Raw genomic sequence first — 57,671 nt, forward strand, 5'->3', positions numbered from 1 at the left:
TTCGTGTGTTTTTTGAGCTTAACCTAAAAATTGCCTTTTTTTTGATTTTTGATTCAGATTCCAATAACTTTTGTAGCGAGGCGAGCCTCGCGTCCCTCTTCCAAAACTGTCCGAAGTATTGTAAGGAAGGAGGACATTATAAATTACTTTGTTCACCTAAAGCAGAAGAACAGGTGGATTTTGATAATCGTCTCTCACAACTAATTAATAAAGCTACATCTCATGGGCAGAAAGCTAAAGGAGAACTACTTTAATTAGAGAATCTGAATAACTTCTAGGCTCGAACAGAAGAACGATTTAAGCCATTGTTAACTTGTCCAACCTGTTATAAGAAAAGCGATCGCTTTGAGCCTCTAGATAGCCAGTGCTTCCGTTGTGATTGTAAGAGTGGCAATGATGATTGCGGAACCGAGTGGGGAATGCGAATTTGTGGCAAGTGTAGCGAGCGTTACCCATACATCAAACTCTCTGATTCAGGTATTCTTAACTCATGGTACGATCGACAAGTAGGATCTGTCGATCGCATTTTCGGTAGAAACGTATTAGCAATCCCTTGTCGGAGTGATAAAGATACTAGAAGCTTTATCTGTCCTGCCTGTGGGGCTTGTAGTTGAAACCCACCTTCGGCACCCGCGAGCGTGTCACACCACGAATTTTGGGATGAGTGAGTATTTTTGACTGGCGATCGCCACAATGATTTCCTTGTACGTTGTCTAAAAAGTAACTTGATTTGTTCTCAAAATTCCGAAAAAACCGTGACAGTAGAGGATACCGAAGCTGGGTTACATCTGCGTTTATCTGCGGTTTCAAACCTCTTGTTTTTCTCAAAGTTCGGTGTGATGCTTTGCCCTTTGTTGGGATTTTTCCTGAAGATGATGAGATTTACGTTTTTACAGCAGATGAATGCAAATAAACGCCGATTAACTGCCAACAAAATCGGCGTTTATCTGCGTTTATCTGCTGTTTAAAACCTCTTACCTTTCTAGATAAAAGTGAAGTCAAATCCCGAAAGAGAAGCAACTCCAGTTACACCATTTAACTTCGCCAAAATCTGAGAATCGTTGCCGGTGACGTTATTACCATTGCCGTCATAAATGATGTAAGTATTGCCGCCGGAATCGTAGGCAAACAAGAAAGCGGTTCCTCCCAAAATATTTGCAGAAACAGTTGTCTGCACGTTCAGCAGAACTTGACTGCCATTGCTCAGATTCGGGAATCCGGGGGCAAAATTAAACTGATCCTCGATCGGCACGCCGAGACCGCTAAAATCGGTAATCACATCGTATCCGCCCGTGGCGATCGCAGCATCGATCGCCGCCGAAGAAGCCGCATCAAACACCGGCCCACCCTCAGCAGGGCTAGTATACCGGAATTGATTGCTGCCGCCACCTCCGCTCATGGTATCTGCCCCCTGGCCTCCGATCAACACGTCATTATCCAAACCGCCATTAATCGTATCGTTGCCGCCTTGGCCGTCAACAGTATCGCTGCCAAGCAAACCGTTCAAATTGTCCGGCAATGAGCCTCCAATCAATTTGTTGGGGCCCGTATCAGCCGGCAAGATGCCAACGGTGACAGTACCTACGCCCGGAAGTGTCCCGAATCCGTCGCTGACGCTGTAGGTGAAAGTAGTGGTACCCGCTACGTTACCGGGGATGAACTGCACCCGATCGCCCAGATTGACAGCTATGCCCTGTGTTGGCGTACCGACATTGATAATGCTCAGCGGCCCTTTTTGCGGGCTCGAATCGTTGGCGAGCACATCGATGAAAGTGGGCAGCAAATTATTCGTACTCGTAAATACGATGCCGTCATCGCCAACAATCGGCGACAGAGTAGTTGGAACAGTTACCGAGGTATCGAAAGAATTGATATTAATTGCGACAGAGGCTGCAGCCGTGCCGCCTTGGTCGTCAGCTACGCTGTAGCTGAAAGAGCCCGCTTGCCCGATCGCATCAGCTTTAGGTTGGAACTGCAAGCCCAGCAATTCCTGAACCGTCAATTTTTGGTTGATAGCCAGCGGACTCGTACCGATAACTACTTGACCGAAAGTCGGATTGGGAAGTCCAGCTACGTTGACCGCCAGCGCTTGGCCCTCCGGGTCACTGGGCGCAGAAATGCTCAGAGACAAAGGCAAATTTTGCAAACCAGTCAGCGTCTTACCAGTTTCCACGATCGGCGGCTCATTAGGAGTCGGAGATGTGAAACTAGGCGGCACCGGCCCCCCGCCGAAAGGTGGAGGAGTTGGAGTAGCAGCAGTCGGAGTCGGGACGATGGAAGGACTCGGACTCGGAATTGTCCCGCCCGCAGTCGGAGTCGGAGTCGGACTCGGAACCTGTGTCGGCAATGTCCCCGGCGAAGGAGTTGGACTTGGAGTTGTCCCCGGTGATGGTGATGGAGTCGGACTCGGACTTGTCCCTGGTGTCGGAGTCGGTTCGGGAGTCGGAGTCGGTGCCGGAGTTGGAGTCGGAGTCGGAGTCGGTGCCGGAGTTGGAGTCGGTGCCGGAGTCGGAGTCGGAGTCGGAGTTGGTGCCGGAGTTGGAGTCGGAGTCGGAGAAGGCTTTGTCCCCGCCGGAGTCGGTGCCGGAGTTGGAGAAGGCGTTGTCCCCGAAGGAGTTGGAGAAGGCGTTGTCCCCGAAGGAGTTGGAGAAGGACTTGTCCCCGTCGGAGTTGGAGAAGGACTTGTCCCCGAAGGAGTTGGAGAAGGACTTGTCCCCACAATTGTGAAGGGATTGTCCTCTACGCGGGGTATTTGAGCCGTAGTGAACCGAGATTCATCTAGCGAGTTCGATCGCACATCCACCAACACCGCCAAAAATTCCCCAGTTTGCCTGTCCCGAATAATCGTGTTGCTAGAATTCGAGCCTTGACCCTGGAAGATTTCTAACTGTGTAAAGTTGAGACCTCCAGCCAGACCGATCGAATCTTCCGGCTTAAAATCTCTAATTAAATCAGCATCCCCGATGTCGCGGCCGCCTGTCGTGAGAAACCCGTTGCCACTAGGCGAAGTGCCCACCCTAGCGAGAACAAAAATATCCGATCCATCGCCTCCAGTCAGAGTATCAGACCCGCGATCGCCAGAAAGAATATCATCCCCACCACCTCCAGATAGAGAATCATTGTCATCCCCCCCGAAGATCAAGTCATCACCCTCACCGCCATCACCAGTATCATTACCCACACCACCGCTGATGACATCGCCCCCGTCGCCGCCCAACAAAATATCGTTACCCCTAGCGCCGATCAGACAGTCATTACCAGTGTCGCCAAAAATAGTGTCACTGCCCTTGTCGCCAAAAATCAGGTCATCCTCGGCACCGCCGCGCAGACAATCATTGCCTTTACCGCCGTACAGCGTGTCGTTACCTTCAGCACCCAAAACAATATCATTGCCCTGGTCGCCAAAAGCTACATCATTACCAACGTCGCCAGAAACCAAGTCATCGTCTTTGCCGCCCCGCGCCGTGTCATTGCCGCTGCCGCCTTCAACAATATCTTGACCGGCACCACCGTTGAGAGAATCGTCACCATCATCGCCCCTGACGATATCAGCCCCGTCCCGACTCAGAATCGTGTCGTCACCGATACCCCCGGAAATCGTGTCATTGAACAAACTGCCGACTAAATAGTTATTCCCCTCATTTCCCACAACTAAGCCATCGACCAAAACTGGTTCTGGGGGAGGCGTGGGTGCAGTCGGAACTGGCCGCGGCACCGGCGTGACCGAAATCCCCGGGCCCGTCCCCATCATCGTCGGAGTTGTCCCCGTCATCGAAGGAGTTGTCCCCATCATCGTCGGAGTTGTCCCCGTCATCGTCGGAGTTGTCCCCGTCATCGTCGGAGTTGTCCCCATCATCGTCGGAGTTGTCCCCGTCATCGAAGGAGTTGTCCCCGGTGACGGCGAGGGCGACGGCGTAGGTTCCGTCATCGTTTCGACAATAATTGCTGGTACTGCACTCGGCATTGTTTCGACTCCTTGCGACGCTACTCAAAAACTACTAAATAAACTTAAAGTCAGAGGCAGTAATAACTGTGCTCAGAGCTCCCGGCACTGTAGGAATAGTATTCAACACTGCCAAATCGAAAGCTGGGAGACTGTCATCTGCCACATTTGGGTCAAACCCGAGAACGTACTTGTCAAAAGTATTGTTCAAGTACACGAAGAAAGCTCCTGTTTTGCTCGAACCGTTTTGATTTTTCAACACTGCGTTGACAGCTTGAGCGTTGTCAAATTTAGATTCAAACAAAATGACTTCTTGATTGCTGATATTGTCGCCGCCGCTGCCGATATTCCTGACGATAAAACTGGTGAAATCGTTAGTAGTTCCAGAGTTGGTTAGACCGGCAAAATTTGACGACCTGAACAAGAATCGGTCGGTGCCTGTGCCGCCAACATTGAAGTCAGCAATAATATCCACACCTTCACTCGGAACTTCGTAGTAGAAGAAATCATCGCCAGCGCCGCCTGTGAGCAAGTCAGAACCGTTCCCGCCGCCCAAAATGTCATTGCCGGCACCGCCTTCTAGGGTGTCGTTGTCATCGCCGCCCAACACCAAATCGTTGCCGAATGCGCCACTGAGACAGTCGCTGCCGGCACCGCCGTCTACAGTGTCGTCGCCCGCTTCGCCGAACAGGGAGTCGCTGCCGCCCTCTCCCAAAATGTAGTCGTTGCCGATACCTCCGAGTGCGGTGTCGCTGCCTTCTCCGCCCAAAATCGTGTCTTCGCTGTCGCCGCCGGAGATGAAATCGTTATTGATACCGCCGTCGAGCAAGTCTCTGCCGAGGCTGCCGTCGAGGATATCGTCGCCTGCACCGCCGTCAATGGTGTCGTCACCTAAACCACCCAATAAGGTGTCCATGCCGGTGCCTCCAAGTATCGAGTCCTCGCCGGCTTCTCCCAATATTGAGTCATTGCCTGTTCCGCCATCAATGGTGTCGCCGTTGTCGCCGCCCAAGATGATGTCGTTATCATTGCCGCCGAACATCAGGTCGTTGCCCTGTCCGCCGATGAGGGAGTCGATGCCGTCTTCGCCGTCGATGGTGTCGTTGCCGAGTCCGCCGTCGAGGATGTCGTTGCCGATCGAACCTAGCAGTGAGTCGTTACCTCCTTCACCGAATTGGAGGTCGTCGCCGCCCCTGCCGTCGATGATGTCGTTGCCGTCGCCTCCAGAGAGGGTATCGTTGCCCGCCCCGCCGATGATGTAGTCGCTGAGGTTGCTGCCTGTAAAGGTACTTGCTGGGAGTGCGGTGCGATCGACAATATTATCTACCACCGTAATGCTGAAGGATGCAGGCCCGATCGTTGCAGACCCGTCGGAAGCTGTAAACGTGAAACTGTCGCTACTGCCAGCCGCCAGCAAGTTGTATTTGACAATGTTGTTGTTGATATCGTCTTGGCTGAATTTGCCACCGACGTTGAGAAACGTGGTGCCCCTTTGGACAAAACCTCTAGTAGCATCCGGGGCTTTGGTAATCGTGTAAACGATTTCCGACGGCGGGTTGTCGGGATCTGTTACCAACAAATCCGCAGCGGTGATTGTCTGGGTAGGAGCAGCTTTGGCAACCACCACACCGCCGTTAACTACTAACTGCGGCGGGTTGCTGACGTTGATGGTTACTACCGCCTGACTGGTGCCGCCCCTGCCATCTGAGATCGAGTAACTGAAGCTGTCACTACCCGAAAAGCCTGGATTCGGCGTGTACTTGAATACGCCCCCACCAGAGGGAGTCAGGGTTCCTTTGGTTGTTGGAGTAAAAGTGCTGACACTCAGGGGGTTCTTGTCAGGATCGGTGTCGTTGAATAGAACGTTAAGACTGAGTTCTTGACCCGAAACCGTGGTGAAGTTGTCGTTAACTGCTCTGGGAGCCTGATTCGGGAAGGGTGTAGGATTTGGTGTCGGACTCGGTGTCGGACTTGCTGTCGGCGTCGGTGTCGGACTTGCTGTCGGTGTCGGAAACATCGGTGTCGGACTTGCTGTCGGCGTCGGGAACATCGGTGTCGGACTCGGTGTCGGTGTCGGACTTGATGTCGGTGTTGGTGTCGGACTGTCTGTCGGAGTCGGTGTCGGACTTGCTGTCGGAGTCGGTGTCGGAGAAGGACTGGGGGTGGGTAGGGGTAGTGGGGTGGCGCTACCGGGAACTGTGGGGGCAATTACAAAGGAGTTGCGTCCTAGGGTTCTGCTGTCAACTCCGGGCAATACTGCTAAAAAGTCGCCGCTGACTCCGTTGCGAATAATTGTGCTGCCGGCTTTGCTGTCGGTGCTTTGGAAGATTACCAAATCTTCAAACTTGAGGTCGCCGCTGAGTCCGATCGAATCTTCGCCTTGGCGAAAGTCTGTGAAAATGTCCGCATCGGCGATATCCGGGCCGCCTGTGGTCACAAATGCCGGGTTAGTGCCGTTGCTGCTGCCGCTGGGGGAACTGAAGCCACCAATGACAAAGACATCTCTGCCTTCGCCTCCGGCCACGATGTCTTTGCCTGCTTCGCCCCACAGCACGTCGTTGCCAGCGCCGCCGTCGATGATGTCGTCTCCAGCACCTCCAAACACGATGTCGTCACCGTCGCCAGCAAAAATTGTGTCCGCGCCGGCATCTCCGTAGAGCCAGTCGCCTCCTTCGTTGCCAAATAGCAAGTCTTCGCCGTCGCCGCCGAAGAGCGAGTCGTTACCTTGGTCGCCCCACACGATGTCGTCGCCTTTGTCGCCCAAAAAGCTATCGTCGCCAGAGCCCCCGCGCAAGCTGTCGCCGCCTTTGCCGCCGTAAGCGGTGTCTTTGCCTTCGCCTCCGATTACTGTGTCGTTGCCGTCATTGCCGTACAGCAGGTCGGGGTTATTTCCCCCATCAAGGGAGTCGTTGCCTTTACCTCCGTAGATGGTATCGAGTCCTGAACCGCCGTCGAGTACGTCGTTGCCGGGCCCGCCGAACAGCACGTCGTCATCCTCGTTGCCAAATACTAAATCGTCGCCGTCCAAGCCTAGGACGGTATCGTTGCCTTGCAGCCCGGAAATCACGTCTGGGCCGGGACTGCCTCCTAGGGAGTCGTTGGCTTCTGTGCCCCGGATCACGCCTCCGATCGTTGAGGGTGCGGTACCGCCTCCGCCCAAGGTGTCGTCTATGCCACCAAATGTGTCGTCGCCGGAGGGAGGGGGAGTCGGTGCGGGTGTCGGTGTCGGTGCGGGTGTCGGTGTCGGTGCGGGTGTCGGAGTTGGCTCTGGAGTTGGCGTTGGTGCTGGCTCTGGAGTTGGAGTTGGCTCAATTATGATACGCGGTACTGCACTGGGCATTATTTTGGCTCCTTTAAACGACGGTTCCGATTAACTTTAAGAACTGATCAATCTCAGTTTGTTGCCTCAAATCTGGCTTATTATTGATTAATAATCTCGCTCATTTCTAGCATAATAAATCAAAATTGCCAGGGCTATTGATTTTTTTGAACTCTGGCATTTTTTGCGCTAGAAATAGTAATGTTTGCAAGTTTTGATGTGGGTTTTGGGTACACTCTAATATCGCCGGATTTTGCTCGACCCTAAAAGTCTGAATTTAAGTCAGCCTCGATGAGCTATCCAAGGGTGGAAAAAATGAAAATCTTTGCATTCATAATTTTCTTGATGCCTGCCAAATCTCTTAGTTTTAGCCGGACTGCTGACAAGAAACAGAACTCTGAATGAGGGGCAGAAGTGGCCCAGTTTGCTCTTGTCCGTTGACGGCTAGTTCGCTGTGACAAAGGTAAAGTACAGAACAGCGACTTAACAAATCTAGCAGAATTCGCCGCAGCCGCTGTTGGTCGGCGGTGGTTTCGTCTTCGGTTTCCCAGGGACGCCCCAGTTGCGATCGCACAAATAAGGGTGCACCAAACAATGTCGCCGCACCGCCACTCAGCCACAGGGACGAGCCGGCATCCAGCCAAAAGTGCCATTTGTGGGCGCGGCGGCTGCTGCGGTACTGGAAGATGTTGGCCAGGGTGACGGCTTGGGTTTGGGTTCCTTGGGCGCGGACGGGATAGGGGTTGGCGGTGACGGTTCCTTGGCGCAATAACTGGATGAACCGGGCGATGGTTTCTGATTCGCTGCTGTTTGTTGGTTCTTGGCGCTGCATTCGTCCGTGTATTTCCCAGTAGTGGGCGGCGGTTTCCATTAACTCTCGCAGGGCTGATAGCCGATCGTAGGCTAGGTATCTGTCGTTGATCAGAAATTTCTGGATGGCTCGATCGAGCAGGGCTATGGGACTCGGCAACAGCCGCTCTTGTTGTTGCGATCGCTGTTGTTCGATCCACTCGACAATTTGCTCGTAGGCGGCACAGGCTCGGTGTCCCACTCTGTCCCACCGGGGAAAGGCTGTAATTGGTAGCAATTGAGGTCGATCGACATCGGGACAAAAACAGCTATCGGCGATTAAACCTGCTCTCACTTGGTCGATCGATTTTTGATTCGGAATTCTTCGACTTCGCTCAGAAAAAGTTTGAGATTTTAGATGGAAATTGGGCTGGGAATCTTCTGTTTCCGCTACTTCCCGATGTTTCTGGCTGCCTAAAATTACTAGCATTTCGGCTACTGCGTCTCGATCGACTAAACGGCCTAGTCTCGGATAAACTAAGGCTAACAAAGTCAGCAAAGCTCGAATTTCTGGGGTAGTCGAGAGGGGACGCTGATCGTTGAGAGATTCGGCGGCGATGCCGTGTCTGGCTAGAATTTCCGTTAAACTGTAACGGGCGATCGCATCCATCCCCGGAGCAATTACGGCGATTTCTTGCGGCTCTACGGCTGCTGATTTCACTGCATCCACGATGATTTCGGCGGTTTCTCGCAGCAGTTGGGCCCGAGAAATTGTTTCGAGCGATCGAACCGATCCGGGCAAACTCAAGCCTAAAGGATAAAAACCCTCAGAATTTACTGCTAAACTTACCGCCAATTCGCCAATTTCTGGGGATAAACCCGCTTTTGCGTCCAATTTTTCGACGATGCGACACCTGCTTTCGAGTTGGGCGAGGTCTTCGGTGTCCGCCCCCAAACCCAAACGCACTCCTCCATCTGGATTGTAGGAGAAGGCTCCCGCCACGCCTCGATCGAGCATTCGATCGAACAAATGGCGGCTGATGGCTGGATAATCGTCAACATCATCTGCGATCGTAGCTTGGTATCTAGAGGTCAACTGCTGCTGGTAAGTAACATTTGGCAACAAGTAACGCCAGTAGAGTTCGCAAACAATCCCGTAAGTCAGCAGCCCCCGCGTCAAGCACCATTCCCACCACCTTTCGAGCAATTCTCCCATGCTAGCCCACAGGCTGTGCGAGTCGCCAAAGCCGACAAATCCCTGTTCCAAAATGCTCTTAATTTCTTCTCTGGGGGTGCCGCTGACAGCAGCAAGTTGTAATAAGTCTAGAGTTCGACGCACCATTCGGTTTGGACTGACTCCTGTTTGTTGCAAAATGCCTTCGTCTAATTCGCGACGCCAGAGTCGGGCGGCAAGTTCCAATTCTGTTTCCGGTTGCAGCCTCAGCGGAAATTGAGCCTTCAACTGCAGTGACTCAACTAGCAGCGGCCAAAATAGCAATACTTCTTGCTCAAAAAAACCGAAGGGTGTTGTGGAGTGAAAGGCATATTTTCCTTGGGTGGCTACGGCGATGCGATCGGCTAGTTCCAGCCGATTGTCGCCGTTAGCTGCTAATACTAAAATTGCTGGGGCTGTTTGTCCCGCCCGCCACCGCCCGGAATGCCCCCGGCTTGAAACTGTTGCGGGCAAAGACTTAACGGTTTCGCTCCAAATACAGAACTGCTCGACTAAACGAGCGGTTTTGCCGGTTTTGGCGGCTCCGACAATCCAAATTGAATTTTCTGCCGACGTTCCCAATTTTTGTAAATCTGTTACCATACCATGAATAATTTAGTCACTAATGTCTGCTGCGAACGAACCAGCTTTTAGTTATGAATACTTCTGCGTGGAATAGGTTTGTCAAATATCTCTACAGCGCTAACCAGTGGTATAGAGATACACCTGAAAGAGCTCTAGAACAAGCTTATGATGCTGCTTTAGCAATTAAGGCGATCGAAGATGAGCATTTTGGGGGCCAACGGATTTCGGAGCGATCGGGCGATTACGGACAAAGCACCCTGTCTTACTTTAAATCCGAACTGCAAAAATACCTCAAGGTGATCCACACCAGGATGGTTGAGTTTAATGCTAGCCGTTATTTTTTGGAATTGCCCGATCGGGTGGGGGCCAAACCGCAGGCGGCAGATAATAGCACAGAGCGCCGTCAGCACCGATTAGGTTTGGACGATCGAGATGGAGCGTCCCTTGTCTTTGAGAAGCTCGCATTTATTGATGGGGTCATCGACAAATATATTAATCAGGGTAAATCAACTGCGATCGTTCCGGTTTTCAGCTCGGAAAACCTACAATTAAAATCTACAAATAGCACATCTCAACCTAACGGAAACCCAGGTTCAGCTAATTCACTTCAAACTCAGGCGGACGAAGTTAATACTAACTCTGAAGAGGTTAATTTATTACCCAGATCGCTTCTGGGAACCTTGAATCGAATCACTAAAGAACTTAACCCAGAAGCAGAAAAAGACGTAGTTAAGAATTTTCGCAATTCCCAAGTAAAAACAGTCATTTCTCTCAGATTTATTTTGCTGCTGATTTTAGTTCCGCTGTTGGCGAATCAAATTTCTAAAAACTTTATAGTAGGGCCGATAGTTGACCATTTTAGAGTCCCGGAAGAATCTCGCATATTCATAAATTATGAGCTGGAAGAAGAAGCATTTGAAAAACTAGAGCAATTTGAGAGGCAGCTCAAATTTGAAAAGTTAATTGGCATTGCTCCGTCGCTTTCGGAAGAGGAAACGGAGAAGAAGATTACCGCAAAAGCAGTTGAGCTAGCGGAGGAATACCGTGGTGAAAGCGGTGGAGCCATTAAAAATATTTTTGCCGATTTAATTTCTTGCTTTGTTTTTGTCTGGATTCTCCTTGTTAACAAGAGAGAGATTGAGATTTTAAAATCTTTCATGGACGATGTGATTTACGGACTTAGCGACAGTGCTAAGGCTTTCATAATTATTTTGTTTACGGATGTGTTTGTCGGATTTCACTCGCCGCACGGTTGGGAAATAATTCTCGAAGGTTTATCGAGGCATTTGGGACTACCAGAAAATAGGCAGTTTATATTTCTGTTCATCGCGACGTTTCCAGTTATCTTGGATACAGTATTTAAGTATTGGATATTCCGCTATTTAAACCGGAGTTCGCCTTCTGCGGTTGCAACTTACAAGAATATGAACGAGTAATCGGCTCATATCTATTCCTGCAAAATAACCCTACTAGGGTTATTTTACAGGACATGAGATGGCTTGAATCTTGATAAAATTTTGAGGAGTTCAATCCTCACTACAGACATATTAGGGTTATTTTACAGGACATAAGATGGCTCGAATTTCCCATTAAAGTGCTGGACGCAAAAGTGATTTTACACGCTACTTATAGGGTAAGGTGCGCATTGCGCACCCTACATATAAAGGTTATGCGTAAGTCGTGAATTACCAATTACCAATTACCCATTACCCATTACCAATTACCTAATTCCAACGCTTCTTGCGCTGTCGCTGGTTGGCTACCGACTCCACCAGTCCCAGTGCGAGAAAGTTACTCAGCAGCGACGCATTCCCGTAACTCAGGAAAGGTAGCGGAATTCCTGTCACCGGGGCTAAGCCGATGTTCATCCCAATATTTACGAATACCTGAAAAATTAACATTGACAGTACGCCGATCGCCAGCAATGAACCAAAATTGTCGTTAGCAGTATGAGCAATAATCACCAACCGGAAACAAATTATCCAGAACGTCACCAGAACGCAAATACAGCCAATAAAGCCCAATTCTTCGCCGATCGCTGAAAAGATAAAGTCCGTATGCTGTTCGGGAATAAAGTTAAGCTGAGTTTGGGTTCCGTGAAACAAACCCCTGCCTTTGAGCTCCCCAGCCCCGATCGCAATCCGAGATTGAATCAAGTGATATCCGCTGCCTAAAGGGTCTTTCTCGGGGTTTAAAAAGCCTGTCAGGCGCATTTTTTGATAATCCTGAAGCACACCCCAAAAAATATGTCCGACGTGTCCCGAAACCACGTTCACCACCACAGCAGCAAAAGTCCCCAACCAAGGCCAAGGTAGGCTTCGCCAAGCGATAATCCCCGCAACGACTACCCAAGCAACCCAAATCGGTGTAGACAAGTTGTTTAGGAGAACCGAGATTAGAGGAGAAAACAGCAATATTAGCCAGCCGGGATTGACATTACCCCAGTAAAACATCCCCATTGTGATCGCGCCAAACACCAGAGAAGTACCTAAATTTGGTTCAGCAAAGATCAATCCCCAGGGTAGGGCCATAATCGCCAGCATCTTCAACATATCCCTGACTGTGGGGACAGTTTTGTCGTGTAGGAGAGCTGCTAAAGTGATAATCATCCCTACTTTGGCAAATTCTGACGGTTGCAGGTAAAAGCCGCCGATATTGATCCACCGCTGGGCACCGAGCCCTGTAGTACCGATAAATCTAACTGCGATTAGTGACAAATTAATGGCTATGTAAATCGGCCATTTCCACTGAATAAGTATCTCGTAGCGGCAGCGGGAAATGACTATAGCTATGGACAAACCGACTGCGCCAGTTACCCAGTGGCGCCACCAGTCGATCGATGCCTGGTTCATTTCGACGCTGCGGATCATGATTCCGCCCAAGATGGTGAGGCCTATGCAGGCGATAAACAGCCAAGGATCTGATTCTTCCCAGGGTTTGAAGATGGATTTCCAGCGGTTTCTGCTTTGTATTCTCTGCAACATGAGGATTTTAGATTTTAGATTTTAGATTTTAGATTATCGAACCGATGTTCGGAAGTTGTGGATATATTTCCGATTCTGAGCTTACACCCTACTGCGCGAGCATTGGTGTCAGTACGTCACTTTATTCGGCGACTCCTACATAGGTTCCGGGCCTTCAGCTACGGGCCTTTGCTGATTCGCACCAATCCCGTGGCCTGTGCATTCCGCACCAATCTAGGGCTTAATTAATTCGCGTTCCGATTTTTTCATTAGTTAAAGCCCAAAAAATTGCTTGGGGGATCTTGGTTTTACAATCAAAACGCCCAAACGCCGATCGACAGGCGATTTCCACTGGCCCACAAAGTCAACACTAAGCGCAGCGCACGCGCTACAAACCCTGCACAGCAACCAATCTTCACGGTGGGTCGGGGGCGCGCCTTACCTGGATTTAATAGCCGATCGCCACCCAAGCCCTAAAATCATCCTTTGGCGGGTTCGTAAAGATACTCAAAACCGTTACCGTCGAGGTCTCTACCATAAAAAGAGGCTGTACCGTCACGGTGTTCGTGAATCTGAGTGACGGAAACACCTTCGGATTTAAGCTGTTGGTAGGCGGATTCCATTTCGGTGCGATCGTCAAACACAAAACCAAAATGCGGCCCTGCTTGGTCGTAACTCGGACTCAACAGCGCCAAGCCGTCCTCTCCCGCTTTCAAATAAGCCCAGTCTGCATCTTTCCACACTAACTCCATCCCCAAATTTCGGTAGAATTCAGCAGATTTTTCGATGTCTTGCACGCAGACGGCTACGTGTCCCAATCGTTTTAGTTTCATGTCTATAATTTTTATGGTTGTGTTTGAGTTTATTGTATCTTTTTTTTGATTTGTTTCTCGGTTAATTAGGTATTTTTTGTAAATATTTGGTGCGAGCTAACTGTACCTTTTCTACTTTTTTGCTGGCATTCATTGGGCTGAACAGTTTAATAGTGCGATCGGATTTTTCTTGGGTTCTATCGGTGTTACCAAGTTATTGTTCTGTCAGAGCTAGTTGATAGCAAGCTTCGGCTTGGTTTAATTTGTTGGAGCGATCGAGTATTTCTAGGGCTGCATGGTGCTATGGCTCGGTCTAATTCTCCCCCTTCTCGGAACACAGAAGCTTTAGAGGTGAGTGCTTTGGGTTTTAGGCTCGCTTGTCTACCTCTGCTTAATGCCAGTTTGTCCCAAAAATGCTCCAGCCTACCCGCGATTTAAGCCCATACAGAATAAGTCATTTTTCAATTCTTTAATCTCAAACTTGTACCCTCGCGACTTGTGAGCCAGCGTCTTGTCTTGAGCGAAGCCGAAGGGAGCCGAAGCAAGCCGAAGTATCTCCAATCATTTCATGCCATCCGTTGCAATTTGTGGTAATCTGTCTGCAATCCACTTTAATGCTCGATCGAGCCTTGTCTAGCTATGCGAATAGGTAAAAATTTACAAAAGTTTCTGCTGTTCACGATAGCATTAGTCTTTGCAGCATCGCTGCTGATTAAAGTTACTAAATTTAACAATTATTTCGGTTTTAACCGCGCCGATACCGGAGAAAAAGTTGTTGCCCTTACCTACGACGACGGCCCTTTTCCTCCGTATACAAATCAGCTTTTAGATATTTTAGACCGCTATCAAATTAAAGCAACTTTTTTTGAAGTCGGTCGCAATATTGAGAAACATCCAGAAATCGTGCCAATGATTGTGGCGAGGGGAAATGAGTTGGGAAACCATTCCTACTCTCACAAAGATATGATGTTTAAACCCCAGCCACATTTGGTTTCTGAGATCGAAAAAACTGACAAGCTTTTGCAGAAAAATGGGGTGAAGCAGGACAGTATTAATTTTCGGCCGCCTTGGGGACGGAGATTTATAGGTTTGTCTTATTTGGTTTCCCAAATGCACAAAAAATTGATTATGTGGGATGTGGATTCTCAAGATTATGAGAAAACTCACACGGTAGATGATATTGCAAATCAGGTGATTAATAATGTGCGACCGGGTTCGATTGTGGTGATGCACGACGGCGGGGGCGATCGCTCGAAAACGGTAGCAGCTACTGAGATAATTGTCAAGACTTTGCAGTCGAAAGGTTACTCGTTTAAGACAGTTTCGGAGTTGCTGAATTGACACTCTCCGGCGTGAACGCACGGAGATTCTTTAATCTACGAGCCGACTTGCTGAGGCAGGATTTCTCCAGCGACAGTAGAGGTCAACTCTCCTAAAGCGTTGCTTGGCTCAAGACCAAAGGTTCCGATATGCCCTATCGTACCCAATCCCCGACTTAGGATGTTTCTAGCTGCATTTTCGTCACGAGCTAAAATACAACCGCACTTACAAACGTGCGTTCTTGTAGATAGCGTTTTCTTGACAATTACACCACAGCTAGAGCATTCTTGGCTGGTATATTGCGGATTTACCGCCACCGTCACGCGCTCAAACACTTTTCCGAAGTATTCAAGCCAAACACGAAATTGATACCAAGAAGCGTCGTTAATAGACTTGGCTAAGCAATGATTTTTCACCATGTTTTTGATTCTCAAATCTTCGTAGACGACTACATCGTTTGATGAGATTACGCACCTTGCAAGTTTTATTGCATGGTCTTTGCGCTGTCTACTTATTTTGAGGTGGCGTTTGCCTAGAATCTGCCTAGCCTTGCCCCTGTTATTTGAACCTTTAACTTTTCTGGATACGCGGCGTTGAGCGCGTTTAAGAACTTGATCACCTTTGATCAGAAACCTCGGATTTTCCACCGTAGTTCCGTTCGAGTCGGTGTAATATTCTTTCAAACCTACGTCTAATCCGATTGTAGTACCATTCGGTTCTGTGTTTTCTTTTCTGTTAACATCCACACAGAATTGGATGTACACGCCATCAGCACGTTTAACCAATCTTACCCTTTTTATTTGATTGATTTGGTAGAAGTGCAGGTCGCGTGTACCTTTGAGCTTTAATTTCCCAATCCCTTTTTTGTCGGTAAAAGTTATCGATTTTCTATCATCTGCAAGCTTCCATCCTGACGTTTTGTATTCCACGGAACGACAATCTTTCTGAAAATTGGGATATCCTTTTTTACCTGGGACATTCTTCTTGCAGTTGTCGTAAAACCGGGAGATAGCAGACCATGCTCGCTCTGCGCTCGATTGTCGAGCCATTGAGTTTAGTTCCGAGGCAAAAGGAAAGTCGCGAGCCAGTACAGCGCAGTATTTATTCAAGTCGTGCCGACTCACTTTTTTATGATCCATCCAATATCGCAAACAGCTATTGCGGATGAATTGAGCGGTACGAATTGCTTCATCTACTGCGTTGTACTGATTCTGCTTGCCGTTTGATTTAAACTCAAAAACTAACATGGCTTTACCTCCCGCTTTTATCTTATATCGTTTGACGTAAGATTGTTCGATCAGTCAAAAAAATTTACAATGATGAAACAGGAAGCTTACGCTTGAGGCTAAAGCCTCCCGCGACCTTTCATCCCCGGAATGAAGTCACAGGGTTTTCAGCTTGTTTATTATAATAGAGGATTTGATTAAACCGCAGAGGACGCAGAGGACGCTGAGAAAGAAAAGAGAATTGAATGATGCTGATGCTAACTGATACCAAAGTGCAGACGCGGCTTCAACCGCCGAATCGTCTCAGGCGAGAACATTTGTCACAGTTTGTAGAAATGACAAGAATTCGGTTGTGGAGGTTTTATGCGTGCAGGATTGTGGTAACAATTTATTTTAGATATTTTGCGATGTAATTAGCAATTTTGAGGCTGCCTCCTGGTGCGCCCATTCTTTCTAAGCCATTTTTTACGCAATTTTCTAAATATTTTTTGTCTTGAAATGTGCGCTCGACTGAAGCGGCAGCTTCTTTAATAATGTCAAGTGTTGCTGTTTCTGTGCCAATAACTTGTACGGAACCACCTAAAAGCCGACTTTGAGCCTCTGCAAACCGATAGGTAAATGATGGGCCGTTTCCGGGGATGGTAATTACGGGTTTCCCTAAGCCTACTGCTTGTTCGATCGCACTTCCTGTCATCCCGATTACTAAATTCGACTGCTGCACAATGTCGGCGAAAGTATCTGAATAACAAATTACTTCCACGGTTTGTGCTTCTTCGCTACCCTGCTGTTTGATTCCTGGAAAAGTTAGCTTTCCTTCTCGGTGCAGCCATCCGGCTTGTGCTGCAATATTATCTAATTCGAGCATTAGACTCGGAACTAATGCGGCCCGAAACTGCACCGATTGCGAAGCAGTGGCAGCAATTTCTTTGACTAATTCCAGCAGCAAAATTAGGTTGTCGCTGGCTTCGGGGAGGCGCGAACCGGGGAGAAGCGCGATCGTCCTAACTCCGGCTTTTAACTGCAAATCTTTGCCTGCAGGACTGAGGTTGTCCATGACAGGATTGCCGACAAATATGGCTTTCTCGAAACCCTGTCGGTTTAAGTCCGCAGCAGTCAATGCGTCCCTCGTGAAAATAGCTAGACATTGCTCGGAGGAAAGCAAATAATTCAAGAGGAAACCCAAATCGGCTAGCCCTTCGTAATAAGTAGAATGAGCTGACAGAAAAATTATATAGGGCCGACCTGTGGCATGGGCGAACCCCGCCGCGACAATATCTCCAGTCGTCACTACCAAATCGCAGCACGGAGAATGCTTCCTAGTAGCCTTGAGTTGCTGTAAAGTCAAACGAACTAGCCCCGCCCTCACATCTTTGAGGAAAAACAGGGGATTCATGTAAAAAACTCCGCCAGATGGCATGGGACTTGTGGGCCCGATAATTGGTACGCCCGATCGCCCGTAAGCAGCCCCGTCGCCTACAATCGGTATCGCAGCCACGTCAACATCCGCGCCTGATGCTCTCAAAGCTTGGACTATTTGACAGTTGATCGCATCTTCTCCGTGGCCGTTGCTGATAAAAAGTATTTCCTGGGATTCCATAGAGTCAGAATTAGTGCCGAACTTTTTTTAACACACTCGCGCGATCGCTACCCTCAAGCAGGCTACGATTTTGTTAATCTAATTTAAATACATTGTGGAAGTGAAACAGCGTGAATATTGAAATTGGGCGGGGCAAAAGCGCTCGCCGAGCTTACGGCATAGATGAAATCGCGCTGGTACCGGGACAGCGCACTCTCGATCCGAGTTTGGCAGATACCAAGTGGCAGATTGGCGGGATCGATCGAGAAATCCCAATCATTGCTAGCGCCATGGATGGAGTAGTCGATGTGCGGATGGCCATTTTGCTGTCGGAATTGGGAGCAATGGGCGTTCTCAACCTAGAAGGAATTCAAACGCGCTATGCCGACCCCCAACCAATTTTAGAGCGGATCGCTTCTGTTGGGAACCACGAATTTGTTTCCCTGATGCAGCAACTCTATGCAGAACCCATTAAGCCCGAATTAATCGAGCTCAGAATTAAAGAAATTAAAGCTGGAGGAGGGATTGCTGCTGTCAGCGGTACACCTGCTGCCGCGAGCAAATACGGCCAGGCGGTTGCTAAATCGGGAGCAGATATATTTTTTGTGCAAGCGACTGTAGTCTCGACGGCTTTTCTTTCCCCTGAGTCGATCGCCTCCTTAGACTTGACCCAGTTCTGTCAAGAGATGCCAATACCCGTAATTTTGGGCAACTGCGTGACCTACGAAGTCGCCATGAATTTAATGAAAACTGGCGCTGCAGGCATTCTCGTGGGCATCGGGCCGGGGGCTGCTTGCACGTCTCGGGGCGTATTGGGTGTCGGTGTTCCTCAAGCCACAGCGGTAGCAGACTGCGCCGCCGCGCGGGACGACTACTATCGCGAAACTGGCAAATATGTGTCGGTGATTGCTGACGGCGGTTTAATTACCGGCGGCGATATCTGCAAGTGCATTGCTTGCGGTGCCGATGGAGTGATGATTGGTTCGCCCTTTGCTAGGGCTGCTGAAGCTCCAGGCCGGGGCTTCCACTGGGGGATGGCGACTCCGAGCCCGGTTTTGCCGCGGGGTACTCGGATTCGTGTCGGGACTACGGGTACTGCGGAGCAAATTTTGCGGGGGCCTGCGCTGCTAGATGATGGTACGCACAACTTGCTCGGAGCTCTCAAAACTAGCATGGGAACTCTGGGTGCGAAAAATATTAAGGAGATGCAGCAAGTGGAAGTGGTGATTGCTCCTTCTCTGCTGACTGAGGGTAAAGTCTATCAAAAAGCTCAGCAGTTGGGCATGGGTAAGTAGATTTACCGATCGAATTCCAGGATATCTTGACAAAATTTGTTCAAGAGTCTCAAAATTTACAGAATTTTTGTGGAATTATCCAAAAGGAGATGTCACAATAGAGGAAGCGGAGACAAAAGTTTCCGTTCACTCCTCACACCACACTCCGCCCGGACTACTGTTCGGGCGGTTCCTTTTTTAGTGCCGGCGCTCTTGTTTGCTTACTGGCTAAGGGGTTAAGGCTGTTTGCTCCCAATTTTGGGGGAGATTGGGGAGGGCTGTTCTGATGTCCGATCGATTACCATCACCAAAATGGCGGCCGGAGGCGAAGCCACCCTCGTATTTGGGATGCTACGGGATTTGATGACTTTTCAGTTTTGAGCGAAAAAAGTATTTTTCATGCTCGGTTTTGCTCGATCGCCCCAGCACGAATGTCTTGCGCCCTTAACATCAATCCGTTCAATCGGTTACATCCGTTACAACATTGGTTGCCAAACTTCGTTCTGTTAAAATCGGTCATGCAAGTGGTAACACTATTTGCTAAACTTGTTAACAAAGAAATAGTATTTACAAGGATGGCTAGGGATGTCAGCAGCCGCGCAAGTAACCGACTCTACCTTTAAGCAGGAAGTGCTCGATAGCGAAGTTCCAGTTCTAGTGGATTTTTGGGCTCCTTGGTGCGGGCCCTGTCGCATGGTGGCACCCGTCGTAGAGGAAATTGCCAACCAATATGAAGGGCAAGTGAAGGTAGTAAAAGTTAATACCGACGAAAACCCTAACGTCGCCAGCCAATACGGTATCCGCAGCATTCCGACGCTGATGATATTTAAGGGCGGTCAGCGGGTTGATATGGTGGTTGGGGCAGTTCCGAAAACTACTCTGGCCAACACTCTGGAAAAGTACATTTAACCCAACATATTGCACCATTGCCAATAAGTTTTTCAAGAGCGGGTTGCTGAAACTGCCCACCCCACAAGAAATTCGATATCTCGCTTAACAGGGCATACAGCCTGTTAAGCGAGAATGGTGCAAAAAGTAAGTTTCGCCCAACTCCGAGCAGTGTGGCACTGTTTTTTTGGGCAGCGAAAGCCGCAGCTTCAGAACGGGGGCAAAGCTAGTAGAAAAGTTATTAGTTGTCAGCAGGGCAATTTGCTGGTGGCTATTAACTTCTAAATTTGGCTTGCCCCTTAATTTTTTTTAGCAATAAATTGTTACCATTTCAGAAAAGTTCATGGTTCCTTCAAGTCAAGGTTTTGAGTCCCTCCAAGCTGATGCGCTCGATTTAATCGATCGCCTACCAATGTTGAAGCACTCAGAGTGGATCGAACGATCGCTCTCGACTATAGTGCAAATGGCAGGAGAGGAGCTCGATCGCCTGGACTGGAAAATTATCTCGTCGTCTCTGCGAGATATGGAAAAAGCTTTCTCCCTGTTTTATCCTTACCTCCACGTTCGCAAAATCGCGATTTTTGGTTCGGCGAGGGTATCCCCAAAATCGCCGGAATATTTGATAGCGAGAGATTTTGCACGGGCGATCGCCCAGCAGGGATTTATGGTGATTACTGGCGGCGGCGGCGGAATCATGCAGGCGGCGAATGAGGGGGCGACTGCTGAACGTTCTTTCGGGCTCAACATTCAGTTACCTTTCGAGCAAGATTCCAATCCTTTTATTGCCGGCGACTCCAAGTTGCTCAATTTTAAATATTTCTTCACTCGCAAGTTATTTTTTCTGCGGGAAAGCGATGCTTTAGCTTTGTTTCCGGGCGGTTTCGGCACTCTCGACGAGGCTTTTGAGTGTCTGACTTTGACTCAAACCGGCAAATTCGGGCCTGCTCCTGTAATATTGATCGATCGACCCGGAGGAGATTACTGGCTTGATTGGAATAATTTTGTGCAAAAACAATTGGGTGGCCGGGGTTTGATTTCTGCTGACGATCGCAGTCTCTACACGATTACAGACGATGTAAATGTAGCTTGCGAGGCGATCGCAAGTTTTTATCTAGTTTATCACTCCTGCCGCTACGTGCGCGAACAACTGGTAATTCGCTTAAAAACTGAGCTTTCTGAGGAAAATGTCGATCGGCTAAATACTGATTTTAGCGATATTGTTGTCACCGGAAAAATCGCAAAAAGTCAAGCTTTGGCTCCAGAAATAGGAGATCCAACTTTCGATCTACCGCGCCTGACTTTGCATTTCAACCAGCGGAATTTGGGGCGGCTTTATCAGCTAATTGCTGCTATCAATCAAATGGGTTCAGCTTCGCCGGCGGCCGCGCATCCAGAACAAAAATAATTATTAGTCAGTAGTCAGTAGTCAGTAGTCAGTAGTTATTGGTCAGTAGTTATTAGTTATTGGTTATTGGTTATTGGTTGTTAGTCATTAGTCATTTTAGCTGCTCGCGAAGTTGAAGGCTAGTGATTAGTGATTAGTCAATATAGCGGTTATCACAAAAGTACAGTTATAACATTTTTCTAAAAATGTGCTGATGAAGTCTTAGTCCCCCAAAGCATCGGGGGGGTTGGGGGGTGTAATATCTAGCGCTACTTTATGAAATTGTTATTAGAAGTTTGACAGCCTGTCTTTTGACAAAAGCGATCGACTGAGAGCAAAATTTGTACGAGGTCAAAAAATATTGTCAATATCTCGATCGCCTTATTTAGGGAAAAACCAGCAAAATGCTAGACCTGCTGCTAATTAGCACTTTGGGATTTCTCGGCAGTTTCGGTCACTGCGCGGGAATGTGTGGCCCGCTGACAGTGGCGTTTTCTCTCTCCAATTCCCGCAACGAAAAATTAGCGACTTTCCGCTTTCATTTGCTGCTGAATTTAGGGAGAATTGCGGCCTACGCTGTGGTTGGTGCCGCCATTGGCGGACTGGGTTCAGCGTTAATTGCTGGCGGACAAATGGCCGGTACCGGTAGCGGATTGCGGCGGGCGATCGCACTTCTGACAGGTACAATGCTGGTTTGGTTCGGAGTAGTCCAAATCAAACCGGGTTTGCTGCCCAGATTACCACTGTTGCACCCAATGTCGCACGATCGAGTCGCACAAGCCATGAACAAGCTTTCGACGGAAAAAAAATGGTGGGTGCCCGTGGCTTTGGGCTTGCTTTGGGGTTTAATTCCCTGCGGTTTCCTCTACGCCGCCCAGATTAAAGCCGCCCAAACGGGAAATCCGGTTTTGGGTGCGGCGACGATGTTGGCTTTTGGACTGGGAACCCTACCAACCATGCTGGGAGTAGGTTTTTTTGCCGGCAGGTTGAGCGCTGACAAACAAAGTCAACTGTTTCGGATGGGCGGATGGGTGACAATTTCGATCGGGATTCTTACCTTGCTGCGAACCGACGAAATGGTCGATTTTACAGGCCACGCAGCGCTGCTGTGCTTGATGCTAGCACTGTTGGCGCGTCCCGTTAGCAAGTTTTTGCCGGCACTGCTGCGTTACCGGCGCGCTTTGGGTGTGGGTGCGATCGCGATCGCCCTTGCCCACACCTTTCATATGTTGGATCATACGCTGAAATGGAATTTTGATGCCGTGTCTTTCATGTTGCCGCAACATCAGTTGGGAATCCTAGCTGGGATGACGGCGCTGCTGTTAATGGTACCTGCAGCGGTAACAAGTGTCGATCGCCTTCAACATTATTTAGGCAAACTGTGGCGGCGAATTCACCTGTTAACCGTCCCCGCTTTTTTGCTGTCCGCCATCCACGCAGCCCTCATCGGTTCCCACTATCTCGGCGGCTTTGAATGGAAGTTGCACAATCAACTGCTGACCGCCGTTTTAGCCGTAGTTGCAGTGTTAGTTTTGTGCGTGCGATCGCGCTTATTTTGGTCAATTTTATCACTGGAGAATTTCTATGTTTCGCCTGTCAAACCAAAATAAAATTTTGGGAATATTAGTTTTTTTAGGATTGCTAATTGAAGCAGCAATTCCCACAGCCCCACACTTGAATGCAACTTCAGTTTTTGCCCACGAAGTCGAAGTTTCCGGCGATGTTGCTGCTACCTTTCACCTAGAACCCAACCACAACCCCCGCGCCGGAGAAACCGCCAGAGTTTGGTTTTCCCTGACTCGCAGGGGCGGTCAAATTATCCCACTAGAGCAGTGTAACTGCAAATTAGCAGTTTATCCCAAACAGCACAAAGAGGGGGACAAGCCCCTGATGCAGCCGCCTTTAAAAGCAGTATCTGCGGAGAAATATCAAGGCATTCCGGGCACCGATATCGTATTTCCAAAAGCTGGTATTTACGAACTTGAATTGAGCGGAACAGCCAAAAACAAAGCTAATTTTAAACCATTTAAATTTAATTATACTGTCACGGTTCGCTAAGATCGTCTTTCCATCACCGAACATAAATCTTGTAGGGGCGGGTAAACCTGCCAATAAACGCCTAAAACCCACAATCTCATAAACCCGCCCCCACCCAACCTTCGGTAATATCATATACGCTCTTCATCAGAATTATTCGTCTCTCTCTTCTCTTCTCTTCTCTTTCTCTGCGTTATCTGCGGTTAAATCATTCGGATCAAATCTGTATAAAACCTTAAAAATTGCCAACCCTACAAAATATCACAAATTTTTACATTACATTATAACCAGCGTCAATTCTGGAAATTGTTCAAACTAACCTCTCTTGAACTGACTAAAGGATATAACAATGGATATCTTATCAAACACCGTCGCGCTATCGCGGATGCAATTTGCGCTAACGGCAATATTCCATATGCTATGGCCAGTTCTGACTACTGGAATGGGAATTTATCTAGTAATTGTTGAAGGAATGTGGCTAAAAACTCGCAATCCTGACTACTACCACCACGCTCGTTTTTGGTCGAAACTCTACGTCCTCAACTTCGGCATTGGCGTAGCTTCCGGGATTCCGATGGAATTTCAATTTGGCACGAACTGGGCCCCATTTTCGGAAGCTGTTGGTGACTTTTTTGGCAGCATTTTAGGCTTTGAAGCTTCAATGGCATTTATGCTAGAAGCAGGCTTTTTAGGAATTATGCTATTTGGTTGGGAGCGCGTTCACCCGATCGTCCATTATTTCGCTACAATCATGGTAGCCTTCGGCGCAAACCTTTCCACAGTCTGGATTTTAGTCGCCAACTCTTGGCTGCAAACTCCAGCGGGCGGAGAAATGGTCAACGGCAAATTTATTGTCAGCGATTACTTTCAAGCAATTATGAACCCCTTCGCATTAAACAGCATTTTGCATATGTTTTTTGCGACGTTAGAAACTTCACTGTTTGTAATTGGCGGCATTAGCGCTTGGTACATTCTTAACAAGCGCAACCAAGCCTTTTTTTCCAAATCATTAAAAATTGCCATAGCCACAGCCATCGCCGTTGCACCTTTGCAGATATTCATCGGACATTTGAGCGCCGAACAAGTTTATCGCTATCAACCCACTAAATTAGCTGCGATTGAAGCTAAGTGGGAAACCTCCCCAGCCGGAGAGTCAGCCGATTGGACTTTGCTGGCTTTACCTAACGAAAAAGCTCAAAAAAATGACTGGGAAATTAAGATTCCCAATGGCTTAGGATACGTTCTGGAATTCAAGCAAAAACTATCCGAACCAGTTCTCGGCTTAAAAGAATGGAAGCCCGAAGATAGACCCCGGATGGTGGGTTTAATCTACTATTCTTTCCGCATCATGTCCGGGATTGGATTCTTCTTTCTAGGATTGATGCTATTCAGTATAATTCAGTGGCTGCGAGGCAAACTTTCTCCCGAAAATATTAGCAATCAAGCTTGGCTGATGCGCGCTTGGGTATTAGCTGCGCCGCTGGGATATATTGCTGTAGAATCCGGTTGGATAGTGCGCTGTGTCGGCCGACAGCCCTGGGTTTTATACGGGCAAATTCGCACTGCTGATGGTGTATCGGCAATCCCCGCTAGCAATGTTTTAACTTCCCTCACTTTCTTTGCAGTTATTTACAGCTTTTTGTTTGTTTGTGCCTTGTATTTCGGCAGCAGAATTATCCGCAAAGGGCCGAATTTAAATCTACCGGTGCCGGGATTAGAGAATGAACCCGCCATCGAAACTCAACCCGCAGAACATATTCCCAATCAACGTCCAGCAGAAGCACAACAATAGGAGATTTTATGCAAGCTTTGGAGCATTTTCTCCCGCAAGTTTGGTTTGTAGTCTTGGCTCTATTTCTACTCCTTTACATCATGCTAGACGGTTTTGATTTGGGAGTTGGAATCTTGTCTTTGACTGCTGACGATGAGGAACGCAGGGGCATTTTAATGACCAGTCTGGGCAACGTTTGGGATGCTAACGAAACTTGGCTGGTTTTAATGGGAGGCGCTTTGTTTGGGGCGTTTCCCCTCGCTTACGGCACGATTTTAACTGCTTTGTACATACCGATTTGCATGATGCTTTTTGGTTTGATATTTCGGGCTGTCGCCTTTGAATTTCGGGAGCATTCTAACCGGAAAAAATTTTGGAATTATGCTTTTGGGGTCGGCAGTTTTTTGGCTGCTTTAGCTCAAGGATTTGCCCTCGGTGCGGTGCTTGAAGGCATTGCGGTGGATGAGGCCGGGCATTTTGTGGGGACAACTTGGGATTGGCTGGATTGGCGATCGATCTTGGTAGCTTTGACGCTGGTTCAAGGCTATGTTTTGATCGGTTCCACCTATCTAATTATGAAGACTGACGGAGAACTGCAAACAAATCACTATCGCACTGCTAAAATTGCGGCGGTGACGACTTTAATCGGAGCAGTTTTAATTACAATTGCCACTCCGATTTTTTACGAAAGTGCTAGATCCAGGTTGTTCGAGAAACCGCTAGTTTATGTATTTGTGGCGATTCCTTTGGTGGGATTGCTGCTGGTGGGAATGCTGCTAAAAAGTTTGGCAAAAAAAGAAGAGAAAACGCCGTTTGTGTGGACTATATTAATTTTTTTGCTAAGTTTTATCGGCTTGGGATTAATTGTTTTTCCCTACATTATTCCGACCAAAATTACGATTTACCAAGCCGCAGCTTCCCCCAGCGCCCTGGTGTTTATGATTGTGTTCATTGGCTTTTTGATCCCGATCATGATTTTTTACAACATCTACAATTACATTGTATTTCGGGGTAAGGTTACTGGCGGCTACGGCGAATAAAATAGGTTCGTAGTGAGGGCCGAAATCCTCCTAGAATTTTAATGATTAAAGTCTTCACTACGAACGAATGGGTGGCTAAAAGCAGAATTTGTGATAAATCTTTCATCGGTTAAACTGTGCAAAAAAGCCAACAAATCGCGCTGTTCTTGCGCGTTGAGTTTGAAGCCAGAAACAAAGTTACTTTTGAGCGGATTTTCGCTACCTATTCCCGCCAATTCTCCTTTTTTAATAGTTCTGCCGCCCGCTTTGTAGTGGCCGATAACTTCGGGCAAGGTTTTGATACTTCCGTCGTGCATATAAGGCGCTGTCAAAGCAATATTTCGCAGGGTTGGTGCTTTGAATTTGCCCATGTCCGAGGGTTCGCTGGTGATTTCGTATACTCCAGTATTGTTGGGCGGATAAGCGCCTTTGCCGTCAAGATTGTACAATCCTGTATTGTGAAAAGCTATTTCTTTGAAAGCTAGGCGATCGTGCATAATAGAATCTGAGAAGTTTAGTCCGCCGTGGCAGTGAAAGCATTCTAAACGTTCGCTGTTAAATAATTCTTCGCCCCGCTTGGCTGAAGCTGAAATCGCGCCGGAGTCGCCGCTGTAGCGGTATCTGTCGTAGGGAGAAGTCAGGGAAATTAAAGTGCGTTCAAAAGAGGCGATCGCCTTTGCTAAGTTGCTAATATCAATAGGATTGGGTTGTTGACTAAAAGCTGCCGCAAACATTTTTTGGTATTGCGAATCCGATCGCAATATTAGCAAAAGTTCCTCTTCTTTACCAACCATTCCCATTTCTACGGGATGTTCGCCAAACAAAGGTACTAATAGCTGAGATTCGAGTTTATTTTGTAGCGGGTTTGCCCAAGTCAGCACGGCATTGTAGCCAATGTTAGCTAAACTCATAGCATTGCGCGGGTGTTTTTCTCCGGTTGCGCCGACTCCTAGCGTTTTTCCGTCGGTAAAAGCTTTGGCTTGAATGTGACAGGAAGCGCAGGAAAATTTTCCTGTGATTGACAGGCGTTTTTCATAGAAAAGATGCCTGCCTAATTCGACTTTTTCTTGGCTGATTGGGTTGTCGGCTGGTACAATTGGTTTTGGTATTCCAGCGGGAATGTTCCAATTGTAAGTTGGAGGCGGTGCAGTGGCTAAACTAAAATTTGGCTGGGATAATACTGCACTCAAACTAATTGCTAGCAATCCCGAAAAAATGCCGATCGCACTTAAACTTAGCAGTCGATTTCCCTTCATGTAAATAATTAAACAACGGTCGGTTGCAACTAGATCGAATTCGCTAGGTTGATGATAATATCTCAGCCCAAGCGTGGGTACGGGTGATAGGATTTGTATTAGAGACTTTGGCAAACCCGCCCCTAGAGAAATCAATATCTATTTTACTGAATTTTAAAGAAAGTTTGTCCCCCAGCAGGTTGATCTCCAAATGGCAAACCTAAGTTTTTCATAATTCCGGCGCAGTCGCCGTCCTTCGGTTCCGACATACATCCGGGCGGAGTATTGGCTTGATTTGCTGTTAAATTAGTTTGAGAAACTAGGGAGTTCAAGTCAGCAATTACTGTATTTTTAGTTGAATCAAAGTTGCTAAAAATTACTTTTGATTTGTTAGGATTGGCACAGCTAGTCGGCTTTTGATTGTTGCCTTCAGCTTTGCATCCCGTGCTACCTAAATGAATCATAAAACCGTGCAATCCGCCACCGTGACTGCTGCCGTGATTGCCTGCGTTGTGAGCAATTTGGCTGCTTTCTGTGCCTGATTTACCGTCGGGGTTTTTGTCAGCCATGTGATTTTTCATGTCAATCCTCAGAAATTTGTATCCGCCGCGCCAGTTCCACCACAGGGATGTTAAATTGAGGGGAGAAGCTGCTAGACTTGCGTCTTCGTGATTGAGGGTAAAAGGTACGCCGAGGGTGAATTGCAGGCCTTTGTAGTTGCCTTTGGGTATTGTGCCGATTACTCGATCGCGAATTTCGACTGTTCCGTTAGCGCAATCACCGGATTTATTTTCAAAGTCTAGCAAAGCCACATTTTGATGCTGCCATTTGCCGTCTTGTTTTAGAGTCAGCGGTACAGCTTTGCCACTACCGTCAATTAAAGCAACTTCGGATACATAAAAGCGGAAATCTGTAGGTGTAACGGTAGCAGCCGAAGTGCCTAAATTGCTGTAGCTTTCGCCACAGTTAAAAGATTTTTCGCCTACCGTTGCGCTAAATTTAATTTCGATTTCTTGAGTTTCTGCGGCTGTGGCTTGATGCCTGTCAATCACCAAAAAGCTGCCCAAAATAGCTGCGCCTGCCAAGGTTGAGGCCAAGATTAGTTGTTTTTTCATTTAGGGATACTTAAAATACTAACTCAGGTAATTCCGGCCTGATTTTTACACTTTTTGCTGCAACTGTCAAATGACGGCTTGTCAAACTTATAAATAGCAAAGTGATTAAGCCTTTCTAAAGAAACAGTCGATAAAAAGCCTTAATGATGTATTGTCGATCGATAATTAATTACCTTATCCCTAAAATCTCAAACCTCAAATCTAAAATTACATGAATCCTCTGCCGAATTATCGCCCCAAGCAACTTTCTCTCGGCCCTTTGGAGGCTGAGATTTTAAATATAGTTTGGGAGCTAGAAATTGCTACAGTCAAAGACGTGCACGATCGCATTTTAGCCGATCCGGATCGCGAATTAGCCTACGCTTCAGTAACAACAGTGCTGCGCCGCTTGACAGAGAAGGGTTGGCTGGCCTGCGACAAAACAGAACGGACGTTCGCTTGGCAACCTTTAGTTTCTTGCGAAGAAGCCCGATCGCTGTTTGCTTACGATCGCTTGCAGAAGTTTCTAGCAGTTGGCAATCCCGATATTGTAGCAGCATTTGCCGACAGCCTCGACCAAGCAACAGTCGAACAATTACAAGAAATTTCCCTTCGCATTCAAGCTGTCCGCCAAGCCCGGGAGGAGCAAAAATAATGCACTTAATCCTGATTGTTACCGCGTTGGTTGCAGCTTGTTTTTTGAGAATTAGATGGTCTGTTCCTCAAGGAAATTGGGCCCGTCGCTGGCAGCGATCGCTCTTATTTTTCTTATTTCCTCCGCTGCTGTTGCTCGCGACAGCTACAGCAGTTGTTGTTATGGGAACTCAGGGACAAATGGTAAGATTGTGGGACGGATGGTTTAGCTATTTGCTAGCTGTAACTTTTTTGAACGTAGCTACAATTTTGTGGGTCAAGTTAGCGACAGATGGCTATCTATTTTTAAAGCAAATTCGCACTTTTCCTCAGAAAAAAATAGCCGGAATTAATGTCAAAATTATCAACACGCCAGCTTTTTTTTCTGCTATAATTGGTTTTTGGAAAACCGAATTTGTAGTCAGTACGGGATTGTTAAAAACCCTAGACTCAGCTCACCTGCAAGCAGTAATTGCTCACGAACAAGCCCACTACTATTATCGCGATACGTTCTGGTTTTTTTGGTTGGGATGGCTGCGAAAAATTACTGTGTGGCTGCCGAATACACAAGCTTTGTGGGAAGAGTTATTAACGCTGCGGGAATTGCGGGCTGATGCCAAGGCGGCGGCGGGAGTGGATGGTTTATTGTTAGCAGAAGCTTTGCTGTTAGTGGCGAGTTATCCGCACCGAAATTTTGATGTAGATTGCGTGGTTGGTGCTGTCGGTTCGCAAAATAGATTGGGAGAGAGGATAGAGGCGCTGTTGGCAGAGCCTGAATTAGTTTTAAAGGTGAATAAGTGGTTTTTTGGTTGGCTAATTTTAACACTTTTGCCTTTGTTGACGGTGCCGTTTCACAGTTGATTGATACCAAACCTGGGTTTTGGATACCCCTCGATCGACCAGTCAATCTTCGGCGGACGAAAGTTTGACTTGCTGCTTGAAACCGTCCCCGTCATAACTCAATAAGCGATTGTTAAGCTGTTAATTCCCGGAGAGATCCCTCGCATCTGCATGATTGTCGGGGGATGAAAGAGCAACTTCTTGTCCGCACCTTGATTAGGGAGGCTAGGGGGGATTTGTCTGGGAGCATCTCATATTTATAAAAACACTTCTTGTGACTCCTTCTTTCTTCCTCTTTCCTCCTGTCTCCTGTCTCCTGTCTCCTGCCTCCTGCTATCCGGGAGCATCTCATATTTATAAAAACACTTCTTCTAGCTCCTTGCTTCTTCTTCTTCTTTCCTCCTGTCTCAAAACTCCAATTTCTAGCTTAGCTGCTTTCCGACAGAGATGCTCTCTCAGACTATCTTGATAGAGCGTCATCTTTTTATTCAAAAGTTAAAAAGCATAAAAACGGTAGAGCTTGTAGGCTGGGGATTTCGCAGTTTTATTTTTCTCAGACTAGATCAATAAAAGTGTATAATTAGTTACAAGAGTCAATGTCTGAGATGGGGTAATCCAGATGAGTGCAGCAGTGGATTTGACGAAGCGAGTTTCAGGATATCATCTGGTTGAGCAATTATACTGTGGTTCCAGAACCCTAGTTTTTCGAGCCATTCGAGAAACAGATCGGCTGCCGGTTGTCATTAAACTATTAAATCGAGACTATCCCAGTTTCAGCGAACTGCTGCAATTCCGCAACCAGTACACCATCGCCAAAAATCTACGTCTGCCGGGAGTCGTTGAACCATACAATTTAGAGTCTTATCGCCACAGCTATGCCCTCGTGATGGAGGATTTTGGTGGCATTTCCCTACGAGACTACGCCCAAGAACGGAAGCTGACTCTAGCAGAAATCTTAGAAATTGCCATTCAAATAACTGACATTCTTGACGGACTGTACCGAAACAGAGTCATTCACAAAGATATTAAGCCAGCTAACGTCCTAATACATCCCGAAACTAAACAAATTAAACTCATAGACTTTAGCATCGCCTCCCTACTTCCAAGAGAAACTCAAGAAATTCAACATCCCAACGTTTTAGAAGGAACCCTCGCCTATATTTCTCCCGAACAAACCGGACGTATGAACCGAGGCATAGACTACCGCACCGACTTTTATTCTCTGGGAGCGACTTTTTACGAACTGCTGACAGGAAAACTGCCATTTGAATGTGACGATCCCATGGAGTTGGTTCACTGCCATATTGCCAAAAAACCTCCTTCAATCAACACGGAAGAAATCCCGCAGGTAGTGTCGGATCTTGTGATGAAGTTGATGGCAAAAAATGCCGAACAGCGCTATCAAAGTGCCTTGGGATTGAAGAATGACTTAGAACGATGTTTGCAGCAGTGGCAAGAAACTGGGAACATTGAGACTTTTGAGTTAGGAACGCGGGATGTATGCGATCGCTTCCTGATTCCCGAAAAACTCTATGGTCGAGAAACCGAAGTACAAACCCTGTTGAATGCCTTCGATCGCGTCGCAAATGGCACATCAGAATTAATGCTAGTCGCTGGGTTCTCCGGAATTGGGAAAACGGCTGTAGTCAACGAGGTACATAAACCGATTGTCCGGCAACGCGGCTATTTCATCAAAGGCAAATTCGACCAGTTTAACCGCAACATTCCCTTCTCGGCATTTGTCCAAGCCTTCCGCGATTTTATGGCACAGTTACTCAGTGAAAGTGATGCCAAAATCCAAGAATGGAAAACTCAAATTCTCGAAGCGCTCGGTGACAGCGGACAAGTCATTATTGAAGTCATTCCCGAACTAGAACTGATTATTGGATCACAACCCCCAACCCCTGAATTATCGGGGATGGCTGCTCAAAATCTTTTTAATTTGCTCTTCCACAAATTCATTGCTGTCTTCACCACAAAAGAGCATCCATTGGTGATATTTTTGGATGACTTACAATGGGCGGATTCGGCATCGCTGAAGTTAATGCAATTGCTCGTCAATGAGTCGCAATTGGGTTATCTGTTGCTGCTGGGAGCCTATCGGGATAATGAAGTATCACCAGGCCATCCCCTGATGTTGACCCTAGATGAAGTGAGGAAAGCAGGAACCACACTCAACACTATTACATTAGCACCGCTGGATAAAATCAGTTTAAATCAATTGGTAGCGGATACGCTAGTTTGTCATCCTGATTTGGCACAAACGCTGACCGAATTTGTCTATCAAAAAACTCAAGGAAACCCATTTTTTACGACGCAGTTTCTCAAAGCATTGCATCAGGATGAATTGATTACTTTTGAGATGCAATCGGGACATTGGCAGTGCGATATTAGCAAAGTGAGAGAGGCAGCGCTCACTGATGATGTGGTGCTATTTATGGGGCAGCAGTTGCAAAAAATGCCAGCAACAACTCAGTCAGTTTTAAAATTAGCTGCTTGTATTGGCAACCAGTTCGATCTGGCAACATTGGCAATTGTTTCCGAGAGTTCTGAGACTGAAACCGCAACCGCATTGTGGAAAGCTTTACAGGAAGAGCTGATTATTCCCCAAAGTGAAGTTTATAAATTTTATGTAGGCGCTCAACAGGCGATTTCTGAAGCGACTTCTCAAACCGTTGCCTATCGTTTCTTGCACGATCGCGTTCAGCAAGCTGCTTATTCTTTGATTCCCGAAGGAGAACGCGCGATCGCCCATTATCAAATCGGGCAACTACTCCTGCAACAAATTTCACCAGAAGCCAGAGAAGAACGCATTTTTGAATTAGTCAATCAGTTGAACTACGGAACCATACTGGTTGTAGAACAACAGGAAAGGCAGGAACTCGCCCAACTCAACCTCACTGCTTGCCACAAAGCCAGAGCCGCCACTGCCTATCAAGCCGCTCGCGAATATGCCACAGTGGGCCTGCAACTGCTGGGAACAGACGCTTGGGAACGGCATTACGAAATGACCCTATCCCTGCACGACTTAGCTGCCGAGGTGGCTTTCTTGGCGGGCGATTTTGAGCAGATGCACAAGTGGATTGAAGCGGTGATTCATCATGCGAAAACACCTTTAGAACAGGTGCAAGTTTACCAAGTTAAAATTCAGGCATTGGTCGCCCATAATAAATTTGTCGAGGCGATCGCGATCGGTCAATCCGTCTTCCAAATGTTAGGCGTAAACCTACCAAATGAACCAACCCTAGACGATATTCGGCAGTTGAAGGAAGAAATTGATGTCTTAATTGAAGGTCGCTCTATTGAATCATTCTTTGATCTGCCGAAAATGAGTGACCCTCAGCAATTAGCCATTATGCAAAATGCGGCTCGCCTAACACCCGTCTGTTATATGTCCGGCACCAAGCTTTATTTCCTGGTGGTGGCGCTGCAGGTTAAGTTGTCCATCCAATTCGGCAATAGTCCGGTTTCAGCTTTTTGCTACGTGGGTTACGCCTTCCAACTGAGGATGCTGTGGGGCGACATGACAATGGTGCCTCAGTTTGGGCAATTAGGATATCAACTCGCCTTAGAACCCGATGCCAAAAACATTCGAGCTGCAACCGCCATGTTAATGGGGGCATATGTGGGTTGTTGGACAATCCATCTGCAAGAAACGCTGCCTATTCTTCTCGATGGCTATCAAGCTGGATTAGAAACAGGCAATCTAGAATTTATGGGCTACGACGCTCAGTTGTACTGTTTCAATGCTTATTGGTACGGTCAACCGCTGGCTGAACTCGAACCGCAAATTCAGGCTTATTACCAACAGTTGTGCGACCTCAACCAATTGACGGCAGCAAACTGTGTGTTGGCGTACTGGCAGGCGGCTCAAATTCTCTTGGGTGAGTCAGAGGAAGAGATTCCCCTACGTCAGGATTTATACGAAGAAAAAGTCTTGGATGAGGCCAAAGTCGATTTTTACCGACTATCCTTCTTCTACTTGTATCGATTCACCTTGGATTACTGGTTGGAAAACTTTCCTAAAGCAGAACACGATGCCGCTCAAACGCGACATTACTTGGCTGGAGGGATGGGAAGTATTGTTGAACCGATCTTCTATTTCTATGATTCTCTGAACGTGCTGGCGACTCCTGGTGAATCGATGTCTGAGTCAGAGCCGCGATGGCAGCGAATGCTAGAAAATCAAGCCAAGCTAAAAGACTGGGCAGATTATGGCCCCATGAATTACTTGCACAAATATCATTTAGTTGAAGCCCAAAAGTATCAACTCCTCAATTGCAAAACAGAAGCTCTAGAATTTTATGATTTAGCAATTCAAGGAGCTAAGGAAAACGGTTATATTCAAGAGGAAGGGTTGGCAAACGAACTCGCGGCCAAATTCTACTGGGAATGGGGTAAAGAAAAAGTGGCTGCCAGCTATATGCAGGAAGCATATTACTGTTATGCCCGTTGGGGTGCACTCGCCAAGGTTCAAGACTTAGAACAACGCTATCCGCAGTTACTTCATCCCATCCTGAATCAGCCCCAACTTCGCTTTAATCCTCTAGAGACGCTGGCAACGATTAGCCACTCTTCGCAGACTTCCAGTAATAGCAGCACCAGTATTTCCGAGGCCCTTGATTTCGCATCTATTGTGCAAGCTGCTCAAGCTTTATCCAGTAAAATTCAGATTGATGAATTGCTCACCACCCTCAACCAAATTATTTTAAAAACTTCGGGCGCAGAAACTTGTGCTTTGCTACTCCCCCATCAGGATGAATGGCAAATCCGGGCAATAACTCACATCAATCCAGATAACGAGTTACCCACAACCTTACTGCAAACCCAACCTCTAGATGGCTCGGCGGTGATTCCGCTCAAGCTAGTTTATTATGTCAAAAATACCCTGCAAACTGTCGTTATTGAAGGCGGTAAGACCGATATTCCGGGTTTAATGAATGACTGTATGCTCCAGTATCAGTCTCAGAGTATGCTGTGTACTCCGATTCTCGATCGCGGGAACTTAGTTGCGATACTTTATCTCGAACATAGCTCGACAAAAGGAGTGTTTACTCGCGATCGTCTCCTCGTCCTCAACTTCCTCTGCACTCAGGCTGCCATTTCCTTAGAAAATGCGCGATTGTATCAGCAAGCGCAGGACTACGCCCATCAGGTGGAACAATCACAACTGCAATTAGTGCAGAGCGAAAAAATGTCGGCGTTGGGGAATTTAGTGGCCGGGGTTGCCCATGAAATTAATAATCCAGTTGGATTTATTTCTGGCAATATTCATGAAGCGATCGCCGCCGTCAAAGATATTACAGAATACTTGCAACTCTATAAAGAAAAATTTCCCAGTCCGGGTGAGGAGATTGAAGAAAAAGCTGAAGAGAGCGATATCGAATATCTCTTAGAAGATTTACCCAAAATGTTGAATTCGATGCAAATCGGGTGCGATCGCATTCAAGGTATCAGCACCAGTCTCCGCACCTTTTCCCGAGCTGACAAAGATTACAAAGTTCCTTTCAATCTTCATGACGGAATTAACAGTACGATTTTGATTCTCAAACACAGATTGAAAGCGAACGAACAGCGTCCAGCGATTGAAGTTGTGAAAGAGTACGGGAACTTGCCATCAGTTGATTGCTTCCCCGGACAATTAAATCAGGTGTTTATGAATATATTAGCTAATGCCATTGATGCACTGGAAGAATCAAATCGGGAAGCGAGTTTAGAGAAGATTAAAGCCCCAGCCAAGTGCATCACGATTCGCACAGAAAGACAGTCTAAGGAGTGGGTTACAATTCGCATTTCTGACAACGGGCTAGGGATATCAGATGAGATAAAAGGTCATATTTTTGACAACTTATTTACAACTAAAGGTGTGGGGAAAGGCACGGGATTAGGTTTGGCGATCGCACGGCAGATTGTAGTTGAGAAACACGGTGGTACAATCGAGGTAAATTCTGTATTAGGAGAAGGGACAGAGTTTACGATCTCATTTCCATGTTGATTATTACCTTGGTAATTTATAGCCAATTTTGGGATTTTTCTTGAAAAGTGAAATTATTTTACAGCCCACTTGGCAATTTATAGTGACAGATAACTTCTCCCAGAGTCTTGATAATTCCGTCGGACTAATTCACAAAGGAAGCTCGATCGCAAATTCCGTCCCCTCACCCAAAACTGAACTACAGGTTAAGGTTCCGCCGTGTTTTTCAACAATAATTCGGTAGCTGATGGATAACCCTAAACCTGTGCCTTTTCCTAGGGGTTTTGTGGTAAAAAACGGGTCAAACAATTGGCTGCGAACGTCTTCTGTCATGCCGAGCGCATTATCGGCAATTTTGATGCAAATACTATTTTCGTTAAGGGCTTCGGTGCGAATACTAATAGTTGGTGTCCAGTCGCTGTCGCCCGTTAGCGAAGCCCTCGGAGAGGCTCGCCTTTTTTGGTTGCAAGCATCTTCTAGCGCGTCAATACTGTTGCTCGCCAGATTCATAAATACCTGATTTAGCTGACCTGAATAACATTCAATTAATGGTAATTCACCGTAATTTTTAATTATTGTAATTTCGGGATATTCGGATCTGGCTCGCAGTTTGTTATGCAAAATTAGGAGCGTGTTATCTATACCTTCGTGAATGTTGGCCGGCTTCTTTGCGGAGTCGTCTAAACGCGAGAAGTTTCGCAAACTCATAACTATTTCGCGAATCCGATCGGAGCCCATTTTCATTGAAGATAATATTTTTAGTAAATCTTCTCTCAGGAATTCTAAATCGATGTTTTCAATATATTTTTGAACTTCTACTGTTGGCTGAGGATAATGTGTTTGATAAAGTTCCACAAGCTGCAACAAGTCTTTCATGTATTGGGTGGCGTAGGAAATATTGCCGTAGATAAAACTGACTGGGTTGTTGATTTCGTGAGCCACTCCCGCTACCATTTGACCGAGACTTGACATTTTTTCGGTATGAATTAGGTGAGATTGGGTTTCTCGGAGTTCTTTGAGAGCGATTTCTAGCTGCTGGGCTCTGTTGTTGGCGATCGCCTCGGACAGCCGCAAAGCGTCCTCGGCTGCTTTGCGCTCTGTGATGTCAAAAATAGCGCCGTTGAGGGATAACATTTGACCGTCTGTGTGGAAAATGGCTTGACCTTTTTCTGCAACCCACCGCACATTTCCGTCGCTGTGAATCAGGCGATATTCGATCGCGTAAGGTTGTTTTGTCTGAATCGCGCGATTGATAAATTGCTCGATCGCCTCCGCATCATCGGGATGAACTATACTAGGAAAAGCCTGCACCGGTTGAATCATAAAGTTAGCTGCGGGGTAGCCAGAAATAGCTTCTATGCCGCTGCTGATAAACGTTAGGCTCGATCGCCCTGCCGCACTACAACGATAAACTGCGCCGGGAATGTTAGAAACTAAGGATCTAAATTCTTCTTCCCTTTCGCGCAAAGCTGCCTCAATCCGCTTGCGTTCGCTAATATCGCGAGCAAAGGCGCACTGATATTCTTTACCGTTAAATTCCAAATGGTCGATCGTAATTTCCACCGGAAAAATGCGACCGTACTTAGTGAGGTGGTGAACTTCAATATTAACAGAGCCGCACCTTTTTAAGACTTTCCAGTGCAAACTCCAAGCAGTTTCTGGAAAATCGGGATTGATGTCATGTATAGTTAGGTCGAGCAATTCTTCGGCAGAATATCCCAAGGAAGAGCAAGCCGCGTCGTTGACGTATACAAATTTACCGTCGGCTCCGATCCAGAATACCGCATCTGCCGATCGGTCGATCGCAAATTGAGCCAACTGCCACTTTTCCTCAACCCGGTGGCGATCGGCAATTTCTTTTTCTAACTGTTCGTTAAGCGAATTGACAATGGTTTCGGGATCGGCAAGCGCGATCGATTGTTTGGCAAATTCTCCTGTATGGATATCTGGGTTTTCGTAATTTTCTTCTACTTGTTTGAACAGCATTTTTTGAAGATTTTTTGTTTTATTTAAGGTTGATTGAGTCAGTGCTTTCGGCATCAGAGCGATCGTCGCTGCGGCTAACAATAAAAAAATTACTGCAGTTGCAGCTTTGAGAGTTACAGACCACCAATAAATAGAATGCCAAAGCATCCAAACTTGCATCAATTGAGCAGCGCCGCAGGCAAAAAGACCAACAGCAAACAGCCGTCCAATCTTGCTGCGAGAACCTTGGCGGGTAAAATAGACTAAAGATGGCGCCACAGAGCAATAAGCCAGAGCCGTCAGCGAGTCAAAAACAGCGTACAGTCGCAACTCCCGCAGCGCGTCACAGCCAACGGCGGAAGATACAGGAAGTGTGGCAAAAAAAATTGTTAATTGTTCTTGCATAAAGTTCAAGAAAATTTATCTGTACCAATGCAAATCCGCTCAAATACAATTATTTGATTTCTGGGAGTGAAATATTTAGATAATTATATACTTTTTTGAGTTGGTTTGAAACAACACTTCGCAGAGTTTTTGGAAATCCCACCGTATAATCATGGTTTCGGGGGCGCTTGAGGCACAGGATATGCCTGCTTGAAAATCAAGGTTTTCATACTGCGAGCTAAAAACTTAGTTGGCTGATGCGCGCTGAATTCAGAAACCGGGTTTCTTCGTCGTATATTTCTCGCTATCAAACGTAAATTGTGTAGAAACCGGGTTTTTCGCCCCTGCGCTTCAACAGCAAACAGAAAACAACAAACAGTAGACAATAGTCCCCGCTCGCGTGCTTTGTAAAGCACCAGAGTTCCCGACAGCACTGGGAGCATCTGGTGTTTTGCAAAAAGCATTTTTTTATCGAGCGTGCGATCGTCCCCGCTGGCGTATTGTAATTGCGAGCAGGGACGATCGCACTATAAATGCTTGCGCTGAGATACTCCCGACAGCAATTTTCCGAAAAAATGCTTTTTCCCCAACCGGAAATGCTCCCAATTAGCGGACTTTTAAGGCAGCGCAAATCTCAATTTTTGCGCTCAATAATCCACAATTAATTAAGCGCCTCCAAGCACCCAATGCACCAAAGTCCGAACTCCAAAACCTGTAGCTCCGGGGCCGTTGTAGCCGTTTTCTTTCTCGATCCAAACCGGGCCGGCAATATCTAAATGCGCCCAAGGAGTATCCTTGACAAACTGCTTCAAAAAGAGCGCCGCTGTAATCGAACCACCGGGACGGGGGCCTGTATTTTTCATGTCAGCGTGCAATGCTTTTAAACCATCAAAATACTTCTCTTCCATCGGCATTCGCCAAAACTTTTCGCCAGCCAATTCTGAGGCGGCGACTATTTCGGCGGCGACGCTATCTTGAGGACTCCACAAACCGGCGATATCGTCGCCCAATGCAATTACGCAAGCCCCTGTCAGAGTTGCTAAATCGACAATTGCATCAAGTCCCAATTTATCAGCAAATACCAAAGCGTCAGCCAGGGTTAAACGCCCTTCTGCGTCGGTATTGTTGACTTCAATTGTTTTACCGTTGGAAGCTGTTAGGATGTCTCCAGGGCGCATGGCGCGACCGCTAATCATGTTTTCGGTGACGGCGCTGATAAAGTGAACTTCGACATCTGGTTTGATGTGTCCGATCGCCTTTGCCGCTCCCAGGGTAGCCGCAGCGCCGCCCATATCTACTTTCATCATTTCAATGCCGCTGCCGGCTCCTTTGATGTTCAAACCGCCGGAATCAAAGGTCAATCCTTTGCCGACAATTGCTATTTTGCGGCGCGGTGTACCTTCGGGTTTGTAAGTTAAATGGATGAATTTAGGCGGTAAATCGGATGCTAGGGCAACGCCGAGAAAGGCTCCCATACCTAGTTTTTCACAGTCTTCCCGCTCCAGTATTTCTAATTCTAAACCGCATTCTGCAGCTAGACTTTGAGCAGTTTCTGCCATTGTAATTGGGGTGACATAATTGGCCGGCGCTGCGACTAATTCCCGTGCTAAAATGACTCCGGCAGTAATTTGGCGGGCGCGGGCGATCGCACTTTCGGTACCGGCAAAACCGAGCAACTGAATTTGTTCGACCTGCGGGGTTTTATTGTCTGGTTCCGATTTGAAACGGTTGTCTTGATGCAGGGAGAGTTCTACACCTTCGACGATGGCGCTTGCTGTAGCGTCCGCTGCGTTTTTCCATACAGGAAAGCTAATTCCGAGGGTTTTACATTTCTCTTTTTTGCCTAACTTGGCGCAAACGCCTGCAGCTTGCCGCACGGTGTCTAATTTTAAGTCTGGGGCTTTTCCTAAACCGACGATCGCAATTTTGCGAATCGGATTGTTGCCGCCGACTCTGGCGATCGCGCTGGTGCCGGTTTTACCCTTAAAATCTACTTCCTGAATCAGCTCTTTTAAAGTGCCTGCGAGTTGTTCGTCTAATTGTGCCAAATCGCCCGTGAGTTCCAAAGCGTCCTCAAATAGACCAATTGCTAGGGCATCTCCCGTCCAAGCAGAACGGGGCGTATCGGTGACTAGAAATTCCATGTTTTGATTTACTGTTTAGATTTGAGATTTTTGATTGTACTTTGTTGTGGGCGGTTTGTGGTTTTTCCTTGGTGCGCGTAAATATATCGATCGCACAAATTCCCCGCTCCACATCAAAATAAATTCTGGTACTATATCAGCGTGGAACGGGCTCGATGCCAGCGATGGCGTGGAACACCCCTCCTGCCTGTGATGGCTCTTGACAAGAGATCGATTTTCTATTCTTAATTATCTGAAATTTTCCCATGCTAAAGCAACGTAAAACCCAACTTTCTATTTTAATCAGCGTTTCAGTTTGCGTGATGGTGCTCGGCTCTTTGGTGGCGGCAGCAAAATTGATGGGTGTCGGCCCCTTCCAGAAGGCTCAGCAGCCCCTAGATGCAGCGAATTCTGCAGCGTCGTCGGTTAAGATGCTCGTATCGCTCTCACCCCAGGAGCGATCGGCAAAATTAGTTGAACTCGCCACCCTGCAGCCTGCAAGTACCAACCCCGGGCAGGAAATCTCCCCTCAAATTCGCGCCCGCTACCTGCTTGCGAGCGATTTAATCCAGCAAGGAGATGCCACCAAAGCATTAGAATTATTGGACAAACTAGAGCAACAATATCCTGTTTTAGCCTCTCATATTGCCCAAAAACGCGCCCAAGCTTACGAATTAAGTGGCGACAAAGGCAAAGCACAAAAAGCTTGGCAAGAACTGCTAAAAAATTATCCCAACGACCCCGTAGCAGCGGAAGCTTTATATGTTTTAGGCAAGTCAAAACCGGAATATTGGCAGCAGGCAATTACTGAATTTCCTGCTCATCCGCGCAGCATAGAAATTGCCCTGAAGAAGTTAAAAGAAAATCCCAACCAGCCGCAGTTGATGCTGCTAGTAGCAAAACACGGTCATTATGTCAAAGATTACGGTACATTATTAGAACAATTGGTGCAGCAAAACAGCGCTAGTTTGAAACCCGAAGATTGGGAAGAAATTGCCTTTGGGTATTGGGAAAAACAGGATTACGGCAAAGGAGCAATTGCTTACGGAAAAGCTCCCCGCACCGCCAAAAATCTTTACCGGAAAGCTCGCGGTTTGTGGCTTGACGGCAAAATTCCAGAATCAAAAATTGCCTATCAAGAATTAATGGCGGCGTTTCCCGATTCCGAAGATACTGGTTTGGGTTTAATTCGGCTGTCGCGACTGAATGAGCCCAAGGATGCGATGGTTTTGCTCGATCGCGCGATCGGCAAATTTCCCAATTATGCCCCCGAAGCTTTGCTAGACAAATCCAAACTTCTCGACAAAGCAAACAGCGCTAAATCCGCCTCAAATACCCGCAAATTGCTATTGACAAAATACAGTAATTCTGATAAAGCAAGTGAGTTACGTTGGGCGATCGCCCAACAATATGCCAAAGCCGGAGATTTAAAATCAGCTTGGCAGTGGGCGAGGGAACTAACCACCAACAATCCCGACAGCGAACCAGCACCAGAAGCAGCATTTTGGGTGGGGAAATGGGCGCAGCAACTAGGCCGCGACCAAGATGCAAAAACATCATTTGAATACACCATTTTACGCTATCCCGAATCATATTTTGCATGGCGGTCGGCCGTACTTCTGGGCTGGCCAGTAGGCGACTTCACCACAGTCCGAGATTTGTCTCCCAAGGTAGTGCGGCCGCTTCAGCGCCCGGAACCAAGCGCAGGTTCTCCAGCATTAAAAGAACTCTATCAACTAGGTCAAGATAGAGATGCTTGGACGCTGTGGCAAATAGAATTTATCGACCGCATCGAACCGAGTATTTCCGAACAATTTACCGACGGTTTAATGCGAATTGGAGTAGGAGACAACTTAGACGGTTTGTGGATGATTGGGAGTTTGCGGCAGCGCGACAAACCCGACGATAGAACCGAATACCTCGCCCTCAGACAGCAGTCGGCCTATTGGCAAGCATTATATCCTTTTCCGTACCTAGAAACCATTGTTAAATGGTCTCAAGAGCGCCAAATAAATTCATTATTAGTGACAGCATTAATCCGGCAAGAATCGCGATTCATGCCTGGTATTAAATCAATAGTTGGCGCGACCGGTTTAATGCAAGTAATGCCGGAGACAGCAACTTGGGTTGCTGAGAAAATTAATCTCAAAAAATATTCATTGGAGAATATAGACGACAATATTAAACTCGGAACTTGGTATTTGGATCACACTCACGACGAATACAAGAATAACTCGATGTTAGCTGTGGCGAGTTACAATGCCGGGCCGAATGCAGTAGCAGATTGGTTGAAGAGATTTAGCTTTAGCGACCCGGATGCTTTTGCGGAAAAAATTCCGTTTCCTGAAACTAAAGGATACGTAAAATCGGTGTTTGAGAATTACTGGAACTATCTGCGGATTTACAATCCAGAAGTTAATCAGTTAATGAGCGATAATTATGAGGCTTCACAGAAAAAAGCAAAGTAAATTATTCGTCGTGTGGGGGGGGGTTTATCTAAATTGTTGCTAATCGTTATATATTTTGGGTGAACCTGCCCCGACAAAATAGGGTTTCTTAGGGGCGAGTTCACCAACCATAATCGCCCCAAACACTCTCAAAAACTATCCCCCACCCAACAAACAATCATCAGTAATTGGCCGAATATAGTATCAGCGGCATCCCAAGGAATCGCGAGTAGAAATGCCTGTGTGAGAATTAATTCCGCTGGCTTTCGCGCACAATTCTTTAACTTGTGCGCCATCCATAATTGCGTCAGTAAAATCAGCACCGGTGATATCAACTCCATCAAAAGTAGAACGCAACAAAATTGTTTCCACTAAAATGGCATCACTTAAATCAGCCTTAGTAAATTTAATTTGATCGATCATGGCATTAGTTAAATTTGCGCCGTGCAAATTCGCCTCAGTCATCACCGAAGCGCTCATAATTGCTCCCCGCAAATCGGCATTAGAAAAATTAGTTAAGTCCATATTAGCGTTAGAAAACTCAGCAGCCCGCAGCATTTGACCGGAAAAATCGCGTCTTGTGAGTTCGGCGTTGCTAAAGGACAGCGGCGGCGCGTAATATTTAGATTGAGCCAGGGCTGGTCGCGGGAGGATGAAGATAGTTAGCGCTAAGAGGAATGCTGCTAGTTGCCGGAGTTTCATAAGTCTGATATTCTCACAAGGTGGGTATTTTGTAGTGTATCCCGAACTTTGGTCGATCGACCAAACAGTTACAATCTCAATTAATAGTGATGGAGATGAAAAAAGCGATATGTTAAGTTTTTTCTTAACTTGGATAGTGGCCGCAGTTTCGCTGGTGATTACAGCTAACATTGTACCAGGTATTGCGGTGGTTAGTTTTCCGGCGGCGATGGTGGCTGCTGTGGTGATCGGATTGGTGAATGCGGTTGTCAGGCCGATTATTACACTGCTGACGCTTCCTTTGACTGTGATTACTTTAGGTTTGTTTTTGTTTGTTGTGAATGCAATTTCGCTTTCCTTGGCTTCCTGGTTGGCGGGTATATTCAATATTGGTTTTGCAGTTAACGGTTTTTGGCCTGCTTTGTTTGGTTCGATTGTTTTGTCGTTTGTTTCTGGGTTGATTGGTCGTTTTGTGAATCCGGGCACTTTGGATTAGGAAGATATTATCCCAGATAGTCGATCGGGCAAACAGCAACCGCTACTGTAACAGAGCCTAGTTTTTTTTCCGATCGAAAGATTTTTTTGGGAACTAAGAGGGGATGGGAAACAGCCCCAAACGCAGATAAACGCGGATGACTGATGGATATCTGCGTTTCTTGATGTTGGCGGGCGGTTACAATTTGGGCGATCGCACAAAGTGCAGCCGCTTCTGCTACACTTTTAGTCCCGACCTTTTGCGTTACCACATTGGAAGGATTCGGAACTTCTACAGAATTTAAAATATCAGCAGCAAAAGTTTTTAACGGCCAGTTTCGCCCAGCACAAAGTTCCAGCAAACCGACTTCACCTGCTTTAGTATCAACAGTAGCAATACCTGCGATCGCACTTTCGGCCAAATGAGCGCCCCGACAGACATTTTGAATCGCAGTTTCGATTAATTCCCGTGGCGTTCCGCCTTCGCAACCTATCCCTACCCACAACACTCGCGGGTGCAACTGAACCTTTGGTAAAGTAGATTCCGGTGCAAATCTTCTCTGGGTGAAACTAATCCAAATTCGCCCTTTGATAGTTGACAGATTTTCCCCTTCCCAATACAATGAATGATTGTCTGGCAGACTGTTTTGCCACAAAGTAGAACCCACTTCTTGAATTACTTCTACAGTTTGTCCTCTCTTCATAGTTGCCGCTATTCCCGCCCAGTCGCCTTCCCCCCGATTCCAAGCGCTGGGAAAGTCTAACATATCTAACGTAAACTCATCCTTCATTATTCAGTTATTTCTTATGTAGTTTCACTGCGACCGCAATCTTAAAAAAAATTAACACTTTGTTTATTGAAAATTTTGGTATAAGTGTAGCATAAACTACAAAAAATCCAACATTTAAGATGGTAGAACTAAATCAGTTACTGTTAGAGTTTGAAAGAAACGTCAAATCGGAACAAGTCACAAAAGAATGGAAAGAGCGCCGGGAAAGTTGGGTTAGCGATGTGGCAGCATCAGTTAACCTGACATATCTAGCAAAATTGCTAGTTGAATTTGAATCCAACTTGCAGGGGGAATCGGTTGATATTCAGTGGAAAGAGCGTCGGAACAGTTGGGTAGAAGAATGTCTGGGAGCATCCATTGTTCAAGAAGTATCAAGTTTATTGCTGGAACTAGAAACCCAGACAAATTCGGAAGCTATGGCTGATGAATGGCAGCATAATCGCGAGACTTGGGTACAGCAAATGCACACTTTTAACGAGTAGTTTCGACAATTCAGAGCCTGTAAATATGCGTTTTCAGGCTCTAAATTTTCCTAATGACTAATGACTAAAGCATTCGGATCCACAATCATATTTTGACTGAAGCACGCGACTGCAAACATTCCCACAAATACCTGAGCGACAATCTTCGGATTCATCTTTGGATAAACTTGTTTTTGCATCGCCGTTTCCCAAAAAGCCACATCGCTCATTATAAAAAAAAAAACAGTCTAAATCAATAAAATTTGTAATAAAATAGCACAAACTGCAAACAATAAAACATTTAATATGGTAGAAATGAACCAGTTACTGTTAGAGTTTGAAAGCAACCTCACATGGGAAGCTGTGACGAAAGAATGGAAAGAACGTCGCGACAGTTGGGTGAGTAAAGTGCAAGCAGCCGTAGAACCGTCACAGCTAGCAGAATATCTAATTGAATTGGAATCAGACATCCAGTGGGAAGCGGTACAGAGTCAATGGAAACTTCTCCGAAAAAGTTGGAGAGAAGATTGTCAAGTAGTATCGACTCTGGAAGAAGTATCAAGTTTATTGCTGGAACTAGAAAGCAATACAACTTGGGAAGTATTGTCCGATGAATGGCAGGATATTCGGGAGAATTGGGTGCAGCAAGTGTACGAGTTTAACGACGAGTAGTGTCAGCGAGGCAGAGCTTTGTTAGTATGGGTTTTAAACCCCTGTCTAAAAGCGAAAGTCTTCTTGCATAGGATTAAATAACTCATGGGAGCATCTCAGCATTTAGGTGTGCATTTCGGTTAGTGTTAACTTAGATGCCCGCTCCCCAGCGCTTGATATTAAATCCGGTAGCATCGGAATTATATAGTGGGAGTGTCCCCGAAGAGCGATCGACAAATTCGCTCTTCAATGACTAATGACTAATGATATCAATTCCGGTTGCACTCATACATGATGTTAATAGTTAACAGTAAATTTACTCTTGAGATGAAAAGAGGATTTGATATGACTACTGACTACTGACTACTGACTACTGACTACTGACTACTGACTACTGACTAATCCTTAACTAAAACGCCGTTCAGAAAAATATCCGCTAATCCTTCGGCCATTTCCTGCATTTCTTGCGGAGAAGCATTCGGTTCCCCAATCGTATTTTGACTGAAACCGGCTACTGCAAACATTCCCAAAAATACCTGAGCGACAATCTTCGGATTCATCTTCCGATAAACTCCTTTTTCCATCGCCGTTTCAAAAAAAGCCTCAGCTACAACGCTCATTTTTCCGATGACTTCTAACTGAATGCGATCGCGCAAATCCGGGTGAAACTGAGCTTCCAAAAAACAGACCCGCATCATATCGCTATTTGCGCGGATATTCAGCATCCGCCGGCGCATCACCTGAGCCACTGCTTTGTAACTGCCCATCTCACTCAATTCTGTCAGCAAATCTGTCAGTATTTCCACCCATCCTTCCGTCGCCACTTGAATCAAAATCGCTTTTTTATTATCAAAATGCCGAAATAGCGTACCCTCAGCCACCCCCGCCGCCGCTGCTAAATCGCGAGTTGTCGTACCGTCGTATCCGCTGTGGGCAAACAACCGCACAGCCGCTTGTAAAATCCGCTTTTTGGTTTCTGTTTCTGAAGGAGGAGACTGATTAAAAATTCGCATGGCTTAATCGGTAATTGGTGACTGGGAATTGCGGGTTTGGGACGGGCGGGCGAAATAATGTTAAGTTTTAAGTTGTGCGCGGCTTTAATCTTAAACTTCAAACTCCTCGCCGAGATCTAGATTCTTTTTGAGATTGGCTGTATCAGCCTAACATCTGCGGCGCAACAGATCGCTTATGCCTCCAAAAATCTTTATCCTTAGAAAAGTATCCCTGGCATCGATCGCCAACATTTATTTGTTTGACAATCCAAAATCCCCAATCTAAAATCTAAAATCGAATGACCCCGCAGTTCCAAAAACCACGCGCGGCGAAGCTATCCCCTAGGGAATCGCCCCGCCCAACTCGATTCATCGCCTCCCTGCTGGCTGCTGTAATGCTGTGGTGGGGAATTTGCCCTCAAATCGCCTCCGCCCGCGAGAACCCCGCTAACGGCTCTCCAGCAATGTCTGTTCAACCGTCGCTCGATCGAGTAATCGAGCAAGTCACCGAATTCAAGCTCGACAACGGCATGACATTCGTCGTGCTCGAAAGGCCCCGATCGCCCGTAGCATCGTTTTTAATTCACGCTGACGTGGGAGGCGCAAACGAACCCGACGGCCAAACCGGAGTCGCCCACTACCTCGAACATTTAGCCTTTAAGGGCACGCCAAAAATCGGCACTACCGACTACAAAGCCGAAAAGCCGCTGCTAGAAAAACAAGACGAACTCTTCGAGCAAATGCAAGCAGCCAAGGCGATCGGCAAAACCGAAGAAGTCGCCAAATTTAGAGCAGAATTGGACAAAGTTGAAGCAGAAGCAGGGCAATTTGTCAAGCGCAACGAATTCGGCAAAATAGTCGAACAAGCAGGCGGAGTCGGACTAAATGCCGCTACTTCTACCGACTCGACAATGTATTTTTACAGCCTCCCAGCTAACAAATTAGAACTGTGGATGTCGCTGGAATCAGAGCGATTTCTAGAACCTGTATTTCGGGAATTTTACAAAGAAAAACAGGTGATTTTAGAAGAACGGAGGCTGCGAACTGAGAATTCTGCGATCGGACAAATGGTTGAAGCTTTTGCCAGCACAGCCTTCTCGGTTCATCCCTACCGCCGCCCCGTAATTGGCTACACCGAAGACATTAAAAACCTGACACGAGAACAGGTGCAGAAGTTTTTTGAGACTCACTACATCCCCAGCAAGCTAACAGCAGCGGTGGTAGGAGACGTGAAAGCTTCGGAAGTGAAGCGACTCGCTCAAATTTATTTCGGCCGCTACAAAGCGAAACCAGCGCCTTCTGACTTGGAAATTGTGGAGCCTCCGCAAACGCAAACTAAGGAAGTCACGCTGAAGTTAAAAACTCAACCTTGGTATTTGGAAGGATATCACAGGCCGGCGATGAATCATCCCGACAATGCGATTTATGAAATTATTGGTTCTTTGCTCAGCGATGGCCGCACTTCTCGGCTCTACAAATCTTTGGTAGAACAACAGCAATTGGCGCTGGCGGCTCAAGGTTTCAGCGGTTATCCGGGGGAAAAATATCCGAATTTGATGTTGTTTTACGCTCAAACTGCTCCGGGCCGCACGGTTGATGAAGTAGCAGCAGCTTTGAGCAAAGAAATCGATCGCCTGAAAAATGAGCCAGTTTCTGCTATGGAATTGGAGCGGGTGAAAACTCAGGCGAGAGCCGATTTGTTGCGATCGCTCAATTCTAATATGGGCATGGCATTTTCGCTGCTGGACTATCAAGTAAACACCGGTTCGTGGCGAAATTTGTTCAAGGAATTGGATGCGATCGCGGCTGTTACTCCGGCTGACATTCAGCGTGTCGCTCAGGCAACTTTCCGCCCGGAAAATCGCACGATTGGTAAGCTTTTGCCACTTTAATCAGAAGGAAGAAGGAAGAAGGAAGAAGGAAGAAGGAAGAAGGAAAATTTGTTTCCCGACTCTGCCCCTTCTTGCCAACTTAGCTCGTTTCCAGGCTGTGCCTGGAAATGCAGATCCCGAGGCTCTGCCTCGTCGAATTTCAAATCAGCGAGGCAGAGCCTCTAGATATCGGTTCCCAGGCAGAGCCAGGGAACCAGTTAAACCAGTTAAAAAGGTAAAAAACACTCGTTTTCAGGCTCTGCCTGGAAATGCAGATACCGAGGCTCTGCCTCGTCGAATTGTCAACAGATTAAAATTAGGAGAAAGAATGACAAGGACTAAATTGAAACTAAAAAAAGTAAAGTTATTTCTGCTATCACTTTGCATTTTTACTGTTTCATTGGGCACGTTTAATTTGTTACCTTCCTTCGCGGCAGGGCCAAAACACTATGACGAATTAACATTCCCGGCGGTGCCAGAAATCAAACTGCCTAAATACACTCGCTTCGAGCTAAAAAATGGCATCCGGGTGTATCTGATGGAAGACCGGGAACTCCCGCTAATTGGGGGAACGGCGCTATTTCGCACGGGCGATCGCTTTGAACCTGCTGATAAAATTGGATTGGGAGGATTGACGGGAGAAGTGCTCCGAACTGGCGGCACGAGTCGGCATACGGCTGATGAATTAAATCAGTTGCTGGAACAGCGAGCAGCTTCGGTAGAAACGGGAATTGATGCTACTTCTGGTAGCGCTAATTTTAGTGCTTTAGCTGAAGATTTGGAACCAGTGTTTGACTTGTTTGCGGAGGTGATTCGGGAGCCAATTTTTGAAGAGGAAAAGTTGGATTTAGCGAAGAATCAAACTCAAGGTGCGATCGCCCGCCGCAATGACGATCCTAACGATATTACCGGGCGCGAGTTTGAAAAGTTAATTTATGGCGATCGCAGTCCCTACGCCCGCACGGTAGAATACAAGACTATCGCAAATATTTCTCGCGACGATTTGGTGAGTTTCTACCAGAAATATTTCCATCCCAAGAATATGATTTTGGGTATTTCTGGTGACTTTGATACAGCTAAAATGCGATCGCTCGTCGAGGAAAAATTCGGCAACTGGCAACCGAGTCAAAGTGCAGAAGTGCCGCCGTTACCAACGGTATCGCCGGCAAATCAAGGTGGCATATTTTTGGTAAATCAGCCGCAATTAAGTCAAAGTTACGTGCAAATGGGACATTTGGGCGGAATGCTCAGCAGTCCAGATTACGGTGCTTTGGACGTAATGAATGGGGTTCTCAACGGTTTCGGTGGCCGTTTGTTCAATAACGTGCGATCGCGCCAAGGTTTAGCTTACACAGTTTACGCCGCTTGGAGTCCGAGATATGACTATCCGGGGGTGTTTGTCGCTGGTGGCCAAACGCGATCGGACGCGACAGTACCGTTTATCAAGGCAATTCGCGCTGAGATCGATCGTATCCGCACCGAACCAATTACCGCCGAAGAATTAGCTTTTGCTAAAGATTCCACCCTCAATTCTTTCATCTTCAAATTTGAAAATCCGAGTCAAACATTGTCGCGATTAATGCGCTACGAATACTACGGTTATCCCGAAGATTTCATTTTTAGCTACCGCCGCAGCATCGAAGCAGCAACAATTGCCGACGTGCAGCGCGTAGCCAAGACTTATTTGCAACCGGAGAATCTGGTAACATTAGTAGTGGGAAATAGTACGGCAATTGAACCGCCGTTATCGAGTTTGGGAAATTCGGTAAAAGTGCAATCTGTTGATATCACAATTCCCTCGGCTACTTAATCGATGATTTCTGTGACGCACCAGACTATTGTGTGGTGCGTCACTGTGAGATTGTGAATCTAATTTGTAAATTTTCGAGTGCGAACCTTACGGCTGATGAATAATATAATGCAATACGGTTTACTTAAGACGATCCCCCCTAACCCCCCTTAAAAAGGGGGGGGATCAGAATGCCCTCAAATTCCCCCTTCTTAAGGGGGATGCGAGGGGGATCTCCGGGGCATAAATATGTTAAGTGAACCGTATTGTAATATAATGAATATAACCACACAAGAGCAATTCGAGTTAATTCTAGGTTCTAGTATAGAAAATCAAGAATTTATCAGATTAACTTTAGGAAAGTATAGAGGAGGAGAAGACGGTTTAACTAAAATTATTGTGAGAATTGTAGAATTAAAATCCATAAAACTTTCTTTTACCTATAGTTACAAAACTAAAGAAATAGTCAAAAATTACCCAATCGAAGAGGGATTAGATTTAATCAAAACCCTGATTGGCAGTGAATTTATGAGTATTAGATTATTCTCGATCGAGCAAGATGTTCAACTTGAATATGGCAAAAATAAAAACCCTAAAATTAATTTTCTTAAGCCCACTTTTACCAATCCTGTTGATACGACTCCGCAGCAACACGATCGCAGGAAGAAACGGTATATTGAATCAGAAAATAATGTATATCTCAGAGCGTTAGGCATTACCAATAGTCAAGGTAATGTCGTAAGAACGATGGAAGATAAGTTCAGACAGATAAATAAGTTTGTGGAAATCATACATGGCTTAGTTGAATCATCAGAATTAGCAGAAAAAAGTCATATTTCTGTAGTTGACATGGGTTCAGGCAAGGGATACTTAACCTTCGCAATATATGATTTTTTGAACAATATTTTAGGCAAAGAAGCATCGGTTATCGGTATAGAAAGCAGAATACATTTAGTGGATTTTTGTAACTCTGTTGCCCAATCAGTTAATTTTGAAAGGTTACATTTTAACCAAGGAAACATCAGTAACTATAGCGCCGAAAAATCAGACATAACCATCGCACTTCATGCCTGCGATACTGCAACAGATGATGCAATTTATAAAGGGATACAGTCTGATTCTTCCTTAATCATCCTAGCACCATGCTGCCACAAGCAAGTTAGGAAACAAATTCATCCGAATATGGTTTTGAAGGATCTCTTAAAGTCTGGTATTTTGCTGGAGAGGCAATCGGAAATAGTTACTGATGGATTAAGAGCGCTTTTACTTGAATTGTCTGGCTATAAAACTAAGGTTTTTGAGTTTATAGCTGCTGAACATACGAGTAAGAATATAATGATTGTGGGAATTAAAAGCAATCATAGTATCAATAAGGAGCAGATTATTGGACAAATCAAAGAAATTAAAAAACTTTATGGAATAAACTTTCACTATTTAGAGACTTTACTATTTCCCCACTTCTTTCTTTCCCCCGATCTGGCCGATATAATTAATGCTTAGTTGGTAAGCGATCGCCCTATAATACCAATTTCAACCCGATCGCATTCAAGCAGTAATCCTGGGTTTGAAGTGCCCTATGGTCAATTTGGATTGAGTAGCGATTTGCCCGATCGCCCGATTCATGTCAGCCGATCGATATCAACACCCAACTCGCGCAACTTTGCCGCCAATAAATCCGCCCGCAACCGTTCATGTTCCGCCCGCAACCGTTCATATTCCGCCTGTTCCGAGCTCCACAGCAGCAAATTTCCCTGCGAATCCCACCAACGCAGCCAATTCATAGTTTGCCCCAGCCGTTCCCCCGACCAAATCCCCAGCCACAAATCCAACTCTGGAATCCGCACCCGCCCCTCAGCATCAGCAGCCTGCGTTTCATAGGCTCCATTTTGCAGATACCGCACTTCCAGCTTGGGCTCGTAGGGGTCGTAGGTAACGTAGGTGGGCACTTGCAGAATCTGTTCGTAGAAGTAGAGCTTGCCATAGGGAGGAGTCGATCGCACCGACAGTTCGCCGTAATCTTCATTAGACAAAAACTCCATCACCACCGATACCGGCGCACCCTCCAGATTCGGCGTGTAACTCCGGCGAATCGTCCCCTCAGCAACTGGATGCACTTGCGGCACGAAAAACCAATCCGGTGCTTTGACTACAATCTGCTTATTTACAGTCGCTACCAGTCCAAAATTGGAACCAATAAGGGCGATCTGTTCAATGCGTCCAGCGGCACCCAGAGCATCGGTAAGAGCAGCAGCAAGGGGCGGTTGTTGAATATTTTCCACGGGATCGTCCGGTAAAACAAAGTCGGCTGGTAGGGCTTCCCAAGTGACATTTGGTGTTGTGGAACTTGATAAGATTTTAAGAACCATTAACTCATACCATTTGAGATTTTATATTTTAGATTACTCGTTACCAGGCTCCAGCCTGGTAACGCCGGGAGGTTCTGCCTCCATTTTACCAAGCGAGGCAGAGCCTCTGGATATAGGTTCCCAGGCTGGAGCCTGGGAACCAGTTAACTTTGTTTTTGTAGGTGCGGTTTCAACCGCCGTCTGCATCTAAAAATCAATAGTCAAAGGCGCTCTCGGAAACGGAATTACATCGCGAATATTCCCCATTCCCGTCATGAATTGCACCAACCGTTCAAACCCCAAACCAAAGCCAGCGTGAGGCACAGTACCGTAGCGGCGCAAATCCAAATACCACCACAACTCCTCCTTATTCATCCCCTGCGCTTCCATGCGCCGCTCCAACACATCCAGCCGTTCTTCCCGCTGGGAACCGCCGATAATTTCCCCAATATTTGGAGCCAAAACATCCATTGCTCGCACGGTTTTCTCGTCTTCATTTAAACGCATATAAAATGCTTTAATTCCGACCGGATAATCGCTGACAATCGTCGGCTTCTTAAACAAATCCTCAGCCAAATAGCGCTCGTGTTCCGACTGCAAATCCAAGCCCCAACTTACTGGGAAATCAAACTTTTTGTCGGCTTTTTCCAAAAGTGCGATCGCCTCGGTATAAGTAATCCGCTCAAACTGATTATTAATAATATTTTCAGCAGTAGCCAAAACCGTTTTGTCAATGCGCTCATTGAAAAACTCCATATCCTCCGGGCAATGCTCCAAAACGTACTTAAAAATGTACTTTAAAAACGCCTCAGCCAAATCCATATCACCCTGCAAATCGCAGAAAGCCATCTCCGGTTCAATCATCCAAAACTCAGCCAAATGTCGCGAAGTATTAGAATTTTCCGCTCGAAAAGTCGGGCCAAAAGTGTAAACATTGCCGAAAGCCATCGCCATAACTTCCGCTTCCAACTGGCCGCTAACTGTTAAATAAGCGCGCTTGCCAAAAAAGTCCTTCGCATAATCAACCTCTTGCGAATCCGTGCGCGGCACATTCTTTAAATCAAAGTTGGTAACGGCGAACATCTCCCCCGCACCTTCGCAGTCGCTAGCAGCAAGAATCGGAGTGTGAACCCACAAAAAGCCGCGTTCCTGAAAAAATTGGTGTACCGCCGCCGAACAAGCATTGCGGACTCTAAACACAGCGCCGTGGGTGTTTGTGCGCGGCCGCAAATGGGCGATTGTCCGCAAAAATTCCAAGGAATGGCGCTTTTTTTGCAGCGGATAAGTTTGCGGGTCTGCTTCGCCGTAAACTTGTACTTGCGAGGCTTTTAACTCAATTCGCTGTCCTTTCGCAGGTGACGCTACCAGCACTCCCGACACCTCTAAAGATGCACCTGTATTAAGTTGTTTGAGTATATTTTCAAAATCCGGCAAATCAGCATTGATGACTACCTGCAAATTAGCCATCGCCGAACCGTCGTTAACTTCCACAAAGGCAAATTCTTTCAATTCGCGCTTAGTACGCACCCAACCTTGAACAGTGACAGTTTCGCCCGGTTCACCACCGCGCAAAATTGCTGCAATTCGTTGACTTGTCATAATATCCACTCCTGTTTATTTAATATTTTGCACCAAAATTCTCTCTTTTCTCTTCCTCTGCGCCCTCTGCGCCCTCTGCGGTAAAAAAAATCATAAATCCCAACATAATTCAACCCGCGTAGGATTTCAAAATCCAACCGATCAAAATGCCGAGTCCCCCAAAGCGAACTGCTTGCCAAAAAGGTTGTTTTATGCTTCCCCAAGAAAACAGGCTGCTTTCTAAATTTAACTCGATCGTTTCCAATTCTTGCTCAATTTTCCGCAATTCTTGCTTGAGTTGCGGCAATGGATTTTGGCGCAGAGACTGGCGCACGTCTTCGCGCCGGTGCCCGAGTTCGTCTTGGCGCTGTCGATCGACCTGAATTTGAGTGTAACGCTCTTTGACGGCTGCGAGCGATCGCTCCACTGCTGCGATCGCCTGCACAAACTCGTTTTCTTGCTCTTTTTGATTTAACTCTGACGGCTGTTGAGGCATTTCGATCTGCAAACCTGACGAGAATAAAAAAACCGATTCCCAATTAAATTGTTATTATTATGTGCAGTTATTTAAAAAATTCAGAAACCCTAGCCAAATCCCTATAATTGCCACCTATGCTTGAAACCGCACAAACAACCCAAACTGTCAACCTCAACGAGCTTAGCACGGTAGAACTAGCTCAAGCTCTAGCAGCGCGCCTCGCCATCTCCGAAAAAGATTGGCACCGCCTCAAAGCCAACCGTTCTGCGCGCGCGGGCGAGCAAGCTGCAGCCGCTTTGGTGTTTTTGCTCAAAAAACAGCCAGAAGAAGCTCTCCCGCGCTTACAACAAGCCGCAGGATGGCTGGATCGATCGATCTCTGCTCCTCCCTGTCCCACCCACGGCAAATAATTGTGAGTCGCTGAGTCTTGAGGTGAACAGCGGATTTGTTGCTAAAAAATCAGACGATCGCGCCGCTCGATCGAGCAGCGCGATTGCGAGTTAAAAAAGATTTTATGCTTTTCTAACTCAAAACTCAAATTTTGCATTATCATCTAGTATCAATAGCCAGATAATCCATATTTTCAATCCCTGCTTCAGCGGGGAAAAGAAAAAATTTGCCAGTCTAGCCGAACCTAAAACTGCTGCAAAATATCATTTCTAGTGCAAGCGAGGCAGCCGGTAGCGACTGGAAACTTCTTTGCACAGCCGTAACTCTGTACCTTGAGAATTCCACTCTACCCGATCGAATATTTGGTAAAGAATAAACAGTCCCCTACCACATTCTTGTTCCACATGGGGGAGTGCAGAGTTATCTGCAACATCCTCTGCTATGAGACTGTCAAAATTATCGGTATCAAGATCGCAACCGCAAGGAGTTTTAAAGCCAGCACCTTCATCCGATATCACCCACCAGTATTGGTTTTGGACGATCGAAAAACGGACTCCAACTGTTTTACTGGGGTCTAACTTGTTTCCATGCTTAGCCGCATTTACCAAAGCTTCTTGAAGCCCTAACCGCAATTCCGCTTGCCACCGCTGTGGAACCTCTGCTAGGAGCAGATCCAAAACAGGACAAAGGTATAGGGTAGAAGCGAAGCTAATCGTAATCCAATTGCGTCCGGTCGGACGGGTTGAAATAGCAATCACTCAGAAAACTCCCTAACTTTCAGGTGGATGAACTTCACACCCTGCATAAGTTGGCTCCCTAGTATTCAAAATGCTAATTAATTGAGCTGCGCCACTCTATTTCTATCTTAGAGTATTTGAGCATTTAAGCAAAGCAAACAACGTCACAAAATATTCTGCGATTCTCAGAAACGAATAGCGGCAACCCTCAGTAATTTTACTTATCAGTTTCACTTGCACCAGATTTTTGATCTCGGATCGAGGCAACTCACGGGCGATCGCCGCGACATCTCCCAAGCCGCAAACAGTCGCGGTACGAAACGATCCCCAGCCATAAACAATCTAAAATATCTATTAAAACATCGAGCCCTAGAACCATCGCCGATCGCGCCAGACTCTCTCGCCCCACAGAGCGATCTGGCCGCTTTAGGGTACGAACATCATACCTAGGTGTGTTGCCATCAAGATCTCATCTATTTCTCCTATGCCGGTCGGCGCAAAAAAATCGCACTGCAGTAATCTTGATTAAATCAATATTTGTTACAAAACTTATTTCACATGAGTCAAGAACTCGCGATCGCCCAACCGGCCAAAATTGACAAATCCTTTGCTGGCGAATCTCATGCGCGTTTACCGAACTTTGTAAATCTGAACGTCGCGATACAATAGTTAAAGTAAATAATTATTTCTTTACATTATGCAAACCACCCCAACCATCACCACAGCCCCTATAGCAGGCACTTACTGGCAGTGGCGGGGCCATTCAGTGTACTACGTCCGATCCGGCGATCGGCATCCCGAACACCCTCCCTTGCTGTTAATTCACGGTTTTGGCGCGTCCACAGACCATTGGCGCAAAAATATCAGCGGCCTGAGCAAAGACTTTGAAGTCTGGGCGATCGACCTGATCGGATTTGGGCGATCGGCAAAACCCGAAATCCAGTACAGCGGCGACCTCTGGCGCGACCAACTCCACGACTTCATCACCAACGTCATCGGCCGGCCCGCCGTCCTCGCCGGCAACTCCCTCGGAGGCTACGCCGCCTTGTGTGTCGCCGCCCAGCGTCCCGAATCAGCCGCCGGACTCATCTTAATCAACAGCGCCGGCCCCTTCAGCGAACCCCAACCGGCACCCGAAGCCCCGCCCGTGCAAAAAGCTATATCTGTGGTAGCTAAAACCTTATTCCAGCAAGATTGGGCAAGTTTTCTGCTGTTCCAGTACGCGCGCCAGCGATCGACAATTCGGAAAACTCTAGAAAAAGTGTATCTCGACCAAAGCGCCGTCACAGACCAATTAGTAGAAGAAATTTACCTTCCCTCCTGCGATCCCGGTGCACCCAAAGTATTCGCCTCCGTATTCCGAACGCCCCAAGGTGAAAAAATCGACCTATTGCTGAGTCAATTAACCTCTCCGCTGCTGATGCTGTGGGGAGAAGGCGATCCGTGGATGAATTCTGCAGACAGAAGCGCCAAATTTCGCCAACACTATCCGCAGTTGACAGAACACTTTATCAAAGCCGGTCACTGTCCCCATGACGAAGTACCGGAACAGGTAAACGAACTGATTCGCGGATGGGTAATTAACCAATAGTCGATCGGCATCAACTCTGTTAATCTCC

At 46.7% G+C, this 57,671-nt stretch carries 42 protein-coding genes and 1 pseudogene; 24 read left to right on the forward strand and 19 right to left on the reverse strand.

The annotated features are described in order from the left end of the window. Positions 1 to 254, forward strand: a 254-nt coding sequence (locus QUA01_RS19815) for a hypothetical protein (protein ID WP_333156948.1), incomplete at its 5' end; no start/stop codon positions are given. Positions 255 to 674: 420 nt separating this feature from the next. After that, a complete protein-coding gene (locus QUA01_RS19820) occupies positions 675 to 968 on the forward strand; it encodes a hypothetical protein (RefSeq protein ID WP_333090219.1) in 294 nt (97 codons plus the stop codon). A gap of 14 nt (positions 969 to 982) precedes the next feature. Here QUA01_RS19820 and QUA01_RS19825 read toward each other — a convergent pair whose 3' ends face one another. The 3 genes from QUA01_RS19825 to QUA01_RS19835 form a co-directional block, all read right to left on the reverse strand. Beyond that, the gene (locus tag QUA01_RS19825) at positions 983 to 3,964 is read right to left on the reverse strand and encodes an Ig-like domain-containing protein (RefSeq protein ID WP_333090218.1); all 2,982 of its coding nucleotides are present in this window, start codon (positions 3,962 to 3,964) and stop codon (positions 983 to 985) included. A gap of 34 nt (positions 3,965 to 3,998) precedes the next feature. After that, positions 3,999 to 7,283: an Ig-like domain-containing protein gene (locus tag QUA01_RS19830; RefSeq protein WP_333090216.1), complete on the reverse strand. Its 3,285-nt coding sequence runs from the start codon at positions 7,281 to 7,283 to the stop codon at positions 3,999 to 4,001. 346 nt (positions 7,284 to 7,629) lie between these two features. Beyond that, complete coding sequence (locus QUA01_RS19835) at positions 7,630 to 9,867, reverse strand: recombinase family protein (protein ID WP_333090214.1); 2,238 nt, start codon at positions 9,865 to 9,867, stop codon at positions 7,630 to 7,632. A 53-nt stretch (positions 9,868 to 9,920) separates the two neighbouring features. Between QUA01_RS19835 and QUA01_RS19840 the strand changes: the two genes are divergently transcribed. Next, a complete protein-coding gene (locus QUA01_RS19840) occupies positions 9,921 to 11,285 on the forward strand; it encodes a proton extrusion protein PcxA (RefSeq protein ID WP_333090212.1) in 1,365 nt (454 codons plus the stop codon). 288 nt (positions 11,286 to 11,573) lie between these two features. Here QUA01_RS19840 and rodA read toward each other — a convergent pair whose 3' ends face one another. Together rodA and QUA01_RS19850 are read right to left on the reverse strand one after the other, a co-directional pair. Then, positions 11,574 to 12,833 carry a rod shape-determining protein RodA gene (gene rodA, locus QUA01_RS19845; RefSeq protein WP_333090211.1) on the reverse strand — a complete coding sequence of 420 codons (1,260 nt, stop codon included), beginning with the start codon at positions 12,831 to 12,833 and terminating at the stop codon, positions 11,574 to 11,576. Between the two features lie 458 nt (positions 12,834 to 13,291). Continuing rightward, complete coding sequence (locus QUA01_RS19850; RefSeq protein WP_194011581.1) at positions 13,292 to 13,645, reverse strand: VOC family protein; 354 nt, start codon at positions 13,643 to 13,645, stop codon at positions 13,292 to 13,294. Positions 13,646 to 14,263: 618 nt separating this feature from the next. On the opposite strand from QUA01_RS19850, the gene QUA01_RS19855 reads away from it, so the two are divergent. Continuing rightward, positions 14,264 to 14,965 carry a polysaccharide deacetylase family protein gene (locus QUA01_RS19855; RefSeq protein ID WP_333090209.1) on the forward strand — a complete coding sequence of 234 codons (702 nt, stop codon included), beginning with the start codon at positions 14,264 to 14,266 and terminating at the stop codon, positions 14,963 to 14,965. Between the two features lie 35 nt (positions 14,966 to 15,000). Here the strand turns inward: QUA01_RS19855 and QUA01_RS19860 are convergent, their stop codons facing one another. Both QUA01_RS19860 and QUA01_RS19865 read right to left on the reverse strand, forming a co-directional pair. Then, complete coding sequence (locus QUA01_RS19860) at positions 15,001 to 16,191, reverse strand: RNA-guided endonuclease InsQ/TnpB family protein (protein ID WP_333090206.1); 1,191 nt, start codon at positions 16,189 to 16,191, stop codon at positions 15,001 to 15,003. A gap of 367 nt (positions 16,192 to 16,558) precedes the next feature. Next, a complete protein-coding gene (locus tag QUA01_RS19865) occupies positions 16,559 to 17,767 on the reverse strand; it encodes a lipid-A-disaccharide synthase-related protein (RefSeq protein WP_333090204.1) in 1,209 nt (402 codons plus the stop codon). A 110-nt stretch (positions 17,768 to 17,877) separates the two neighbouring features. On the opposite strand from QUA01_RS19865, the gene QUA01_RS19870 reads away from it, so the two are divergent. The 8 genes from QUA01_RS19870 to cydB all read left to right on the forward strand — a co-directional run bounded on the left by QUA01_RS19870 (position 17,878) and on the right by cydB (position 26,140). Further along, positions 17,878 to 19,041 (forward strand): GuaB3 family IMP dehydrogenase-related protein, encoded by a 1,164-nt coding sequence (locus QUA01_RS19870; RefSeq protein ID WP_333090202.1) that lies wholly within the window; start codon positions 17,878 to 17,880, stop codon positions 19,039 to 19,041. Positions 19,042 to 19,266: 225 nt separating this feature from the next. Beyond that, the gene (locus tag QUA01_RS19875) at positions 19,267 to 19,401 is read left to right on the forward strand and encodes a hypothetical protein (RefSeq protein WP_333090199.1); all 135 of its coding nucleotides are present in this window, start codon (positions 19,267 to 19,269) and stop codon (positions 19,399 to 19,401) included. A gap of 204 nt (positions 19,402 to 19,605) precedes the next feature. Continuing rightward, the gene (trxA, locus tag QUA01_RS19880; protein ID WP_194011591.1) at positions 19,606 to 19,929 is read left to right on the forward strand and encodes a thioredoxin; all 324 of its coding nucleotides are present in this window, start codon (positions 19,606 to 19,608) and stop codon (positions 19,927 to 19,929) included. Positions 19,930 to 20,251: 322 nt separating this feature from the next. Further along, positions 20,252 to 21,313 (forward strand): LOG family protein, encoded by a 1,062-nt coding sequence (locus QUA01_RS19885; RefSeq protein WP_333090195.1) that lies wholly within the window; start codon positions 20,252 to 20,254, stop codon positions 21,311 to 21,313. Between the two features lie 383 nt (positions 21,314 to 21,696). Then, positions 21,697 to 22,902 (forward strand): urease accessory protein UreH domain-containing protein, encoded by a 1,206-nt coding sequence (locus QUA01_RS19890; protein ID WP_333090193.1) that lies wholly within the window; start codon positions 21,697 to 21,699, stop codon positions 22,900 to 22,902. Then, positions 22,877 to 23,350 carry a hypothetical protein gene (locus tag QUA01_RS19895; protein WP_333090190.1) on the forward strand — a complete coding sequence of 158 codons (474 nt, stop codon included), beginning with the start codon at positions 22,877 to 22,879 and terminating at the stop codon, positions 23,348 to 23,350. The genes QUA01_RS19890 and QUA01_RS19895 overlap by 26 nt, the downstream gene beginning before the upstream one ends. Before the next feature lie 328 nt (positions 23,351 to 23,678). Then, positions 23,679 to 25,121 carry a cytochrome ubiquinol oxidase subunit I gene (locus tag QUA01_RS19900; RefSeq protein WP_333090187.1) on the forward strand — a complete coding sequence of 481 codons (1,443 nt, stop codon included), beginning with the start codon at positions 23,679 to 23,681 and terminating at the stop codon, positions 25,119 to 25,121. Between the two features lie 8 nt (positions 25,122 to 25,129). Then, a complete protein-coding gene (cydB, locus tag QUA01_RS19905; RefSeq protein WP_333090185.1) occupies positions 25,130 to 26,140 on the forward strand; it encodes a cytochrome d ubiquinol oxidase subunit II in 1,011 nt (336 codons plus the stop codon). A 38-nt stretch (positions 26,141 to 26,178) separates the two neighbouring features. On the opposite strand, the gene QUA01_RS19910 is transcribed toward cydB, so the two are convergent. Then, on the reverse strand, positions 26,179 to 27,375 hold the full coding sequence (locus tag QUA01_RS19910) for an MbnH family di-heme enzyme (protein WP_333090183.1): 1,197 nt from the start codon (positions 27,373 to 27,375) through the stop codon (positions 26,179 to 26,181). Positions 27,376 to 27,518: 143 nt separating this feature from the next. Beyond that, a complete protein-coding gene (locus tag QUA01_RS19915; protein WP_333090180.1) occupies positions 27,519 to 28,469 on the reverse strand; it encodes an MbnP family copper-binding protein in 951 nt (316 codons plus the stop codon). A 211-nt stretch (positions 28,470 to 28,680) separates the two neighbouring features. Here QUA01_RS19915 and QUA01_RS19920 point away from each other — a divergent pair, with 211 nt between their 5' ends. From QUA01_RS19920 to QUA01_RS19930, 3 genes are all read left to right on the forward strand, one after another. Beyond that, positions 28,681 to 29,103 (forward strand): BlaI/MecI/CopY family transcriptional regulator, encoded by a 423-nt coding sequence (locus tag QUA01_RS19920; protein WP_333090177.1) that lies wholly within the window; start codon positions 28,681 to 28,683, stop codon positions 29,101 to 29,103. Next, on the forward strand, positions 29,103 to 29,942 hold the full coding sequence (locus QUA01_RS19925) for a M56 family metallopeptidase (RefSeq protein ID WP_333090175.1): 840 nt from the start codon (positions 29,103 to 29,105) through the stop codon (positions 29,940 to 29,942). The genes QUA01_RS19920 and QUA01_RS19925 overlap by 1 nt, the downstream gene beginning before the upstream one ends. A 598-nt stretch (positions 29,943 to 30,540) precedes the next feature. Beyond that, positions 30,541 to 35,916, forward strand: coding sequence for a trifunctional serine/threonine-protein kinase/ATP-binding protein/sensor histidine kinase (locus QUA01_RS19930; protein ID WP_333090168.1), 5,376 nt, complete (start codon positions 30,541 to 30,543; stop codon positions 35,914 to 35,916). A gap of 129 nt (positions 35,917 to 36,045) precedes the next feature. Here QUA01_RS19930 and QUA01_RS19935 read toward each other — a convergent pair whose 3' ends face one another. Both QUA01_RS19935 and QUA01_RS19940 read right to left on the reverse strand, forming a co-directional pair. Next, entirely contained in the window at positions 36,046 to 38,265 is a 2,220-nt protein-coding gene (locus QUA01_RS19935) for a PAS domain-containing sensor histidine kinase (RefSeq protein ID WP_333090167.1), read from the reverse strand. A 644-nt stretch (positions 38,266 to 38,909) separates the two neighbouring features. Then, on the reverse strand, positions 38,910 to 40,388 hold the full coding sequence (locus QUA01_RS19940; RefSeq protein WP_333090164.1) for a leucyl aminopeptidase: 1,479 nt from the start codon (positions 40,386 to 40,388) through the stop codon (positions 38,910 to 38,912). Between the two features lie 245 nt (positions 40,389 to 40,633). Between QUA01_RS19940 and QUA01_RS19945 the strand changes: the two genes are divergently transcribed. Beyond that, on the forward strand, positions 40,634 to 42,835 hold the full coding sequence (locus tag QUA01_RS19945; RefSeq protein WP_333090161.1) for a lytic transglycosylase domain-containing protein: 2,202 nt from the start codon (positions 40,634 to 40,636) through the stop codon (positions 42,833 to 42,835). Between the two features lie 183 nt (positions 42,836 to 43,018). Here the strand turns inward: QUA01_RS19945 and QUA01_RS19950 are convergent, their stop codons facing one another. After that, positions 43,019 to 43,516, reverse strand: a complete 498-nt coding sequence (locus tag QUA01_RS19950; protein WP_333090159.1) for a pentapeptide repeat-containing protein — start codon at positions 43,514 to 43,516, stop codon at positions 43,019 to 43,021. Between the two features lie 109 nt (positions 43,517 to 43,625). On the opposite strand from QUA01_RS19950, the gene QUA01_RS19955 reads away from it, so the two are divergent. Beyond that, the gene (locus QUA01_RS19955; protein ID WP_194066400.1) at positions 43,626 to 43,991 is read left to right on the forward strand and encodes a phage holin family protein; all 366 of its coding nucleotides are present in this window, start codon (positions 43,626 to 43,628) and stop codon (positions 43,989 to 43,991) included. 7 nt (positions 43,992 to 43,998) lie between these two features. Here QUA01_RS19955 and QUA01_RS19960 read toward each other — a convergent pair whose 3' ends face one another. Continuing rightward, positions 43,999 to 44,760, reverse strand: coding sequence for a cobalamin biosynthesis protein (locus tag QUA01_RS19960; protein ID WP_333090157.1), 762 nt, complete (start codon positions 44,758 to 44,760; stop codon positions 43,999 to 44,001). A gap of 119 nt (positions 44,761 to 44,879) precedes the next feature. Here QUA01_RS19960 and QUA01_RS19965 point away from each other — a divergent pair, with 119 nt between their 5' ends. Then, a complete protein-coding gene (locus QUA01_RS19965; RefSeq protein ID WP_333090155.1) occupies positions 44,880 to 45,242 on the forward strand; it encodes a hypothetical protein in 363 nt (120 codons plus the stop codon). Positions 45,243 to 45,310: 68 nt separating this feature from the next. On the opposite strand, the pseudogene QUA01_RS19970 reads toward QUA01_RS19965, so the two are convergent. After that, a pseudogene (locus QUA01_RS19970) lies at positions 45,311 to 45,451 on the reverse strand (TetR/AcrR family transcriptional regulator); the annotation flags it as partial. A gap of 76 nt (positions 45,452 to 45,527) precedes the next feature. Between QUA01_RS19970 and QUA01_RS19975 the strand changes: the two are divergent. Further along, positions 45,528 to 45,893, forward strand: coding sequence for a hypothetical protein (locus QUA01_RS19975; protein WP_333090154.1), 366 nt, complete (start codon positions 45,528 to 45,530; stop codon positions 45,891 to 45,893). 377 nt (positions 45,894 to 46,270) lie between these two features. Here QUA01_RS19975 and QUA01_RS19980 read toward each other — a convergent pair whose 3' ends face one another. Beyond that, entirely contained in the window at positions 46,271 to 46,885 is a 615-nt protein-coding gene (locus QUA01_RS19980) for a TetR/AcrR family transcriptional regulator (protein ID WP_333090152.1), read from the reverse strand. Positions 46,886 to 47,163: 278 nt separating this feature from the next. Here QUA01_RS19980 and QUA01_RS19985 point away from each other — a divergent pair, with 278 nt between their 5' ends. From QUA01_RS19985 to QUA01_RS19995, 3 genes are all read left to right on the forward strand, one after another. Continuing rightward, positions 47,164 to 48,756, forward strand: a complete 1,593-nt coding sequence (locus tag QUA01_RS19985) for a M16 family metallopeptidase (RefSeq protein WP_333090151.1) — start codon at positions 47,164 to 47,166, stop codon at positions 48,754 to 48,756. A gap of 307 nt (positions 48,757 to 49,063) precedes the next feature. After that, entirely contained in the window at positions 49,064 to 50,545 is a 1,482-nt protein-coding gene (locus QUA01_RS19990) for a M16 family metallopeptidase (protein WP_333090321.1), read from the forward strand. Between the two features lie 255 nt (positions 50,546 to 50,800). Further along, on the forward strand, positions 50,801 to 52,024 hold the full coding sequence (locus tag QUA01_RS19995; protein ID WP_333090149.1) for a class I SAM-dependent methyltransferase: 1,224 nt from the start codon (positions 50,801 to 50,803) through the stop codon (positions 52,022 to 52,024). 119 nt (positions 52,025 to 52,143) lie between these two features. On the opposite strand, the gene QUA01_RS20000 is transcribed toward QUA01_RS19995, so the two are convergent. The 3 genes from QUA01_RS20000 to QUA01_RS20010 all read right to left on the reverse strand — a co-directional run bounded on the left by QUA01_RS20000 (position 52,144) and on the right by QUA01_RS20010 (position 54,943). Beyond that, positions 52,144 to 52,890: a Uma2 family endonuclease gene (locus tag QUA01_RS20000; protein ID WP_333090148.1), complete on the reverse strand. Its 747-nt coding sequence runs from the start codon at positions 52,888 to 52,890 to the stop codon at positions 52,144 to 52,146. A gap of 186 nt (positions 52,891 to 53,076) precedes the next feature. After that, positions 53,077 to 54,468, reverse strand: coding sequence for an asparagine--tRNA ligase (asnS, locus tag QUA01_RS20005; protein WP_194066368.1), 1,392 nt, complete (start codon positions 54,466 to 54,468; stop codon positions 53,077 to 53,079). A 109-nt stretch (positions 54,469 to 54,577) separates the two neighbouring features. Next, positions 54,578 to 54,943: a DUF2203 domain-containing protein gene (locus QUA01_RS20010; protein WP_333090146.1), complete on the reverse strand. Its 366-nt coding sequence runs from the start codon at positions 54,941 to 54,943 to the stop codon at positions 54,578 to 54,580. A gap of 116 nt (positions 54,944 to 55,059) precedes the next feature. Here QUA01_RS20010 and QUA01_RS20015 point away from each other — a divergent pair, with 116 nt between their 5' ends. Then, positions 55,060 to 55,335 carry a DUF6439 family protein gene (locus tag QUA01_RS20015; RefSeq protein WP_194010122.1) on the forward strand — a complete coding sequence of 92 codons (276 nt, stop codon included), beginning with the start codon at positions 55,060 to 55,062 and terminating at the stop codon, positions 55,333 to 55,335. Between the two features lie 249 nt (positions 55,336 to 55,584). Here QUA01_RS20015 and QUA01_RS20020 read toward each other — a convergent pair whose 3' ends face one another. Then, positions 55,585 to 56,073 carry an ATP-binding protein gene (locus QUA01_RS20020; RefSeq protein ID WP_194010121.1) on the reverse strand — a complete coding sequence of 163 codons (489 nt, stop codon included), beginning with the start codon at positions 56,071 to 56,073 and terminating at the stop codon, positions 55,585 to 55,587. A 676-nt stretch (positions 56,074 to 56,749) separates the two neighbouring features. Between QUA01_RS20020 and QUA01_RS20025 the strand changes: the two genes are divergently transcribed. Beyond that, positions 56,750 to 57,643: an alpha/beta fold hydrolase gene (locus QUA01_RS20025; RefSeq protein WP_333090143.1), complete on the forward strand. Its 894-nt coding sequence runs from the start codon at positions 56,750 to 56,752 to the stop codon at positions 57,641 to 57,643. Positions 57,644 to 57,671 lie beyond the last annotated feature (28 nt).

This window comes from Microcoleus sp. S36a_B3 (assembly GCF_036700745.1).
Classification (GTDB): domain Bacteria; phylum Cyanobacteriota; class Cyanobacteriia; order Cyanobacteriales; family Microcoleaceae; genus Microcoleus.

Bases quoted from the DNA above. Each gene is read 5' to 3' on its own strand.
- QUA01_RS19865 (WP_333090204.1), bottom strand. From the start codon at position 17,767: ATGGAATCCCAGGAAATACTTTTTATCAGCAACGGCCACGGAGAAGAT.
- QUA01_RS19960 (WP_333090157.1), bottom strand. From the start codon at position 44,760: ATGAAGGATGAGTTTACGTTAGATATGTTAGACTTTCCCAGCGCTTGG.
- QUA01_RS19935 (WP_333090167.1), bottom strand. From the start codon at position 38,265: ATGCAAGAACAATTAACAATTTTTTTTGCCACACTTCCTGTATCTTCC.
- asnS (WP_194066368.1), bottom strand. From the start codon at position 54,468: ATGACAAGTCAACGAATTGCAGCAATTTTGCGCGGTGGTGAACCGGGC.
- QUA01_RS19885 (WP_333090195.1), top strand. From the start codon at position 20,252: ATGGTTCCTTCAAGTCAAGGTTTTGAGTCCCTCCAAGCTGATGCGCTC.
- QUA01_RS19950 (WP_333090159.1), bottom strand. From the start codon at position 43,516: ATGAAACTCCGGCAACTAGCAGCATTCCTCTTAGCGCTAACTATCTTC.
- QUA01_RS20025 (WP_333090143.1), top strand. From the start codon at position 56,750: ATGCAAACCACCCCAACCATCACCACAGCCCCTATAGCAGGCACTTAC.
- QUA01_RS19890 (WP_333090193.1), top strand. From the start codon at position 21,697: ATGCTAGACCTGCTGCTAATTAGCACTTTGGGATTTCTCGGCAGTTTC.
- QUA01_RS19830 (WP_333090216.1), bottom strand. From the start codon at position 7,283: ATGCCCAGTGCAGTACCGCGTATCATAATTGAGCCAACTCCAACTCCA.
- QUA01_RS19920 (WP_333090177.1), top strand. From the start codon at position 28,681: ATGAATCCTCTGCCGAATTATCGCCCCAAGCAACTTTCTCTCGGCCCT.
- QUA01_RS19915 (WP_333090180.1), bottom strand. From the start codon at position 28,469: ATGAAAAAACAACTAATCTTGGCCTCAACCTTGGCAGGCGCAGCTATT.
- QUA01_RS19975 (WP_333090154.1), top strand. From the start codon at position 45,528: ATGGTAGAAATGAACCAGTTACTGTTAGAGTTTGAAAGCAACCTCACA.
- QUA01_RS19980 (WP_333090152.1), bottom strand. From the start codon at position 46,885: ATGCGAATTTTTAATCAGTCTCCTCCTTCAGAAACAGAAACCAAAAAG.
- QUA01_RS19840 (WP_333090212.1), top strand. From the start codon at position 9,921: ATGAATACTTCTGCGTGGAATAGGTTTGTCAAATATCTCTACAGCGCT.
- QUA01_RS19930 (WP_333090168.1), top strand. From the start codon at position 30,541: ATGAGTGCAGCAGTGGATTTGACGAAGCGAGTTTCAGGATATCATCTG.
- QUA01_RS20010 (WP_333090146.1), bottom strand. From the start codon at position 54,943: ATGCCTCAACAGCCGTCAGAGTTAAATCAAAAAGAGCAAGAAAACGAG.
- QUA01_RS19940 (WP_333090164.1), bottom strand. From the start codon at position 40,388: ATGGAATTTCTAGTCACCGATACGCCCCGTTCTGCTTGGACGGGAGAT.
- QUA01_RS19855 (WP_333090209.1), top strand. From the start codon at position 14,264: ATGCGAATAGGTAAAAATTTACAAAAGTTTCTGCTGTTCACGATAGCA.
- QUA01_RS20015 (WP_194010122.1), top strand. From the start codon at position 55,060: ATGCTTGAAACCGCACAAACAACCCAAACTGTCAACCTCAACGAGCTT.
- QUA01_RS19925 (WP_333090175.1), top strand. From the start codon at position 29,103: ATGCACTTAATCCTGATTGTTACCGCGTTGGTTGCAGCTTGTTTTTTG.
- trxA (WP_194011591.1), top strand. From the start codon at position 19,606: ATGTCAGCAGCCGCGCAAGTAACCGACTCTACCTTTAAGCAGGAAGTG.
- QUA01_RS19945 (WP_333090161.1), top strand. From the start codon at position 40,634: ATGCTAAAGCAACGTAAAACCCAACTTTCTATTTTAATCAGCGTTTCA.
- QUA01_RS19835 (WP_333090214.1), bottom strand. From the start codon at position 9,867: ATGGTAACAGATTTACAAAAATTGGGAACGTCGGCAGAAAATTCAATT.
- QUA01_RS19910 (WP_333090183.1), bottom strand. From the start codon at position 27,375: ATGAAGGGAAATCGACTGCTAAGTTTAAGTGCGATCGGCATTTTTTCG.
- QUA01_RS19825 (WP_333090218.1), bottom strand. From the start codon at position 3,964: ATGCCGAGTGCAGTACCAGCAATTATTGTCGAAACGATGACGGAACCT.
- rodA (WP_333090211.1), bottom strand. From the start codon at position 12,833: ATGTTGCAGAGAATACAAAGCAGAAACCGCTGGAAATCCATCTTCAAA.
- QUA01_RS19955 (WP_194066400.1), top strand. From the start codon at position 43,626: ATGTTAAGTTTTTTCTTAACTTGGATAGTGGCCGCAGTTTCGCTGGTG.
- QUA01_RS19850 (WP_194011581.1), bottom strand. From the start codon at position 13,645: ATGAAACTAAAACGATTGGGACACGTAGCCGTCTGCGTGCAAGACATC.
- QUA01_RS19990 (WP_333090321.1), top strand. From the start codon at position 49,064: ATGACAAGGACTAAATTGAAACTAAAAAAAGTAAAGTTATTTCTGCTA.
- QUA01_RS19985 (WP_333090151.1), top strand. From the start codon at position 47,164: ATGACCCCGCAGTTCCAAAAACCACGCGCGGCGAAGCTATCCCCTAGG.
- QUA01_RS19995 (WP_333090149.1), top strand. From the start codon at position 50,801: ATGAATATAACCACACAAGAGCAATTCGAGTTAATTCTAGGTTCTAGT.
- QUA01_RS19895 (WP_333090190.1), top strand. From the start codon at position 22,877: ATGTTTCGCCTGTCAAACCAAAATAAAATTTTGGGAATATTAGTTTTT.
- QUA01_RS19860 (WP_333090206.1), bottom strand. From the start codon at position 16,191: ATGTTAGTTTTTGAGTTTAAATCAAACGGCAAGCAGAATCAGTACAAC.
- QUA01_RS19900 (WP_333090187.1), top strand. From the start codon at position 23,679: ATGGATATCTTATCAAACACCGTCGCGCTATCGCGGATGCAATTTGCG.
- cydB (WP_333090185.1), top strand. From the start codon at position 25,130: ATGCAAGCTTTGGAGCATTTTCTCCCGCAAGTTTGGTTTGTAGTCTTG.
- QUA01_RS20000 (WP_333090148.1), bottom strand. From the start codon at position 52,890: ATGGTTCTTAAAATCTTATCAAGTTCCACAACACCAAATGTCACTTGG.
- QUA01_RS19965 (WP_333090155.1), top strand. From the start codon at position 44,880: ATGGTAGAACTAAATCAGTTACTGTTAGAGTTTGAAAGAAACGTCAAA.